This window comes from Shewanella sp. AC34-MNA-CIBAN-0136 (assembly GCF_040309945.1).
GTDB lineage: Bacteria > Pseudomonadota > Gammaproteobacteria > Enterobacterales > Shewanellaceae > Shewanella.
Genome location: NZ_JBEOPJ010000007.1, coordinates 115,344 through 173,014, shown reverse-complemented (window position 1 = coordinate 173,014; position 57,671 = coordinate 115,344). Strand labels below are relative to the sequence as shown.

General features: G+C 41.6%; 47 protein-coding genes (2 of these 47 cut by a window edge). 23 read left to right on the top strand and 24 right to left on the bottom strand.

The window, feature by feature from the left end; all coding sequences use genetic code 11:
- Positions 1 to 423, bottom strand: the 5' portion of a protein-coding gene (gene ubiG, locus AAEY94_RS09260; RefSeq protein WP_101087080.1) for a bifunctional 2-polyprenyl-6-hydroxyphenol methylase/3-demethylubiquinol 3-O-methyltransferase UbiG. The gene continues 300 nt to the left of window position 1, outside the view; only the first 423 of its 723 coding nucleotides appear in the window; the start codon lies at positions 421 to 423; its stop codon lies off the left edge, out of view.
- A 387-nt stretch (positions 424 to 810) separates the two neighbouring features.
- Between ubiG and gyrA the strand changes: the two genes are divergently transcribed.
- Positions 811 to 3,540 carry a DNA gyrase subunit A gene (gene gyrA, locus AAEY94_RS09255; RefSeq protein ID WP_101087081.1) on the top strand — a complete coding sequence of 910 codons (2,730 nt, stop codon included), beginning with the start codon at positions 811 to 813 and terminating at the stop codon, positions 3,538 to 3,540.
- 177 nt (positions 3,541 to 3,717) lie between these two features.
- Complete coding sequence (serC, locus tag AAEY94_RS09250; protein ID WP_350978536.1) at positions 3,718 to 4,809, top strand: 3-phosphoserine/phosphohydroxythreonine transaminase; 1,092 nt, start codon at positions 3,718 to 3,720, stop codon at positions 4,807 to 4,809.
- Positions 4,810 to 4,969: 160 nt separating this feature from the next.
- Here serC and AAEY94_RS09245 read toward each other — a convergent pair whose 3' ends face one another.
- The 3 genes from AAEY94_RS09245 to AAEY94_RS09235 all read right to left on the bottom strand — a co-directional run bounded on the left by AAEY94_RS09245 (position 4,970) and on the right by AAEY94_RS09235 (position 9,318).
- Positions 4,970 to 6,049: a methyltransferase gene (locus tag AAEY94_RS09245; protein ID WP_350978534.1), complete on the bottom strand. Its 1,080-nt coding sequence runs from the start codon at positions 6,047 to 6,049 to the stop codon at positions 4,970 to 4,972.
- A 213-nt stretch (positions 6,050 to 6,262) separates the two neighbouring features.
- The gene (locus AAEY94_RS09240; RefSeq protein ID WP_182743504.1) at positions 6,263 to 7,624 is read right to left on the bottom strand and encodes an SLC5/6 family protein; all 1,362 of its coding nucleotides are present in this window, start codon (positions 7,622 to 7,624) and stop codon (positions 6,263 to 6,265) included.
- 503 nt (positions 7,625 to 8,127) lie between these two features.
- Entirely contained in the window at positions 8,128 to 9,318 is a 1,191-nt protein-coding gene (locus AAEY94_RS09235) for an amino acid aminotransferase (RefSeq protein WP_101087085.1), read from the bottom strand.
- Between the two features lie 489 nt (positions 9,319 to 9,807).
- On the opposite strand from AAEY94_RS09235, the gene aroA reads away from it, so the two are divergent.
- The 9 genes from aroA (at position 9,808) to AAEY94_RS09190 (ending at position 17,984) form a co-directional block, all read left to right on the top strand.
- Positions 9,808 to 11,088, top strand: a complete 1,281-nt coding sequence (gene aroA / locus AAEY94_RS09230; protein ID WP_350978532.1) for a 3-phosphoshikimate 1-carboxyvinyltransferase — start codon at positions 9,808 to 9,810, stop codon at positions 11,086 to 11,088.
- Positions 11,089 to 11,268: 180 nt separating this feature from the next.
- Entirely contained in the window at positions 11,269 to 11,958 is a 690-nt protein-coding gene (gene cmk, locus AAEY94_RS09225) for a (d)CMP kinase (RefSeq protein WP_101087087.1), read from the top strand.
- A 114-nt stretch (positions 11,959 to 12,072) separates the two neighbouring features.
- A complete protein-coding gene (gene rpsA, locus AAEY94_RS09220; protein ID WP_059743635.1) occupies positions 12,073 to 13,740 on the top strand; it encodes a 30S ribosomal protein S1 in 1,668 nt (555 codons plus the stop codon).
- 77 nt (positions 13,741 to 13,817) lie between these two features.
- Entirely contained in the window at positions 13,818 to 14,105 is a 288-nt protein-coding gene (gene ihfB / locus AAEY94_RS09215; RefSeq protein WP_011637578.1) for an integration host factor subunit beta, read from the top strand.
- Between the two features lie 122 nt (positions 14,106 to 14,227).
- Entirely contained in the window at positions 14,228 to 14,524 is a 297-nt protein-coding gene (locus AAEY94_RS09210; RefSeq protein WP_162023219.1) for a LapA family protein, read from the top strand.
- A gap of 1 nt (position 14,525) precedes the next feature.
- Positions 14,526 to 15,686 carry a lipopolysaccharide assembly protein LapB gene (gene lapB, locus AAEY94_RS09205; RefSeq protein WP_101087089.1) on the top strand — a complete coding sequence of 387 codons (1,161 nt, stop codon included), beginning with the start codon at positions 14,526 to 14,528 and terminating at the stop codon, positions 15,684 to 15,686.
- Between the two features lie 68 nt (positions 15,687 to 15,754).
- Entirely contained in the window at positions 15,755 to 16,453 is a 699-nt protein-coding gene (gene pyrF, locus AAEY94_RS09200; RefSeq protein WP_335691994.1) for an orotidine-5'-phosphate decarboxylase, read from the top strand.
- Between the two features lie 109 nt (positions 16,454 to 16,562).
- Positions 16,563 to 17,405 carry an SDR family oxidoreductase gene (locus AAEY94_RS09195; protein WP_101087091.1) on the top strand — a complete coding sequence of 281 codons (843 nt, stop codon included), beginning with the start codon at positions 16,563 to 16,565 and terminating at the stop codon, positions 17,403 to 17,405.
- Positions 17,406 to 17,432: 27 nt separating this feature from the next.
- Positions 17,433 to 17,984, top strand: coding sequence for a DUF2058 domain-containing protein (locus AAEY94_RS09190; protein WP_350978530.1), 552 nt, complete (start codon positions 17,433 to 17,435; stop codon positions 17,982 to 17,984).
- Between the two features lie 79 nt (positions 17,985 to 18,063).
- Here the strand turns inward: AAEY94_RS09190 and AAEY94_RS09185 are convergent, their stop codons facing one another.
- Positions 18,064 to 18,999 carry a hypothetical protein gene (locus tag AAEY94_RS09185; protein ID WP_350978528.1) on the bottom strand — a complete coding sequence of 312 codons (936 nt, stop codon included), beginning with the start codon at positions 18,997 to 18,999 and terminating at the stop codon, positions 18,064 to 18,066.
- 332 nt (positions 19,000 to 19,331) lie between these two features.
- On the opposite strand from AAEY94_RS09185, the gene AAEY94_RS09180 reads away from it, so the two are divergent.
- Positions 19,332 to 21,089 (top strand): acyl-CoA dehydrogenase C-terminal domain-containing protein, encoded by a 1,758-nt coding sequence (locus tag AAEY94_RS09180; RefSeq protein WP_350978527.1) that lies wholly within the window; start codon positions 19,332 to 19,334, stop codon positions 21,087 to 21,089.
- Between the two features lie 199 nt (positions 21,090 to 21,288).
- Here the strand turns inward: AAEY94_RS09180 and AAEY94_RS09175 are convergent, their stop codons facing one another.
- The 12 genes from AAEY94_RS09175 to hyaA all read right to left on the bottom strand — a co-directional run bounded on the left by AAEY94_RS09175 (position 21,289) and on the right by hyaA (position 33,851).
- A complete protein-coding gene (locus AAEY94_RS09175) occupies positions 21,289 to 21,453 on the bottom strand; it encodes a hypothetical protein (protein ID WP_350978526.1) in 165 nt (54 codons plus the stop codon).
- Between the two features lie 79 nt (positions 21,454 to 21,532).
- Positions 21,533 to 21,877 carry a hydrogenase maturation nickel metallochaperone HypA/HybF gene (locus tag AAEY94_RS09170; protein WP_162023214.1) on the bottom strand — a complete coding sequence of 115 codons (345 nt, stop codon included), beginning with the start codon at positions 21,875 to 21,877 and terminating at the stop codon, positions 21,533 to 21,535.
- On the bottom strand, positions 21,877 to 22,884 hold the full coding sequence (gene hypE / locus AAEY94_RS09165) for a hydrogenase expression/formation protein HypE (protein ID WP_162023213.1): 1,008 nt from the start codon (positions 22,882 to 22,884) through the stop codon (positions 21,877 to 21,879). The genes AAEY94_RS09170 and hypE overlap by 1 nt, the downstream gene beginning before the upstream one ends.
- The gene (gene hypD, locus AAEY94_RS09160) at positions 22,874 to 24,001 is read right to left on the bottom strand and encodes a hydrogenase formation protein HypD (RefSeq protein ID WP_101087097.1); all 1,128 of its coding nucleotides are present in this window, start codon (positions 23,999 to 24,001) and stop codon (positions 22,874 to 22,876) included. Before hypD ends, hypE begins: the two co-directional genes overlap by 11 nt.
- Positions 23,998 to 24,240, bottom strand: coding sequence for a HypC/HybG/HupF family hydrogenase formation chaperone (locus AAEY94_RS09155; protein WP_011637566.1), 243 nt, complete (start codon positions 24,238 to 24,240; stop codon positions 23,998 to 24,000). The genes hypD and AAEY94_RS09155 overlap by 4 nt, the downstream gene beginning before the upstream one ends.
- Before the next feature lie 2 nt (positions 24,241 to 24,242).
- Positions 24,243 to 24,962, bottom strand: a complete 720-nt coding sequence (hypB, locus tag AAEY94_RS09150) for a hydrogenase nickel incorporation protein HypB (protein WP_059743617.1) — start codon at positions 24,960 to 24,962, stop codon at positions 24,243 to 24,245.
- 286 nt (positions 24,963 to 25,248) lie between these two features.
- The gene (hypF, locus tag AAEY94_RS09145) at positions 25,249 to 27,657 is read right to left on the bottom strand and encodes a carbamoyltransferase HypF (protein WP_350978522.1); all 2,409 of its coding nucleotides are present in this window, start codon (positions 27,655 to 27,657) and stop codon (positions 25,249 to 25,251) included.
- Between the two features lie 55 nt (positions 27,658 to 27,712).
- The gene (locus tag AAEY94_RS09140) at positions 27,713 to 29,752 is read right to left on the bottom strand and encodes a NiFe hydrogenase (protein ID WP_350978520.1); all 2,040 of its coding nucleotides are present in this window, start codon (positions 29,750 to 29,752) and stop codon (positions 27,713 to 27,715) included.
- Positions 29,739 to 30,293: a HyaD/HybD family hydrogenase maturation endopeptidase gene (locus tag AAEY94_RS09135; protein WP_350978518.1), complete on the bottom strand. Its 555-nt coding sequence runs from the start codon at positions 30,291 to 30,293 to the stop codon at positions 29,739 to 29,741. Before AAEY94_RS09135 ends, AAEY94_RS09140 begins: the two co-directional genes overlap by 14 nt.
- 15 nt (positions 30,294 to 30,308) lie before the next feature.
- Positions 30,309 to 30,977, bottom strand: coding sequence for a Ni/Fe-hydrogenase, b-type cytochrome subunit (cybH, locus tag AAEY94_RS09130; RefSeq protein ID WP_101087101.1), 669 nt, complete (start codon positions 30,975 to 30,977; stop codon positions 30,309 to 30,311).
- Positions 30,978 to 31,008: 31 nt separating this feature from the next.
- A complete protein-coding gene (gene hyaB / locus AAEY94_RS09125; RefSeq protein WP_182743494.1) occupies positions 31,009 to 32,712 on the bottom strand; it encodes a nickel-dependent hydrogenase large subunit in 1,704 nt (567 codons plus the stop codon).
- A gap of 2 nt (positions 32,713 to 32,714) precedes the next feature.
- On the bottom strand, positions 32,715 to 33,851 hold the full coding sequence (gene hyaA, locus AAEY94_RS09120; RefSeq protein WP_101087103.1) for a nickel-dependent hydrogenase small subunit: 1,137 nt from the start codon (positions 33,849 to 33,851) through the stop codon (positions 32,715 to 32,717).
- A gap of 611 nt (positions 33,852 to 34,462) precedes the next feature.
- Here hyaA and AAEY94_RS09115 point away from each other — a divergent pair.
- Positions 34,463 to 35,296 carry a hypothetical protein gene (locus tag AAEY94_RS09115; RefSeq protein ID WP_350978517.1) on the top strand — a complete coding sequence of 278 codons (834 nt, stop codon included), beginning with the start codon at positions 34,463 to 34,465 and terminating at the stop codon, positions 35,294 to 35,296.
- A 353-nt stretch (positions 35,297 to 35,649) separates the two neighbouring features.
- Complete coding sequence (locus tag AAEY94_RS09110) at positions 35,650 to 36,414, top strand: mechanosensitive ion channel domain-containing protein (protein WP_392341515.1); 765 nt, start codon at positions 35,650 to 35,652, stop codon at positions 36,412 to 36,414.
- A gap of 400 nt (positions 36,415 to 36,814) precedes the next feature.
- Here AAEY94_RS09110 and AAEY94_RS09105 read toward each other — a convergent pair whose 3' ends face one another.
- The 7 genes from AAEY94_RS09105 to AAEY94_RS09075 form a co-directional block, all read right to left on the bottom strand.
- A complete protein-coding gene (locus tag AAEY94_RS09105) occupies positions 36,815 to 37,675 on the bottom strand; it encodes a DMT family transporter (protein WP_350978516.1) in 861 nt (286 codons plus the stop codon).
- Positions 37,676 to 37,849: 174 nt separating this feature from the next.
- Positions 37,850 to 38,950, bottom strand: a complete 1,101-nt coding sequence (locus AAEY94_RS09100; protein ID WP_350978515.1) for an alkene reductase — start codon at positions 38,948 to 38,950, stop codon at positions 37,850 to 37,852.
- Positions 38,951 to 38,963: 13 nt separating this feature from the next.
- Positions 38,964 to 39,350: a lactoylglutathione lyase gene (gene gloA / locus AAEY94_RS09095; RefSeq protein ID WP_350978513.1), complete on the bottom strand. Its 387-nt coding sequence runs from the start codon at positions 39,348 to 39,350 to the stop codon at positions 38,964 to 38,966.
- Positions 39,351 to 40,148: 798 nt separating this feature from the next.
- Positions 40,149 to 40,979, bottom strand: coding sequence for an EAL domain-containing protein (locus AAEY94_RS09090; RefSeq protein ID WP_101087108.1), 831 nt, complete (start codon positions 40,977 to 40,979; stop codon positions 40,149 to 40,151).
- A gap of 492 nt (positions 40,980 to 41,471) precedes the next feature.
- On the bottom strand, positions 41,472 to 42,179 hold the full coding sequence (locus tag AAEY94_RS09085; protein WP_350978511.1) for an SDR family oxidoreductase: 708 nt from the start codon (positions 42,177 to 42,179) through the stop codon (positions 41,472 to 41,474).
- 375 nt (positions 42,180 to 42,554) lie between these two features.
- Positions 42,555 to 43,007, bottom strand: coding sequence for a DUF302 domain-containing protein (locus tag AAEY94_RS09080; RefSeq protein ID WP_350978509.1), 453 nt, complete (start codon positions 43,005 to 43,007; stop codon positions 42,555 to 42,557).
- 173 nt (positions 43,008 to 43,180) lie between these two features.
- A complete protein-coding gene (locus AAEY94_RS09075; RefSeq protein WP_101087111.1) occupies positions 43,181 to 43,504 on the bottom strand; it encodes a heavy metal-binding domain-containing protein in 324 nt (107 codons plus the stop codon).
- A 612-nt stretch (positions 43,505 to 44,116) separates the two neighbouring features.
- On the opposite strand from AAEY94_RS09075, the gene AAEY94_RS09070 reads away from it, so the two are divergent.
- The 9 genes from AAEY94_RS09070 to AAEY94_RS09030 all read left to right on the top strand — a co-directional run.
- Entirely contained in the window at positions 44,117 to 45,019 is a 903-nt protein-coding gene (locus AAEY94_RS09070; RefSeq protein ID WP_350978507.1) for a CLCA_X family protein, read from the top strand.
- 448 nt (positions 45,020 to 45,467) lie between these two features.
- A complete protein-coding gene (locus AAEY94_RS09065) occupies positions 45,468 to 46,463 on the top strand; it encodes a response regulator (RefSeq protein WP_350978505.1) in 996 nt (331 codons plus the stop codon).
- A gap of 305 nt (positions 46,464 to 46,768) precedes the next feature.
- Positions 46,769 to 49,216 carry a hybrid sensor histidine kinase/response regulator gene (locus AAEY94_RS09060; RefSeq protein ID WP_350978504.1) on the top strand — a complete coding sequence of 816 codons (2,448 nt, stop codon included), beginning with the start codon at positions 46,769 to 46,771 and terminating at the stop codon, positions 49,214 to 49,216.
- Between the two features lie 102 nt (positions 49,217 to 49,318).
- Positions 49,319 to 51,652 (top strand): ATP-binding protein, encoded by a 2,334-nt coding sequence (locus AAEY94_RS09055; protein WP_350978502.1) that lies wholly within the window; start codon positions 49,319 to 49,321, stop codon positions 51,650 to 51,652.
- A gap of 197 nt (positions 51,653 to 51,849) precedes the next feature.
- Complete coding sequence (locus AAEY94_RS09050) at positions 51,850 to 52,659, top strand: putative bifunctional diguanylate cyclase/phosphodiesterase (RefSeq protein ID WP_350978501.1); 810 nt, start codon at positions 51,850 to 51,852, stop codon at positions 52,657 to 52,659.
- Positions 52,660 to 52,936: 277 nt separating this feature from the next.
- The gene (locus AAEY94_RS09045; protein WP_101087115.1) at positions 52,937 to 53,305 is read left to right on the top strand and encodes an Hpt domain-containing protein; all 369 of its coding nucleotides are present in this window, start codon (positions 52,937 to 52,939) and stop codon (positions 53,303 to 53,305) included.
- 12 nt (positions 53,306 to 53,317) lie between these two features.
- Positions 53,318 to 54,769, top strand: coding sequence for a sigma-54-dependent transcriptional regulator (locus AAEY94_RS09040; RefSeq protein ID WP_101087116.1), 1,452 nt, complete (start codon positions 53,318 to 53,320; stop codon positions 54,767 to 54,769).
- A gap of 269 nt (positions 54,770 to 55,038) precedes the next feature.
- On the top strand, positions 55,039 to 56,991 hold the full coding sequence (locus AAEY94_RS09035) for a secretin GspD/PilQ domain-containing protein (protein WP_101087117.1): 1,953 nt from the start codon (positions 55,039 to 55,041) through the stop codon (positions 56,989 to 56,991).
- Positions 56,992 to 57,005: 14 nt separating this feature from the next.
- Positions 57,006 to 57,671: the 5' portion of a tetratricopeptide repeat protein gene (locus AAEY94_RS09030; RefSeq protein ID WP_350978498.1), read on the top strand. 57 nt of this gene lie beyond the right edge of the window; 666 of the gene's 723 nt are visible here — the first part of the coding sequence; the start codon lies at positions 57,006 to 57,008; its stop codon lies beyond the right edge, outside the window.

Below are 57,671 nucleotides of genomic sequence, written 5' to 3'. Positions count from 1 at the left end.
AATAACTGATTGGGGATCGGGTACATGTTCGAGCATTTCCATGCAAGTGACCACATCATAATATTCGCGGTGGTTATCGCGATGTGCTTCGGCTGTTGTTTTGAGGTAATTAACCGTAACACCAGACTCTAAAGCATGTAGTTTTGCCACTTCAAGTGGTGCGTTGCCCATATCAATACCGTCAACGTTAGCACCTAGGCGCGCCATACTTTCTGACAAAATACCGCCACCACAGCCAACATCAAGTACTTTTTTGTCAAAAATACCTTCAGCGGTTTGGTCAATGTAGTTTAAACGCAGTGGATTAAGTAAATGTAATGGCTTGAACTCGCCATTGAGATCCCACCACGTTTGCGCCATGGCTTCAAATTTTGCGATCTCGAGTGGATCAACATTGGGTGTCGATTGTTCAGCGTGTGACATAACGTAACCTAAGTGTGTAATAAAGTATGGTCGCTATTATAGCGATAACCTTTGCGAATAGTAGTCAACAATGGCTTTTGCCGTTTACGCTTGCTCATAAAATATCCATTTAAGCGAGGTAAATGGATGTTTTATGCTATCAACTGCTTAAATCATCAGCAAGTTAACGATAATTGTTGCTCAAATTTAGTCGTATATTAGCCAATGAATAAACTAAATTAGCTGAAAATATTAGCTTTTTTGTAATTTTTAAGAGTGATAGAGCATTTGGCTGGTCTTTGCTCTGGCGACATTAAATATCTGTGTTAGAATGCCAAATCACGTTTTTAAGCTAGATAATAATATGGAAGTTTTATTGTCAGCTCACTTTAGGGGAACGCGCAGTTTATGACTGATCTGGCATCATCTATTTCGCCAATTAACATCGAAGACGAACTTAAAAATTCTTACCTTGATTACGCCATGAGCGTAATTGTAGGTCGTGCATTACCTGACGTCCGTGACGGTTTAAAACCAGTTCACCGTCGAGTATTGTTCGCAATGAGCGAATTAAAAAACGATTGGAACAAACCATATAAAAAATCCGCTCGTGTCGTTGGTGACGTAATTGGTAAATATCACCCACACGGTGATACTGCTGTATACGATACAATTGTACGTATGGCGCAACCGTTCTCGCTACGCTACACATTGATTGACGGACAAGGAAACTTTGGTTCGGTCGACGGTGACTCTGCAGCGGCGATGCGTTACACCGAAATCCGCATGCAAAAGTTGGCGCATTCATTATTAGCCGACCTTGAAAAAGAAACTGTGGATTTTGTGCCTAACTACGATGGCACAGAGATGATCCCTGCGGTGTTACCAACACGCGTACCGAACTTATTAATCAATGGTTCATCAGGTATTGCGGTCGGTATGGCCACTAACATTCCACCTCACAACTTAACAGAAGTAGTGAAAGGCTGTTTGGCGTTAATCGAAGATCCAAGTTTATCGATTGAACAGTTAATGGAATACATTCCAGGTCCAGATTTTCCAACGGCAGCGTCAATAAACGGTCGCAAAGGCATTATCGATGCTTATCACACTGGCCGTGGTCGCGCGATCATGCGCTCGAAAGCGGAAATTGAAACTGAAGATAATGGTCGTGAACGTATTATTGTTCATGAAATTCCATATCAAGTTAACAAAGCCCGTTTGATTGAAAAAATTGCCGAGCTTGTTAAAGATAAAAAATTAGAAGGTATCAGTGGCCTACGCGATGAGTCTGATAAAGACGGTATGCGTATTGTTATTGAAATCAAACGTGGTGAAGTGGGTGAGGTTGTACTAAACAACTTATATTCTCAAACACAAATGCAGTGTTCTTTTGGTATCAACATGGTGGCATTGACTAACGGTCAGCCTAAATTGTTTAACCTTAAAGAAATGCTTGAGTGTTTTATTCTTCACCGTCGTGAAGTGGTCACACGCCGTACTGTATTTGAACTGCGTAAAGCCCGTGAACGTGCTCATGTTCTTGAAGCACTAGCCATTGCATTGGCTAACATCGACCCTATTATTGCGCTTATTAAAGCTTCACCTACACCTGCTGAAGCCAAAGCAAAATTGGTTGCACAAGGTTGGGAATTAGGCCATGTACAAGGCATGCTTGAAAAAGCTGGCGATGACGCTGCACGCCCTGAATGGTTAGAGCCTGAGTTCGGTATCCGTGACGGTCAGTACTATTTAACTGAGCAACAAGCCCAAGCGATTTTGGAATTACGTCTGCACCGTTTAACCGGTCTAGAACATGACAAGATTTTAGCTGAATATGAAGAGCTTTTAGTTCTTATTGCAGGTTTGTTATTCATTCTTCGTACTCCATCGCGTCTGATGGAAGTGATTAAAGAAGAACTAGAAGAAATACTTGAGCAATACGGTGACGAACGTCGCACCATTATTAACGCCAACGAAATTGATATGAGTCTTGAAGACTTAATCAATGAAGAAGATGTTGTAGTGACCTTGTCTCACTTAGGTTATGCGAAATACCAAGTGCTGTCAGATTACCAAGCGCAGCGTCGTGGTGGTAAAGGCAAAGCGGCAACTAAAGTAAAAGATGAAGACTTTGTTGAAAAGTTATTGGTGGCAAACACCCATGACACCATCTTGTGCTTCTCTGACTTTGGTAAGATGTACTGGTTAAAAGTGTATCAATTACCATTGGCAAGTCGTACTGCCCGTGGTCGTCCTATTGTTAACTTATTACCACTGTCTGACGGTGAGCACATTACTGCAATCCTACCAGTACGTGAATACGCAGATGATAAATTTATCATCATGGCTACCGCACATGGTACCGTTAAGAAAACAGCATTAACTGCATACAGTAACCCTCGTGCAAATGGCATTATTGCGGTGAACTTAAAAGACGGCGACCAATTAATTGGCGTTGATATTACTGAAGGTAGTGACGACATTATGTTGTTCTCTAATGAAGGTAAAGTGGTTCGCTTTAATGAAAAAGCGCGTGATTCTGAAACCGGTGAAGTGAAGATTGATGCTGAAACTGGCGAAGAAATTATTGCACTGCGCCCTATGGGTCGTACTGCTACCGGTGTTCGTGGTATTAAACTTGATGCTGGCCAAAAAGTGGTGTCGTTAATTGTACCTAAAGGTGACGGTGCTATTTTAACCGTAACTGAAAATGGTTACGGTAAGCGTACTGAGCTGAGTGAATATCCAGCGAAGAGCCGCGGTACTAAAGGCGTGGTATCAATTAAAGTCAGTGAACGTAATGGTGAAGTCGTCGGTGCAGTTCAAGTAGGCACATTTGACGAAATCATGTTGATCAGTAATAAAGGCACCTTAGTGCGTACTCCTGCTGAAGGCGTATCCATTATTGGTCGTAACACTCAAGGTGTGACTATCATCCGTACCGCAGAAGACGAGAAAGTCGTTGGTTTGCAGCGTATTGAAGAAATTCAAACTGAAGAGTTGTTAGACGAAGAAGGCAATGTTATTCCAGTAAGCGATGTTATCGATGCTGAAGCGACAGATGCTGAGTCAACTGACGATGTTGAAGCAACAGATGCAGACGAAGCCAAAACCGGAGATGACGAACAAGAGTAATAGATTACTTTTGTTGTAGATATCCTCGAACGGGCGCCCTTATGGCGCTCGTTTTATTTTACGGAATAAATTTCATCAAAATAGGTAAATAAAGGCCTATTCATCAACCCGTAAAATACTTACTATTACGGTTAAATTGTTATTGTCTATATTGATTATTTGTCAAAGGAGTTGTCTGTGAGCGCGATTTATAATTTCTGTGCTGGACCTGCCATGTTACCTCAAGCTGTAATGCAAAAAGCACAACAGGAATTAATTGATTGGAATGGCCTAGGCGTCTCCGTGATGGAAATCAGTCATCGCAGTAAAGAGTTTATTGCGCTGACCGATCAAGCAGAGGTGACATTACGCAAGTTGATGAACATTCCTGCAAATTACCACGTGTTATTTATGCACGGTGGTGGCCGGGCTCAATTTTCTAACGTAGTGAATAACTTTCTTGGCGATAATGGTCAGGCACTGTATTTGGTCAGTGGTCAGTGGTCATCGGCAGCGGTAACTGAAGCGAAGAAATTGGTAAGCGAGCACAATATTGACAGTATCAATATTGTTGAGCAAATCAATGGGCTTCATCAGGTTAAACTGCCGCACTTAACGGCAATCGATAAAGATTATCGTTATGTGCACTATTGCTCAAATGAAACCGTAGATGGTATCGAGATTTTTGAAGAGTTAGACAGTCCATGGCCAATTGTTGCTGATTTATCATCGACCATCATGTCGCATGAAATTGATGTCAGCAAGTACGGTCTTATTTATGCCGGCGCGCAAAAGAACATTGGTCCATCAGGCTTGTCGATTGTCATTGTGCGTGACGATATGCTTAAACTGCCAAGTCTGCCGCAATCATCAGTAATGGATTATCGCGTTGCCGTTGAGTATGGTTCTATGTTTAATACGCCGCCAACGTTTGCTTGGTATTTAGCCTCTGAAGTGTTTGCGTGGTTAGCCGCAAATGGCGGCATAAGTGCGATGGCTGAAGTGAACCAACAAAAAGCTGCGTTACTGTATGCTTGTATCGACAGCAATCCGTTTTATAAAAACGGTGTAGCACCACAAAACCGCTCACGCATGAACGTCACCTTTCAACTAGTGAATGATGCCTTAGACAGTGAGTTTTTAGCCCAAGCGGAGGAGGCTGGGTTAGTGGCGTTAAAAGGTCATCGTATTGTCGGTGGTATGCGTGCCAGTATTTATAACGCCATGCCGCTAGCGGGTGTGCAAGCCTTAGTGGACTTTATGAATAACTTCGCCGTAAAGCACAGTTAATTCGAACCGCTTATTTATTTACCGTAAGATCGGCTTAGTAAAGACAAAAAGCGAATGCCTAACAGCATTCGCTTTTTTTATGCCATCAATAAATGTGTATGTTATCGCTATATTACTGTTCTAACTTCTTGCCACTGGTCTTTCTGGCCTGTGAGTTCTGTTAATTCATCGGCTTTAATTTACAGCGCAGTAAAGTATGACCTAGGCCAATGTTGTCGATATCTTCATCAACATACAGCCCAGCCTCATTGATCATTTTAAGCATGTCTTTACTGTGATACATCCGGCTATTTCCATTGGCTATCGCGGTAAAATACAACGAGGTTGCGTTAACGCAATAGGCGCCCGCTTCGTGTGGCTGTCTGTCCCAATAGGTCTCTAAAATACACAGTTCACTGCCAGGTTTCATCGCAGCCACTGTGCGCCGAAGAATAGTGATGATTTGTTGTTTAGAAAAACAATCTAAAAATTGACTCATCCAATACAAATCACCTCCTTGGTAAAACGGTTTGTTGCTATCAAGCAAATCGGTTTCAAATGGATGAACGCGGTCGGCAACCAAACATGCTTGGGCATTTTTCATTGTCACAGCAAGTTGACCGGGTAAATCCATTATGGTGACGTTGACGTTTTTATTATAGCGGGTGCAGGCAAATGCCCATTTACCGGTATTACCGCCTACATCAATAATATGAGCTGGATCTGACTTGAAAATCAAAGGTAATAAGCTGTCAAAGGCATGATCTGAATAGTAATGATCAAATTCAAACCAGCTTTTTTTAGTTTGTTCAGGTAGCTGGCTTAACCCTGGGTAAATAGTATCCCAATCGCCAAAGTGTTTAAGTCCTATTGCTTTGCCTTGCTTAAGTGAATCATCAAGATCAAACAAGCCTTGATAGCAAACATCATGGACGAAGTTTAGGTTCTTGGCGGCCATATCATCATGGAGTAAGAAATAACCCGTTTTATCGAGTCGATAATGATCATCCTTACACCAAAAAATGCCCATGCTTAATCCCATATCGAGCAATACATGAATGGCATACTCAGACAGTTCAAAATGTTGAATCAGTTGAATTAAGCTAATACCTTCGTCTCCGGCGTCATCAACTTTTGCCAGTAAGCCAAATTGACTTAAGCAACGGGCGACTTGAAAGCTTACGGGTGCGAAGGCTATTTTTTGTGCTTCAAACTTAGCATCAAATGCAGACATTTTTTTGGGAGATTGGTAAAAAGACATTAACCGTATTAACTCAAAGGAAGGAGGTGATATGGGTTTTATAGTAGCAAGATAATGCTAGTAAGGTTTTGAGCTACTTCTAGTTTTTGTTTTTTGATAAATGTATAACAATAGAAGTTGAAGCATAACATGACATTTTGACTGAGTTTTTTATACAAAACTCTGCCTCAATCAATAATTCGAGCGGGTGTGAGCCCGCCCAAATTATCTTATTTAACTCAGCAAGCCGAATAGAATGGCAGTCATAGATAATAAACCGGTAATGACGACGAATATGTTGCTTACTCGACCGCGGTAGGCTTTCAGTGCCGGGACTTTGTATATCGCATACATTGGCATGAGATACAAAATAGCCGCAATCACCGGGCCACCAAGCGCTTCAATCATACCCAGAATACTTGGATTCATAATCGCCACGCCCCAGGTGGTGATAAACATAAACCCTAAAATAAATTTATCCACTTTTGTGCTGTTTTCTGGCTTGCTGCTATCCGGTAATTGCTTAACAATAATGCCTTTTAACCCTTCTGTGGCACCCATATAGTGACCGAAGAAAGATGAAATAATGGCGATGAAAGCAATGACAGGGGCAAAATAACTGATAAAGCCACTTTCATGCACGTTGGCAAGATAAGACAATATCGGCAAGTTATCGGCTTTAGCTTCTAATAACTGCGCCGGTGTTAACGACAGTACACAAGAGAACACAAACAACATCACAAATCCGACTAACATAATGGCTGTATTGCGGAGGATGACATCGGCTTTATGGGAGGCATTCGCGCCGTGTTCTTTTTTGAGTGAAACCGAGAATTGTGAGATAGCGGGTGAATGGTTAAAGGCAAATACCAACACTGGAATGGTTAACCAGACAGTCCCAAGAAAATTAGTTGTCGAAGGCACAACCATTAATGCATCAAACTTCCAGTCTGGTATGAGGTACAAGGACATAAAAGCAAGGATTGCGACTAACGGATAGACTAATAATCGCGTCACGGAGAGCATAAATTTTTCACCAGCAACCATCACCGACATCATGCCTAAGATGAGCATTCCCGAAAGCAGCCAACGTGGAATACCACTGACTTTATCGATTATTTGCCCGCCAGCTTCCGTCAGTGCAGGCGTACCGTCGAGTAACATTCTTGGGACGTCGGTAAACATGCCTAATTGATTAATAATGAAACTGTCGACGGTATTAGTTATCCCAACGCCATAGATTAATACAATAGGATATATGGCGAGAAAATACAGCCAAGTAATCGCTTTACCTGCTCCAGTACCAAAATGTTCTTCAACGACCTGAGTGATGTCACTGCCAGGAATCGCTGATGAACATAGGAAACGAGATAATCCACGGTGAGCGAGATAGGTCATTGGGCCTATCATGAGTGCCATTAACACTAATGGCCAAAACCCTCCCATTCCCGCATTGATCGGTAAAAATAAAATTCCGGCGCCAACCGCGGTGCCAAACAAGCTCAACATCCAAGTGGTATCCTGGCGTGACCAGCCAGTGGCTGAAACAACGGAGGATACGGGGATCTCTTGTACACTTATGGTTTCATTTTGCATGGCTGACTCGCTTTGTTGATATATTAAATTCAGCGTCAGGCTATCTCTTTTTAAGAAAAATTAAACAGTTACAGAGTCATTATGTTAATAATGTTCATGCAATGGGAGCTGTATCCCGATGAGCGTAAATTAAAAACGACAAGCAGCTTCAATTCATATACAACCATCACCTATAGATTTAACAGTGCGATTACTTAAATCGAGACCCAAGAATTAACGGTATTATGTATTAGGCATATTGACTCAATTCGATAAATTGCATTGCTGATATTTGGCATCACTTGAGCCTGCTATTTACAAGGGCAGGTAAGTTAACCTAACTCGGATTGCGGTCTTGGGGAATTATGATGGAATAACAAAATGGCTATTTTTGATAACTGATTTTTATGTCATTTTGAGGGGGTAAGCAGACAACTTTTTAGACTGAGCATAAACAAGGCCGCATTTAGCGACCTTGTTTATACAGTAATGTTACTTGCTAACCATTATCTAAATAGTATCGGTTATAGCACTGCCGCGATTGATTTCGCTAAATAATCAACATTAGTTTCACTAATACCAGCAATACTGATGCGGCTTGAGCCGACCATGTACACACTGTATTGCTGTTTAAGGGTTGCCACTTGTTCTGGCTTAACACCTAAAAATGAGAACATCCCTTTTTGGCGGGCGATAAAACTAAAGTCACGGTCAACACCATTGGCCGTTAATTGATTGACCAACATTGCCCGGTTACCGTTAATACGGTCGCGCATGACTTTTAGCTCGTCTAACCATTGTTGCTTGAGGGCTGGGGTGCCTAAAATGGTTTCAACAATCGCAGCACCATGTGCTGGCGGCATAGAATAAATACAGCGCACTACGTATAACAATACCGATTGGGCAACATCTACAGTTGCACTATCTTTCGCCACAATTGAGCAAGCGCCAATACGTTCGCGGTATAAACCGAAGTTTTTCGAGCAAGAGCTGCATAAAATCATGCTTTCAACTGCTGCAGCCATTTGACGTACGCCATAAGCATCTTCATCTACGCCGTCACCAAAACCTTGATAAGCCATATCAATTAATGGCGTAAAGCCTTGCTTAACCGTAACCTTAACCACTTCATCCCATTGCTCAGTCGTTAAATCCATGCCACTTGGATTATGGCAACAAGCATGTAAAAGCACTACGTCATCTTTACCAATGGTATTTAAGGTTGCCAGCATTTGATCAAATTTAAGGGTTTTGCTGTCGTAGTCATAATACGGATAGGTTTTCACCGTAACACCAGCTGCTTCAAATAAACCCGTGTGGTTTGCCCACGTTGGGTCGCTAACCCATAACACTGCATTAGGATTACAACGCTTAATAAAGTCAGCAGCAACGCGCAGAGCACCGGTTCCGCCAGGGGTTGACACTGTTCGCACTCGGTTAGCCAGTAATGCACTGTGGCTAGCACCAAAAGCTAATTCACCCATAAGTTGGTTAAATGACGCAGAGCCAGTCGGGCCGATGTACACTTTGGTTGTTTCGGTATCTAAACGAATTTTTTCGGCGGCTTTTACACAATCTAAAATAGGTGTATGACCAACAGGATCTTTATATACGCCCACACCTAAATCGACTTTATTTGGGTGGCTGTCTTCGCGGTATTGAGTCAATAGGCCTAAAATCGGATCGGCAGGCATCGCGGTTAATGAATTGAACATGAATTGACCTTCTTATTTAAAATTACAGGCATGAGGGCGAAATAAGCTAACAATATATGCATTATGGTCTTAAGCATAACGTGATTTACATCAATAAAGAACTGCTAAATCAGCTGTGATGGGATATTAGCAAGAGGGTTGTTACGATTTCTGGCAACTAAGCCTGACAGGTGAAATAGCCAATGTTGTGGTCCGATTTGCTAATAAAAAAAGCGATAAAGATAAAATAAATTCAACTTGAGTATAAAAGTCACCTAAAACACAAAATAACGGTTGAATCCTTGCTGACAATCAGTAACGTAGGGTTACGAAGAATTATTTAGTAAATTATTAGCAAACTGTACCGAAAAATTGCCAGTGACATGTATTTTAAGATGTGCACCGATCCGCATCACGTTAACAATGTCACACTTATTTCTCCAGCGAAGCCTTTTACTCATATCTCGGTCGATAGACGTTTAATGAGTGCAACACTAAAGAAGAGTATTAATGAAACAACTGCGTCTAGACCAAATTACTCGCATGAATGGCGAAATTAACATTCCAGGCTCTAAGAGCATTTCAAACCGTGCACTGTTACTAGCCACTTTAGCGCAGGGTAAAACCACTCTGACTAACTTGCTCGACTCTGATGACATTCGCTATATGTTGGCATCATTAAAGCAGTTAGGTGTGCATTACCAGCTGTCTGACAATAATACTGTTTGTGAATTAACCGGTTTAGGTGGAGCTGTTTCATCTGTGAACGCACAGCGTTTATTTCTTGGCAATGCAGGCACTGCAATGCGACCATTATGCGCCGCACTCACATTAGGCCATGGCGAATTTACCTTAACCGGTGAGCCTCGCATGGAGGAGCGCCCAATTGGTGATTTGGTCGATGCGCTGCGTCAATTAGGTGCCGATATCACGTATCTTAAAAATGACGGTTTTCCACCATTAACCATTAAGGCAACCGGCTTAAATGGCGGTAATGTTGACATTGCCGGTGATTTATCGAGCCAGTTTTTAACCGCATTACTCATGGTCGCGCCACTGACCAAAGACAGCGTCAACATTAATATTAAAGGCGAGCTTGTCTCTAAGCCTTATATTGATATCACCATTGCGCTAATGAAGCAGTTTGGTGTTGAAGTGATCAATCATCAATATCAACGTTTCGAAATTAAGGCCGGTCAACAATATGTCTCACCCGGTAAAGTACTGGTAGAAGGCGACGCTTCATCGGCATCTTACTTCCTCGCGGCAGGCGCTATCCAAGGCGGTGAAGTTAAAGTCACTGGTGTTGGACGCTTAAGTATTCAAGGCGATGTTAAGTTTGCCGATGCGTTAGCCCAAATGGGAGCAGATATCGAGTGGGGCGATGATTTCATTATTGCCAGAAAATCGAGCCTTCGCGCGATAGAAATGGACATGAATCATATCCCTGATGCTGCAATGACCATTGCAACAGCGGCTTTATTTGCCAAGGGCACCACAAAACTGACCAATATATATAACTGGCGTATTAAAGAAACTGATCGCTTAGCGGCCATGGCCACTGAATTACGTAAGGTTGGCGCGACAGTTGAAGAAGGCCATGACTATATTACCATTACACCACCTGCAGAATTAAATACTGCAGCAATTGATACCTATAATGATCATCGTATGGCAATGTGTTTTTCAATGATGGCTTTTGCTGATTGTGGTATCACCATTAACGATCCAGACTGCACATCTAAGACATTTCCAGATTACTTTGCTCAATTTGTACAGCTAGCAAAATAATATTACAGCGCGGAATTAAAACGGACCCTTTAGCGCATCAGGTATGTGCTAAAGGGCGATCTTGGTTTTAATAACCGAAAATTCATCAGTAATTAACATTTTTTTGTTATACAATGCGCGCGCTTATTTTGATGAACCCTTTATCTTTTCAAGGAAGATAGATTATTTTCGGAGGAAATTATGTCTGAACGATCTCCAGTGATCACAGTCGATGGCCCAAGCGGTGCAGGGAAAGGGACGATATGCCAATTGTTGGCACAACATTTAGGGTGGCATTTGTTAGACAGTGGTGCGATTTATCGTGTTTTAGCCTTAGCCGCTATTCATCATGATGTTGAGCTAGAAAACGAAGAAGCACTGACCTTATTGGCTGCACACCTTGATGTTCAATTTTTAACGGGCACCGAGGCAGATGCCATTAAAGTGATTCTCGAAGGTGAAGATGTTACCACCACCATTCGAACACAAGAATGCTCAAATGCTGCCTCAAAAGTGGCGGCATTACCACGCGTACGTGAGGCATTATTACGCCGTCAACGTGCATTTTGTGCCGCTCCAGGACTTGTTGCCGACGGACGCGACATGGGCACAGTGGTTTTTTCTAAAGCACCAGTAAAAATATTTTTAACTGCGTCTGCTGAAGAACGTGCGCAAAGACGCTATAATCAGTTGCAGGACAAGGGCTTCGATGTTAAAATCGACCGCCTTTTAGCTGAAATTATTGAACGAGACGACCGTGATATCAATCGCGCCGCTTCACCTCTAGTCCCAGCTGATGATGCACTTGTTATTGATACAAGCGGCATAGGTATTGAAGATGTATTGAAGCAAGTACTTGAATACGTTGGACAAAAAATTACTGTTGCGTAATCGAATGGTCGATTATTGTGCAGTAGGTATTCGTGTTAAGGATGACACGAATAATATTACTAGACTCCACATCTAGGATGGATGGTGGTTTATTTAATGAAAGTAACCTAAAACATGACTGAATCTTTTGCTGATCTATTTGAACAATCCCTTCAAACCCTAGAGTTCCGTCCAGGTTCTATCGTCCGTGGTACAGTTGTTGCCATCGAAAACGGTATGGTACTTGTTGACGCTGGTCTTAAGTCTGAAAGCCCAATCAATGCTGACGAATTCAAAAACGCACAAGGCGTTTTAGAAATCCAAGTAGGTGATGAAGTTGACGTAGCCCTTGACTCTGTTGAAGATGGTTTCGGTGAGACTCAATTGTCTCGCGAAAAAGCTAAGCGTCATGAAGCTTGGATCGTTCTAGAAAAAGCGTACGAAGATGCTGAAACTGTAATCGGTATCATCAATGGTAAAGTTAAAGGTGGTTTCACTGTTGAATTAAACGGTATCCGTGCCTTCTTACCAGGTTCTCTAGTTGACGTGCGCCCAGTTCGCGACACCGCTCACTTAGAGTACAAAGAATTAGAATTCAAAGTTATCAAGCTTGACCAGAAGCGCAACAACGTTGTTGTTTCTCGTCGTGCAGTTATCGAATCTGAAAGCAGTGCTGAACGTGATACTCTTCTTGAGAATCTACAAGAAGGTCAAGCTGTTAAAGGTATCGTTAAAAACCTTACTGACTACGGTGCATTCGTAGACTTAGGTGGTGTTGACGGTCTTTTACATATCACTGATATGGCTTGGAAACGTGTTAAGCACCCATCTGAAATCGTTAATGTTGGTGACGAAATCAACGTTAAAGTTCTTAAGTATGACCGTGAACGTACTCGCGTATCACTAGGTCTTAAGCAACTTGGCGAAGATCCATGGTTAGAAATCAGCAAGCGCTACCCAGAAAGCACACGTCTTACTGGTCGCGTAACTAACCTAACTGACTACGGTTGTTTCGTTGAAATCGAAGAAGGTGTTGAAGGTTTAGTACACGTTTCTGAAATGGATTGGACTAACAAGAACATTCACCCATCTAAAGTTGTTAACTTAGGTGATGAAGTTGAAGTGTTAGTACTAGACATCGATGAAGAGCGTCGTCGTATTTCTCTAGGCCTTAAACAGTGTAAAGTTAACCCATGGGATGACTTCGCAACTCGTTACAACAAAGGCGACAAAGTATCTGGTAAGATCAAGTCAATCACTGACTTCGGTATCTTTATCGGTCTTGACGGTGGAATCGATGGTCTTGTTCACTTATCTGACATTTCTTGGAACGGTACTGGCGAAGACGCAGTTTCTGAATACAAGAAAGGCGATGAGATCCATGCTGTAGTTCTTTCAGTAGACCCAGAGCGTGAGCGCATCAGCCTAGGTGTTAAGCAAACTGAAGATGATCCATTCAACGCATACTTAGCTGACAAGAAGAAAGGCACCGTAGTTCACGGTACTGTTTCTGCTGTTGACGCAAAAGGTGTTACAGTTGAATTAGCAGAAACAGTTGAAGGTTACATTCGTGTAGCTGACATCTCTGCAGACCGCATCGAAGACGCATCTACTGTATACTCAGTTGGTGATGCAATCGAAGCTAAGTTCATGGGTGTAGATCGTAAGAACCGTTCTATCAGCTTATCTATCAAAGCGAAAGATGAAGCTGAACAGAAAGAAGCGATTGCTACTTTGAACAAGCAAGACGATGTTGTAATGAGCAGCGCAATGGCTGAAGCCTTTAAAGCAGCTCGTAAGTAATCGAAAATCGTCTGTTGTATGGGGACTTTGTCCCCATTAGGCGACTGTGTTTGGCTTGATAATATGGGATAGCTAAGATGACAAAATCTGAACTTATCGAAAAACTCGCCACTAGGCAGTCGCAACTGTCGGCGAAAGAAGTGGAAAGTGCAATCAAAGAAATGTTGGAGCAAATGGCGACAACATTAGAAACCGGTGATCGTATAGAAATCCGTGGATTTGGTAGTTTTTCACTTCACTATCGTGCGCCTCGTACGGGTCGTAATCCAAAAACAGGAACCTCTGTTGACTTGGAAGGCAAGTATGTACCGCACTTTAAGCCGGGAAAAGAGCTGCGCGAACGTGTCGATGCTGTTAATCCTTGATTAACGCTTGAATAAAAAGCCTCCTATTGGAGGCTTTTTTGTATCTAATGGCAGTCAATGCTGGTCAGCCCAGTAAATTTCTTGGATAATCATTATATTGATGCACCTTCATGGAGAATAGCGTGAGATCATTTATTGTCGTTGTACTGGTTGGATTGATGTTTGTTCTAGCATTATTATTTGGCGCTAAAAATGAACAAGTCGTAACCTTAAGTTACTTTATTGCTGAAGGGCAGTATCGATTGCCTATGGTGCTTGCTGTGGTATTTTTCAGCGGGTTTATTATCAGCTGGATATTTGCAAGTTATCACATCGTAAAGTTAAAACTCGCATTGCGTAAAAGTAACAAAGCGCTTAAAAAGCTCACCGCTGCGGATGCAACCAGTGTAGTTGTAACGCCTAAGGATCAAGCCGCCTAGTATGCTAGAAATCTTGTTCTTGTTATTGCCTATCGCTGCCGGTTATGGATGGTACATGGGACGACGCAGTATTCGTCATAGCGATAGCCAGCAGACTAAAAAATTAAGCCGAGATTATTTTACTGGGCTTAACTTTTTATTGTCGAACGAGTCTGACAAAGCGGTTGATTTATTCATCAGCATGCTCGATGTTGACGATGAAACTATCGACACCCATTTATCGTTAGGTTCGTTATTTCGTAAACGTGGTGAAGTGGATCGTTCCATTCGCATCCATCAAAATTTGATTGCTAGGCCCAGCTTAACCAATGAGCAGCGTGACATTGCGATGATGGAGTTAGGTAAAGATTATATGGCTGCAGGTTTTTATGACCGTGCTGAAGAAATCTTTATTAACTTAGTCAGCCAAGATGACCACAGTGAAGAAGCTGAAACACAACTGCTGTTAATCTACCAAGTGACTAAAGAATGGCAAGACGCCATCAATATCACTAAGCGCCTACCTCGTAAACGTCAGCAAGTGCTTAAATGCACCACGGCCCATTTTTATTGTCAGCTAGCTGATGAAGCCAATAATGATGCTGATAAAATCAAAAAACTACAACAAGCCATTAAACAAGACGCCCAATGCGGCCGTGCTTGGTTAACCTTAGCTAAAATGTATCTTGATGCAGGCCAATTTGAGCTATGTAAGCAGGCGCTACAAGAGTTAAAAGTGGCCGATATTAATTTATTTGCCGATGGTGTTTCAATTGCAAAGCAAGTGTATCGAGATACCCAAGATCCAAATGGTTTTCATGAGCTGCTCGCCAAAGCGATTGCTGATGGCGCGGGAGCCAGTGTAGTAGTTGCACTCGCCGAACATAAAATTAGCCTCGGCCAGCATCAAAGTGCTGAAACCATGATGCTCGATAATTTATATCGTCATCCGACCATGAAAGGCTTTCAGCATTTAATGAAATTACACATTAAACAAGCTGAAGATGGTCAAGCCAAACAAAGTCTGTCCATGCTTGAACAACTTGTTGAACAACAAATTAAATTCCGCCCTAGTTATCGCTGTACTGCCTGTGGTTTCCCTTCTCACGGTTTGTATTGGCATTGTCCATCGTGTAAACAGTGGGGCAGTATCAAGCGAATAAAAGGCCTCGATGGCGAATAACGTCGCCATCACAAGATAGAATCCCTATAATAAATGCATTAACACAAGCTATTGCCGCTGGAGTCCTAATGACTGATAAATCCATTGTAGTCGCCCTCGACTATGACAATAAAAATGACGCATTAACCTTTATTGATAAACTTGACCCAGATATGTGTCGTTTAAAAATCGGCAAAGAGATGTTTACGTTATTCGGACCCGATCTGGTTAAAGACATCCACAGTCGTAATTTTGATTTATTTCTTGATTTAAAATTTCATGATATTCCCAATACGGTTGCAAAAGCCGTTGCCGCCGCTGCTGATTTAGGCGTGTGGATGACCAATGTGCATGCAAGTGGCGGCTTAGCCATGATGCAGGCAGCCAAAAAAGCATTGATACCATTTGGTGAAGATGCACCAATATTGATAGCCGTTACCGTATTAACATCGATGTCAGATGAAGATTTAGTATTACTTGGTATTAATGTCCCTGCATTTGAACATGTACTACGTTTAGCCAAATTGACTCATCAAGCAGAGTTAGACGGGGTTGTGTGTTCCGCTCAAGAAGCTAAATTGCTTAAATCATCATTTGGACAAGATTTTACCTTAGTCACGCCGGGGATTAGACCCGCAGGCAGTGATGCTGGTGATCAACATCGCGTCATGACACCACCCCAGGCCATTGCGGCAGGGTCAGATTATTTGGTGATTGGTCGACCTATCACTCAAGCAGCCGATCCATTAGCAGCACTTAAAGCTATTTATCAATCACTGCATGTTTGATTTGTTATCGCGCTAACGGCTAAATTGACTGAGTCATGGACTTGGTCAATCTAGTGGCAAAAGGAAGCTTATCTACATTAACCAAATCACACAGAAATAAGGGATGACTATGTTTGATGACAAAGGGTTTGATAGAACAGGGTTTGATTACACAGGCAAAAATGTTGTTGTGGTTGGCGGTACATCTGGCATTAACCTTCAAGTTGCGATTCAATTTGCTACTGCTGGCGCCAATGTTGCGGTGGCAAGTCGCAGTATTGATAAGGTTAATGCTGCGGTAGAATTACTGAGCCAAGCTAACCCGAACGCCAAACATTTAGGTGTCAGTTTCGATGTACGTGACAACGATGCATTAACGGTTGGTTTTGCAAAAATTGCTGACCTTTACGGTCATATTGATGTGTTAGTGAGTGGCGCAGCGGGTAACTTTCCGGCCAGTGCGGCAAAGCTGTCGAACAATGGCTTTAAATCGGTTATCGATATTGATTTAATTGGCAGTTTTCAAGTATTGAAACAAGCTTATCCATTGTTATCACGCCCGAATGGCAGCATTATTCAAATTTCCGCACCACAAGCGTATATCGCGATGCCTTTACAAGTGCATGTTTGCGCCGCTAAAGCCGGAGTCGATATGTTGACTCGTACATTAGCGTTAGAGTGGGGTGTTGAAGGGATACGAATTAACTCTATCGTACCTGGCCCAATAGAAGATACCGAAGGCTTTAATCGCTTAGCGCCCAGTGAGGAACTGCAACAACGAGTGGCCAATAGTGTGCCGCTAAAACGCAATGGTAAAGGTCAAGATATTGCTAATGCAGCTTTGTTCCTTGCATCTGACATGGCGTCATACATTACCGGTGTTGTTTTGCCTGTTGATGGTGGTTGGTCATTGGGTGGAGCCAGTATTGCAATGACAGAATTAGGCGACATAGCCGCCAAGCACGGTTTATAAAAATCGATAAATTTAAAGGTAAATACCATGGCAAATGCATTACAAGATCAACTGCTTAAAGCAGGTCTTGCCAGTAAACAAAAAGTACGCGATGCAAAAACACAAAAGCGTCGTGACAAAAAAGCCAAAGTTGATGACGGCAGTTCAGAGCTCAAGCAACAAATTGCTGAGCAAAAGTTGCAACAAGCGAAAAAAGATAAAGTATTGAATGAAAAGCGCTTTGCTGAAGCATCTGAAAAAGGTCAAGTACGTGGTTTAATCAGCGAGTTTTCTAAGTTTGCTATTACCGTAGCCCGTGATGCTGAGCTTAAGTTTAACTTCACCTTAGAAAACAAAATTTATTCGGTTTATATTACCGATAAAATCCAAGCTGATTTACTCAATGGCAGTTTAGGCATCGTCCGTTATGAAGATAAAACCTACATCGTGCCGCATAAGCTCGCAGAACGAGTGAAGTTACTTGTTCCACAATGGTGTGGTTACTTATGGGATAAAGCCGCTAAAGATTCTGTTGAGCAGGTGAGTGGAGCCGATGACCCATATGCAGATTATGCAATTCCAGATGATTTAATGTGGTAGTTGGTTACCATTAACCATTAATCATTAACAACAAAACGCCTCTAAATAGAGGCGTTTTTGTTTGGTGCTAACCAATACTTTACGAGTCTGCATTAGCCTGTTTTGCCGTTAACGCGATGACTTGCTGACAATAAGCAAGGTGATGGCGGATAGTATCTAAGTATTGTGATGCTTGATTATCGATAAGGTACCAATAACTGGCTGTTTGTGGATACTGATTATAAAACAAAGACTCTGCCATGATGAGATCGCTTTGGTTAGCATAGGTTAACCATTGCACGCTCGGTAAGTTACTCAAGGCGGCTAACAACGCATATTGCACATCAAGATTGTCAGGTTGTTCAGTCGTCACTTGCAAGGCTAAGCGCTGGGCTATTTTAAATTGCGGATCAGCGTTGTCTGGGGTCAATATATCATTTTGGCGTCGACGAACCGCATCGCTCAATAGAACCTCAAACGGATTAATATCAACGGGTTCAGCTTCGTGAAGCAATAGGATAGAGGCATCATCTACAAACAATTCGGGCCACTGAATATTATTACTGGTGAGTTGCAAACCTAGTGCAATACGACGCTCACCTAACCAATTATGCACCATGCAAGGCAAATGCTCTGAAGCAGGCATGTCATCGGGTCTCGCTAAAGACGGTAATAAAGACATACGTTGTACATTGACCTGTTTTGCCATCAACGACATCAATAAAATGGTCACCAATCCCGAAGATGGCCAGCAGTTAAGTTGTCCTTCGAGTTTTTCACCCACTTCGGTTAGCAATGAAACTAATTGATTGTCATCTAAACTATTACTGACAACGAAGGCCTGATGCGAACCAGCATAAGGACCATTACAAATGTTAATAACGTTATCGGCATCATGTTCAGTCCCATTGAAAATAAAAGTATGTCCAATGTCGGCTGGTTGCCAATCGCCATGTGCATTACCAATGACGGTGATCTGTTGATAGTGCTCAGATAGGGAAGATGATGGGGGGATCTCGTCAGTACGTGTATGCATAAAAGTGCTGTTCGCTATGGTTTATTACTAGAGTTTAATATTCGTGTTTAATTCTGTGGCTTAATACTTGGGTTTGGACCTATTGGGTCGTAACATAAAGTTCAAAAAGACCAAAGATCTCAATCAAATAAGCTGCTAACTCAAGGATCGTACGGCTAATTGTAACTCATTGGAACCCTATTGGGCTGAGAAACGTAAACTATCGAGATAAAGGCTCGCTCTAGCCGACATTCGTCAAATTATGGTTAGATAATTGCTAAAAAGCTTTTCTTTTTGTAGCGCTTTAGTATAAATTAAAACAACTGTTTTAATTATTTGTTTAAGAGACTCTTATGAACCCATACCAAGCCCCGTTAAAGGACATGCAATTCTTGTTGGAACAGGTATTTGATGCCCAAGCTACATGGGAACAACTTCCAGCTATGGCAGATGTTGTCGACATGGATACTGCATTAGCCATTCTAGATGAAGCGAATAAGATCAGCCGTGATCTGCTTCACCCTTTAAATCGCAGTGGTGATGAGCAAGGTGTGGTTCATAAAGGTAATGACATTATTACTCCTGATGGCTTTAAAGAAGTGTATCAGCAGTTTTCAGAAGGCGGCTGGGTAGGGCTTTGTGGTGAGTCAGATTTTGGTGGCATGGGCATGCCAAAAATGCTTGGCGTGTTAGTGGATGAAATGAATTACAGCTCGTGTAATTCGTTTACATTATATAACTCACTGACCGCTGGTGCAGCGTTATGTATTAACGCACATGCCAATGAAGAATTAAAACAAACTTATTTACCTAATCTATATTCTGGCCAATGGGCTGGTGCAATGGACATGACTGAGCCACATGCTGGTTCTGATTTAAAAGGTATTCGTACCAAAGCAGAACCGCTTGATGATGGCAGTTATTCTATTACCGGTAACAAGATTTTTATTACCGGCGGCGATCATGACTTAACTGAAAACGTCATTCATTTAGTACTCGCAAAACTTTCAGGCTCGAATGGCATATCATTGTTTGTCGTGCCTAAAATCAGCGTTAATGCCGATGGTAGCTTAGGCGAAGCCAATAGTGTTACGGTGGGTTCTATTGAACACAAAATGGGTCTTAAAGCGTCTGCTACCTGTGTGATGAACTATGATAACGCCAAAGGCTTCTTAGTTGGCGAGCCTGACCGCGGTTTAGTGTGTATGTTCACTATGATGAACTACGAGCGTTTAGCCATTGGTTTACAAGGTCTAGGTAACGCACAAGCGGCTTATCAAATGGCAACAGACTATGCTAAAGATCGCCTACAGGGTGTTGCTGCTGCAGGTTCAGCGACTGGCGCAACGTCCGATCCTATTATTGTGCATGGCGATGTACGCCGCATGTTACTCACTATCCGTGCGATGACGGAAGCGGGCCGAGCATTATCGGTTTATACCGGTAAGCAGTTGGATTTAGCAAAGTATGCCAGTGGCGATGTGCAAGCTAAAGCGGCTAGGTACGTTGGTTTGCTTACACCTGTTTCAAAAGCATTTTTAACCGACCGCGGTTTAGATGCCACGGTTATGGGTCAGCAAGTGTTTGGCGGTCATGGTTATATTCGTGAAACCGGTATCGAGCAATTTGTTCGTGATACCCGTATTGCACAAATATACGAAGGCACTAACGGTATTCAAGCTATCGACTTTTTAGGCCGTAAAATTACTTACGATAATGTCGCCACTTTGACTGAATTTGTTGCTGAAGTGAATGCAAGTATTGCGCAATTAACTCAGGCTAATACTGAGCATAAAGCGGTGGTAAGCCAAGTGTTTGCGGAGTTACTCACAACAGCTAACTACGTCAATGACAACAAGAAAACTCAACCAGCATTAGTTAACGCTTGTGCTGTCGACTTCTTAGATGCCTTTGGTTATGCCTTATACGGTTACTTCTGGCTATTGATGGCTGACAAGGCATCAAGTCATGAAGATGCTAGCTTTGCTGCCCAAAAGCAGTTTGTGGCTGACTTCTATATGGATAAGCTATTATCAAAATCTCAGTATCATTTATCACAAGTTAATCAGGGTGATAAATCGATAATGGCAATGCCTGCAGAAATGTTCTAAGTCTACATTTGCAATGCAACAAGATAATAAGCCTTCCGATGGAAGGCTTATTTGTTTGGCAGCCTTTATATCATCAAGGGTTTAAGCAGCGTTTCAAGCGTTGTGCTAACCAAGGTAAATAACCAACGTTTAATCGCGTTGATCTAGCAAACTATTTTAGCTGTAGCATCGCATAACGTGTTGACTACAGGTTGGGCAATTACTTACTGCGCTTCCAATAGATAAACGCTACAACTGCCACAAGAGCAATGGCGGGTGTTAATTGAATTAAATGGTGAAACAGTCCAACACCACCATGTCCCTCATGCGCCATAGCAATAGATGGAATAGTGGCAAGGATAAAGGCAATTGATAATTTTTTCATGGTGTTGTCCTTGTATTTGTAAGGTTACTCTGGTTATTAGGTTAGGGAATTTCAATATAACGCTTTGATAAATATTGTGTTATGTGTCCATGACAAGCTGCATTAACATCATGTCTTCACCGTCAATCACGGTGGTTTTATTTGACTGGCAAATGGGGCAAACAATGGTTCGTTCATCTACTTGCGATTGTTGTTCGCATTGATTGCACTGCAACACTAATGGTTGAACATTAATAATTAATCTTGCCTCATGACAAACACTGTCTAATTTAAACGTTTCAAAAGCTGTCGACAGTAAGGTTGGCTCAACGCCACTTAACACCCCAATTTTTAGTTCAACTTGCTCAATTCGTGTGGCTTTATGCAGCTGTGCAAGCGCTTCGCATTGTTCCATTAATGACATCACAATCGAGTATTCATGCATTAACAAATCCTTGGCAGTAATTCACCTTGTGGTAAATCTAAATAGCGACTGCTGCCCCAAGGTGTTTGTAGCACCACTTTGCCAGGATGGCGTTCAGTAACATGGCCAATAATTGCTGCGTGTTCACAATGTCCATAGCGCTGCATCACCTCAATAGCCCCTTCGGCGACATCCATTGGCAATGCCATAATAAAGGTGCCCTCATTGGCTAAATCGAAAGGTTCAAAGCCAAATAACTCACATAAGCCTTTTACTTCATCACAAATAGGAATGCAGGCTTCTTCAACATCAATGCCAACGTTCGAGGCTTTGGCCCACTCATTGAGTACCGCAGATAAACCACCGCGGGTCGCATCTCGCATGGCATGAATATCGATATTTGCCACCAGCAGTTGTTCAACAATCGGCCATAGCGTATCGCAGTCACTGCACAAATCAGATTCAAGTGTTAAGCCATCACGGGCCATTAAAATTGCCGCACCATGACAACCAATGTCACGAGAGACAATAATGGCGTCGCCCACTTGTAAATTACGCACTGAAATATTCGGATGTAAAATACGCCCTACACCCGAGGTATTAATAAATAGCCCGTCAGCACAGCCTTTAGGCACCACTTTAGTGTCGCCGCAAACTATCCGCGCGCCTGATTTGTGTAATTCAGCAGCCATGCTATTCACAATAGTGGTTAAGTCATCCAGTGGAAAACCTTCTTCAATAATAAAACTACAGCTTAAATATTCGGGTTGTGCAGCCATCATGGCTAAATCGTTTACCGTGCCGGCAATCGCGAGTTTACCGATATCGCCACCAGCAAAAAATAACGGTGAAACGGTAAAAGAGTCAGTGGTAAAAGCAATATGACCACACATATTCAGTTTGGCGGCGTCTTCTTGCGAAGTTAAAATCGGATTATCAAAGGCTTTAAAAAACAAATCGTGGATCAATTGATCCATTTCTTTACCGCCACCACCGTGGCTAAGTTGAATCGTCTTTTTAGATGGCATGATTTACTTCTCCGTAGCGGTAATAAGCATTACACGCGCCCTCTGAGCTAACCATGCAGCTGCCCAGCGGTGTTTGTGGTGAGCAGCCTCGGCCAAACACTTTGCAGTCTTTAGGGTTGGCTAAGCCTCGCAAAATATCGCCACACATACAGGCTTTATGGTCATCAATTTCGGTTGTCGGCAATACTTTTGCATAAATGCGTTCGGCATCGCGATGATGATATTCAGGACGCAGTGTCAGTGCCGAATTGGCAATAGGCCCTAATCCACGCCAGCGAAAGCTGTCGCGGACCATAAAATATTTGTCGACCAGCTGTTGAGCGGCAATGTTGCCCTCGTAACTCACTGAGCGGCTGTATTGGTTATCAAGCTCCGCTTTGCCAGCCACTTTTTGGCGCACAATACGTAAAATGGATTCCATCACATCTACCGGTTCAAACCCAGACACCACAACAGGGGTTTTGTATTGGTCGACAGTTGATTGGTAGATTTGAGCCCCACTAATCACGCTGACGTGAGCAGGACCGATAAAAGCGTTCACTTTACTGCGGCTATCAGACATCACGGCATCAATGGCGGGTGGAACCAGCACATGATTAATATGAAACAAGATATTGTCTATTTTCAGTGCTTCAGCCTGTGCCAGTAAGGCGGCAGTCATGGGCGTCGAGGTTTCAAAACCAATAGCGAAAAAAATCACGGTTTTGTCAGGATTATCTTGGGCAATTTTTAAGGTATCCAATGGATCGTATATAGGCCTAATATCGCAGCCTTTAGCGCGAAACTGCGCCAAGCTGCCCATTGAACCTGGCACTCTGATCATGTCGCCCAAGGTGACTAAAATGGTATCGGCTTGAGAGGCAAGGGTAGCGGCATGGTCAATTCGCTCTTTAGGCATAACGCACACTGGGCAACCCGGACCGTGAATAAAGTGAATATTGTCGGGTAAAAGCTGTAATAAACCGTACTTCATAATGGTATGGGTGTGGCCACCACACACTTCCATAATGTTTATTTGCTCAGTCGTTTTAGCCGCTTGTTGAGCAATCAATTGCGCTAAATGACGAATAGTCTGAGGATCTCGAAACCCTTGATAAAAGTCATTGAGGCTAATCATTGCTCAGACTCCAATTCCATCTCAGCGACAATTTGTTGATATAAATCGAGGCTTTCTTGTGCATCATTGTGGTCAATTTTATTCATCACAAAACCGATGTGAATCAATACAAAGTCGCCTAATGCCAACGGATCGCATATTAAATGACAACTCACACGACGTTTAACACCAAGCGTATCAACAGTGACTGTTGCATCATCATGAATTTCAACTACTTTTGACGGAACTGATAAGCACATAGCTAATATTCCTTATGTTCATCAAACCACGTTGCTAATACTTTCATCGAATCAGGATTTTTCACTGATACAACGAGTAATTCCACATCTGGGTTTAATTTACTTAACTGTGCTTTGGCTTCGTCAATACTAAAGTCAAAGTAAGGAAGTAGGTCAGATTTGGTGATAACCACTAAGTCAGCTCGGCGGAACATCACCGGATACTTCTCAATTTTATCGTCACCTTCAGGCACTGATAACAACACAATATTTTTATGGGTGCCAACATCATAACTGGCAGGACACACAAGATTACCGACGTTCTCAACGAAGCAAATATCAACATCATCTAAATTAATGTGATGCAGTGCACCGTGAACCATAAATGCATCGAGGTGACAGGCAGAGCCAGTTTGAATTTGATAGGCGTTGATACCCTTGGCAATTAAACGGTCGGCATCGCGTGAGGTTTCAAGGTCGCCTTCGATCACGGCATAGCGAGCATCAAGGTATTCATGTAAACATTCTAAAAGACTGGTTTTACCGCTGCCAGGACTACTCATTAGATTAAAGGCGCTGACCTGATGAGCCGCAAAATGATCACGATTATGTTGTGCTTCGACATCATTTTTATCCAATATTTTATGGATAACTGCTAAGGTCTTTTTATCGTTAAGCTGAGGATTACTATGAAGAGTATGGTCATGATCATGGGTAATTGAACAGCCGCAATCTTTACACATGTTATGTTCCTTAACCTTGTTGTTATTCTTATTAACTAGTGTCGGTTAAGTGGATTAAGGATTCTTTGATACACATCAGTTTTTGCAATAAACACTGTGAACAACAGTGTTATTGCGTTAATTATGTGACCAAAGCCACAATTATCTGAAGGTCAACATTGATGTAGCATTGCAGCGTTAGCGATACCGGCTGCTAGCCGGATTATGATAAAAATTAATCTATTCAAGTTACTTACAGTGGTTAAATTGTCATTAGTATTTGATACACCTAAGTCTAAGTCTAAGCCTACGCCATGTGATGTATGGCATACCACAATTGACCTAATGCAATACCACCGTCATTAATGGGAATATGGCCACTGGGCAAAACTTGCCGTTGGCCACGTTTACAATCATAAATGCACTGGCTTAGTAAGGTTTTGTTTTGAAATACACCACCACAAAATACCTGCGGTAACTGGGGATATTGTTGCCCAATCTTATCCAATTGCTGGCTAATCGCATTGATAAAATGCCAACATATTTGTTGGTTAATTAAAGGGTTATGTGAGCTTTCCACAGCACAGTTAACTAATTGAGTGATAAAGTCGCTACTGTGCCATTGAATCGGTTGTGAGCCAGTGTCGCTTATGGTGTTGAGTACAGGTAAAGGTTCAATATTTGACTTGCAATTATAGGCATTGGCTGCCGTTTCAATCATCATTCCCGCTTGGCCTTCGTACTGCGAGCTACCAATAAAGCCTAACGCCACCGCAAGAGCATCAAATAAACGTCCAACGGATCGACATTCAATACAATGGCTATTGTTACGCCACAGCTGATACAAATTAGTGACAGTTTTGCTGCCCAAATCGGCTATAGCGGCAATCGGGAGTAAAAGTACTTGTTCAAGTGGCATCTGTTCAAACAATAATGCCAGCAGAATTCTAACCGGGTGTTTAATGGCTTGTTCACCGCCAATGAGCTTAAAGCAACTAAAGTGGGCCACAGTGGTAAAACCGTTAACATCAGCCAGCATCACTTCGCTGCCCCATAATGCACCGTCATCACCTAAGCCTGTGCCATCAAAACTGAATCCTAATACTTGCTCAGTGCGTTGGTGCATCGCCATAACCGACAACACATGGGCGAAATGGTGTTGTATGCCAATACAATGAGATGGCAAAAGGTGATGTTCCGATTGGTAATTTTCCGCCCATTGTGTCGGCGCATATTGCGGGTGATTATCATGCACAATATGACTCGGGTTGAAGTCATACAAACGCTTAAACGTCGCTAAGCTTTGGCTAAAATATTGCTCTGCTTCAAGGCTGAATAAATCACCAATGTGCGGTGATACAATCAAATTATCGGCAAAACCAAATGCGACCGTGTTTTTTTGTTGTGCGCCAACAGCCAACACGCTGTTTTGGCTGTTTGATAGCATTGGTGTATGCAAATTAATGGTTAGCGGCGCATAACCGCGAGCCAATCGAATCACTTGCAGTTGCCCGTCAATCACTTGTACCACACTGTCATCACAAGCATTAATAATCGGCCGATTATGGTCGAGTATCCCATCAACTACATGGCTTAAATACTGTTCAATGTCAGCCTGATTACCAATAATGGGTTCACCGCTGCGATTGGCGCTAGTCGCTACAATGGGTTTCTGTAATCGCTGCATCAATAAATGATGTAATGGTGTGTAGGGTAAAAATACTCCAAGGCGATCAATACCCGGCGCTAGCAATGGACTCAGTATGATCGGCCCATTATTTGATCCATCATCTTTACCATTACCACTGTTATCATTACTAACAACACGTTTGGTCATCAAAGTAATCGGCTTCTCAGGGCTGGTTAACACTTGCCATTCCGTTTCAGTACCGCTGACACATAATTTTGCTTGGGCTAAGTTGGTCACCATTATCGCTAATGGCTTAGCGAGGCGTTGTTTACGTTCGCGCAGGGCTGCAACCGCATCGTTATTGGTGGCATCACACACCAAATGAAACCCGCCTAAACCTTTAATGGCGATGATGCCACCACGGTTTATCATTTCAACGGCTTGCTCTAATGCTATTAACATCGATGAATCATAAAGACATTCAGCATGAGCATTGATGACGCTAAAGGTTAACTGTGGGCCACAATGTGGGCAACTGACAGGTTGGGCATGGTAGCGTCGATTCATTGGGTTGGTATAAGCGGCGTGGCAATCTTCGCACATCTCAAAATCAGCCATGGCGGTGTTGCATCGGTCATAAGGCAGGGCGTTAATAATGGTATAGCGCGGACCGCAATTGGTGCAATTAGTAAACGGATATTGATAGTGGCGGTTTTGAGGGTCATTAATGTCGTTAAGACAATCTCGGCAAATACTCATGTCGGCCGAAATAGCCACATTTGCATGCTCGTCAGATGAGGCATGGCTTTCAATAATACTAAATTTGTCAAACAAACTTAATTGAGTTTGATGAGTAACCTCAATGGCATCAATTCGCGCTAATGGCGGAGGAGATTTAGCTAATGTATCGATAAACTGTTCAATCTGTTCGCTATTACCCTGTAAAACAATCGTCACCCCAAGGTGATTATTCAGCACACTACCGAGTAAAGTTAACTGATGTGCCAAACGAAACACAAAGGGGCGAAAACCAACCCCTTGTACAATACCTTTAACAATAATGGTAACTTGCTGTAATGGTTTCATAAGGACTCAATCTCATACAAGGATAAGCAATAACTGATATACCTTAAGATACCTTTTATCCACGTCTTTGTTTGAGATATAGCCCACCAATTGCGATATTAACGCCATCTAAATCCAGTAATGGATTAACCAGCAGCGGAAAGTTTTTACCAATGCGTAATTGCACCCGATCAGTTAACACCGGATTAGCAAATTCGCTTCCTGCAATCACTAATTGTTTTACGCCAATATTTTGATCTAAATGTTCAACCCAATGGCTTAAGTAGTCGGCAAACGAGTCATGAAATGCAAACGCAAGTTTTGCTAAGTTAGTCTCGCCTGCCAACTTGAAACTCATTAACGAGCCCAATGTTTTACACCAATTAAGGCTACGATGTGCGGCACCTTTGGTGAGTGGAAAGTCAATGCGTGGTGCATTGTTGCCATGATGCGCCATCGCTAAAGCAATAAATTTATCGGCAAGTTCGGTTACCGTCACACGTTGAGCGGTTTCTACTGGATAGGCACCAATAATCAGGGTAGCAACAGCCATTAGCTGAGACAATGCACCATCGTTGGCTTGAATGTGCAGGTCCAATAATTGATTATATTCGGCGGGAAATAATTGTTTAAACTTATCTAACAGGCTTTTTTGAGGAGACTCAGACAAACTATGACAAATCTCATAACCTGTTGTCGGCAACGTCGGTAATTGGAAAAATAACTCAGGCTTACTTTGGCTGTCGAGGGTGACAATTTGGCAAGTATTTTGTTGGCTGAAATACAATACCGCAGCATGCTTAACAAATTGTGCTTTATGATGATTTTTATTGGGGTCACAGCGCAGTACCGCGGCATTTAACGCACATAAGCTGGTAGTAATATCGTTAGTGATCGTGCTCGAATCATCTGCTAAAGAGCTTGCTAAAACAGCTGGTACAGCTAACGGTGAAGCTGACTGTGAATTAGAAGATTTAGCACCGTTGTCACTCACTCGCCAATTAATGTCAGTTGTAGAACTTTGAACCGTAAACGTATGCAGATCATCTTGGTAATGATGCTCATCATGCAAACAGGTTACGTTAGTGGGTAACGGTATGGTGTCATTACCTAGGGTGGTAATGGGTAACCATTGTTGATTAACACTGGCCAAACGCAGCGGCTTATTGAGCAAGGCTTCTTGGCTAGTATGCTGGTCAATATCATGAGTGACATGCAACCAATTAATGCCTTTTTGGCGTAACACTTCCGTGAGTATCACTAACAAACGATTTTCAGCAAATTGAATTTCATACAGTGGCGCTAATAAACTGGGGTGATCACTACTTGGTCGTACTCTTAGTAACGGTTTTTCGATGCTAGATAATGCCAACACTTGGCTGTCATTAACAATAAAATGGCTATTTAAAGAATTGGGATTACAGACTAATATTCGCGGCCGTTGATATTTTATTGTTGTGGTTATTGCGGTTATAGGCGCATTGGTCTGTGATGAGTTTATGCGTTGATCATCTGCATTTTGCGATATTGTTGAGGGGAGTATGGTTGAGGATTGTATGGTTGAGGAGAATATGGCCGCGGGTGGGGTTAACCACAACGTGATCCCAAGAATAGGTAAGGGTAGAGACTTATGGCTTAGTAGGCGGTTTGCCATCGCTGTGATGTCGGCCTGAGTTAACGATTTTTCATCGCGACTGAGTTTTTCATGTCCCATACAATGATGACATTGCAGATTAATATCACCAAAAGAGGAATGTTGATTATCGCCAAATTGTGGTTGGCAATGCTGACAAAAATACAGCGGTAAACCAGAATAAAGCGGTTTAATCTTAAATGGTTTTCGCTGTCCGCTGTGTTGCTCAATCCGCTGAATGTGAGTGTCAAGTAACCAAACGGATAACAAAAAATCACTGGCAATCTCATCGGCTAACGCTTCAAGTTGCGCTTGGGTAGCAAAGGCCTCAATAAAGTAACGTATTTTACTGGTTTGAGGCTCGGATTCAGCACCAATACTGATATTAAATTCGTTGCGCTCCAGGTATTGATTACACAAGTGCTCATATAAGGGCACATGGCGTTGGCATACAAAATCAAATCGAATGTTATGCATCGACATAGCAACCTCGCTTATAGGCGTCAGGAATCACCTCATCAATAGTAATATCAGCCACAATCTGCTGGCTAAACCCTAAGTCGGTCAAATGGGTTAACAGAGCATGTTCCATTAGCGGAATGGCGGCATGTAAATGTGGTGTAAGCCCCAAAGTCATTGGCTCAATCACGGTCGGGGTAACGCCTAATACAAACGTGTGAGGTCTATCACCCACAATGTCCATCATGTTGAGTGTTTGCAGCATTTCCACTTCATGAGCACTGCCTTGCCAATCAATTTCAGCAGGGGCGTGAGCAAAATCAAAAAAGTACACTTCACCGGGCTCCACACCAACACTATTAACCGTATCGACCACAATCAAATGGTCGTACTGGCTTATCATCGGAATAAGGCCTTGAGCTAGGGTGCCACCGTCGACAATATCTATGCTGTCAGTTTGGTGGCTGAATTGGTATTTGTCTTTGATATAATTGACAAAATGTACGCCGACTCCTTCATCGGCGTACAATACATTGCCTATACCTAACAGCAATATTTTTTTCACAATTATTCATTCATCCTATTTATGTACTTTGTGATAGTCATAACCAGACACAATAGAATCGACTGAATTATGTTTAAAGCGAATACCAGACCACACCGCCATATACATATGGATCACCACAAAGATGATGAAGGCCCATGTTAAGTAATGATGATAAATCCGCAGTGGCGCTAAACCACCACAGAGGCCGGTTATCCATGCCGATACATCACCGAGCATTCCGCCAATACCTAAATGATACACATTGGCGTACAGCACTAAACCGGTGATACACATAATCAAGGCGACAAACGAAATGGCCACATAGGTCATAAACTGTAATGGTCCGTAAACGCCGGCTTTGTCTAAACTGCCCATCCAAAAATAGGATTTTATTTGCGATATCCAGCTTCGAGGCGATAGCACATCTTTAAATGATCGTCTTTCATTGTTAATCCGACTAAAGAAAAACAAGTAAAAACGCACTAAGGTAATACTGGTTAACAAAAATCCAAAAATGATGTGGGCAAAGCGGATCCAACCTTGTACCAATACATCAGTGCTGGCAGGTGCCACTAAAAATGGCCACGAGATATAAAATCCGGTGATCACTAATACCAAAATGGCCAGAGCGCGTAACCAGTGAAATATTCGAATCGCTGGAGTAAATATCAGCTGCCGATTATGGGTTGCAATATGTTCCATACTTTTATCCCTCCTACTCCATTACCTCTGATTAAAACCCATTTGGATCAATTTTAAATTGACCTAGGGTGTGTTTCTTGTAATCCATCACGTGAACGGAACACGCCATACAAGGATCAAAGGAATGAATAATGCGAATGACTTCTAACGGCTTAGTTGGGTCTTCAAGTTTCAAACCAATCAACGAAGCTTCGTATGGGCCCATTTTACCGTTAGCATCCACAGGGCCTGCGTTCCAGGTAGTAGGAACCACAGCTTGGTAGTTTTCGACTTTGGCATCTTTAATGCGGATCCAATGACTTAACATGCCGCGAGGGGCTTCAATCATCGAATAACCTTCGTAAACACGGTCTGGGTCTATTTCAGGTTTAACGTAAGTAGACTGATCCGACTGTATATTCACCAGTAAAGCATCAAAGGTTTGCAAACTGGCCTGGCCAACCAACACCGTTTGCAACATACGTGCAGCAGTACGGCCTAAAGTGGTAAACAATGCTTCAAGAGGCAAACCAGTGCGAGCTAACAAACCATCAACCGCATTGACCACAACTTGATTGCCACGGGCATAGTTAACCAACAAACACGCTAGTGGGCCTACTTCAATCGCTTCATCTTGGTAACGCGGAGACTTAACCCACGAGTATTTACCATCGCCATTAATGGTGGGTAATTTGCCATACACAGTGTCGCGCTCAATAAACCCGGTGTAATCAGGAATGGTGGTTCCTTGATATGGATGTTGCGGACCATCAGCTTTATACCAGGCGTGAGTCACATCTTCTTTAATCAAGCTCGGGTCGATATCCAATACATTGGCTAAATCACCGTTTAAAATGACCCCTTGGTTAAATAAGTACTCGCCATCGGTTGTAATAAAATCTTCACCGCACAAGAAACTGTTAACATTTACGCCGCCAAGTACACTGGCTTCTGTACCAAATGCTTCTGCTGCCATCACAATATCGGCTTGGTAAGCTCGCTCAATAAAGTCTTGCACGATAGCGTGCTTTTGTTTCCATTCTTGTAAACGGGCAGGGCTTAACATGTCTCGTACTGAGGTTATGCCGCCCACAACAATAGACTGTGGATGTGGCGATTTGCCGCCAAAAATAGCTAACATTTCAGCTGCCACACGTTGTACTTCAAGTGCTTTTAAATAATGCGATAACGCAATGAGGTTTTGCTCAGGGGTAAAACGATAAGTACCATTACCCCAATAGGCATTGGCAAATGGACCCAGTTTTCCGGTTTCGACCAAGCCTTTTACGCGTGCCTGTACCGCTTTTAATTCACCTTCACCGGCAGCAATCGGTGCATCAGAGTAATTCATTGCCACTTTAGCCGCTAAGGCTGGGTCGGCACTTAATGCTGATACCACATCCACCCAATCCAAACCATGTAGATGATAAAAATGCACAATATGATCATGCATGTAGAGTGATGACTGCATTATGCTGCGCAGGTATTTAGCATTAAGTGGGATCTTAACCCCAAGGGCATTTTCAACGGCCTCAGTGCCGCAACGATAATGCGAATAGGTACATACGCCACAAATACGCTGCACAATTAAGCCCACATCCATTGGAGTCCGGCCTTTTAAAATAACCTCAATACCTCGCCATAAGGTCGACGAAGACCAAGCCTTGGTAATGACATTATTGTCATCCACTTCAACTTCGACACGTAAATGGCCTTCGATACGGGTGATAGGGTCGATAACGACACGTTTACTCATGATTATTCCTCCAAAGGCTTAGCAAATACGCTAGCAACTGCATGGGCGCCAATACCAACAACGGTAGCGCCTAAAATGACCGCACCAATGGTGTCTGCGGTGGCATCTATTCCATGTAAAAGTTGGCGTCCTAGCGGTTTTTCAAAGTCCGCCATGTCATCCCAAAAATTCGGCTCAGAGCAACCCATACAGCCATGACCCGCTAACACCGGCCAGCTGGTGTGATGGTTAAAACGCTCAGTAGGGCAGTTGTTGTAGGTATATGGGCCTTTACAGCCGACTTTATAAAGGCAGTAACCTTCTTTAGCACCTTCATCACCAAATTCTTCAACAAACTCACCAGCATCAAAGCGCCCACGACGTTCACAGTTATCATGTACCCGTGCGCCGTAAGCCCATTTAGGACGATTAAACATATCCAGTGCAGGTAACTTACCGAACATAATGAAATACATTAGCGTGCCAACAATGTTCTTTTCGCTCGGAGGGCAACCGCCTAAGTTAATCACAGGTTTATCGACCACTTCGTAAACACCTTTTGCCCCAGTCGGGTTAGGTGCAGCTGCTTGTACACCACCAAAAGCAGCGCAAGTACCAACGGAGATAATCGCGGCAGCATTTTCCGCTGCTTCCTTAACAATGTGTAAACCCGTATGACCTTTACAACCCACGGTTAAAAAGGTGCCGTTATTGGCGGTAGGGACCGCACCTTCAACGGCCAGCAAATACCGACCTTTGTAGGTTTCAAGAGCGTTTTCTAGGTTCTCTTCTGCTTGCCAGCCAGAGGCTGCCATTAAGGTTTCGTGATATTCAAGCGAGATATGATCGAAAATCAATGTGTCGAGGTTGGGCGTGTCGGTACGAATTAATGACTCAGAACAGCCAGTACATTCGGCTAAATGTAACCAAATTAGCGGTACTCGGTCGGCTAATTCAGCCGCTTCGGCAACCAGATTACTAAAGGGTAGGGGCAAGGCAAACATTGCAGTGACCGACGCGGTCCACTTAATGAAGTCTCGACGAGATATCCCAATGTTGGCCATTTTTTGTTGTAGTGACACGGGCTGACGTTGGGCAAATTGGCGTAAATAATCAAGGCGGTCTTGACCCTGTTTATAAAGGGCTGCATGTGTGTCCATGTTGATACCTTCTGCTTAAGTTAGCTCAGTGGCTAATAATTAGTTGCAATCCATCGGTATCAATATTAAAACTCAGCCAAAAATGGTCTTTGATGTAAATCAACTTGTAAGATATTTCCTTAGCATATGTAGGGCTATATCGTCGAATACATGATGTTGATCAAGTTAACAAAAATGAAATCGGACAAATTGTCGCAGATCACCATTTTATTGACGTTATTATTTATAGACTTGCTGATGTTGGCGAGTTAAATCTTGTTCAATCTAGTTGTGTGCGGAGCGAATGCTCGTTGGATACTTATCACTAGCCATCTCCGCCACAGGATAACGTCACGGTTAAACGGCTAATAACTGGTTCTGCTTATTATGAGTGAACTTGTCATCCGTTTGCCGAATACAGAGCAGGTATCATTGATTAAAGAATGCTAATAATGACAACGTACAGCGAAGTAAGCTGGACAAAAAATGCTAATTTATCCATAAGATAAGCTCACAATTTGATTAGACACGGCTTTAACTTTGCGTGTTTTTATAACATTATGACAACAACGATGTGTTTTACTTAAACATCAATGACGTTAACAATGACATTAAAAGGATGTTACTCACCCATGAGAGCCACTTATCTATTTTTGTTATGTCCATTGCTCGTGCCGACAGTTGCCAGCGCAAACAACTTGCCTAACTTCCTCACCGCAGACTCCGATAAAGAGTACCGTGCAACAATTAATCATTTACGGGGTTTATTACCCAAAAATGGCATTGCAGAAATATTGCCTGGGTTAGCCTCACCGTATGGGGTGCTTGATGTGCATCCAACAAAATTTACCTCTGCAGAGGATAAAAATGATTTTGCTAACTTCAATTTAGGTGTAATGAGTCACGCGATATTTAAAGCCGATCCCCAATTTGTCACCAGTTTGCCCAATAGAGTGCTGTGCAATGAAAAATCATGTCGAGACCAAAGGGTTAAGGCCATCAACATATTGCTGATAGAGCAAGACGTAATCAGTCGTTTTTTTAAGGACAACGTCGATATCACTATTGTTCAGCGCTCAGATGATAATGTATTTAGAGTCAATAACGCATTTTTCACCCCCGCAGGTATTATTCAATATCAACCGTCAGCGGTAGCTGGGTTTGTACCTTCAGCCGATGCCACATATTTTAAAAATGTCACCAATATAGAAGCGTGTGATTTGTGCTCATCACGCTCAGCTAAGGTAAGAGACATTATGGCCAAGCACCACATTGCCGCGATGGTTAAAGAAAGTGACGGCGTAATAAATATTATTTTCGATGGTATCAGTAATAATCATTGGGGAGTTAAGCTAAGCGACAACTCAGATGTTAAGCCGGTAAAAGGGCAGCCAAATGCTTTGGGGTATCGATATGATGATGTTATAGCGATAACACCAACCGTTATTTACTACCAAACTAACTAAAATGATCACCAGCTAAAATATTCACTTCAATATTCACTTCAATATTGCGAATCTCGATACGAAAAAACCATTAATGTCAGTTACATTAATGGTTTTTTCGTGTTTATGAAGAGGAAAATTTACCGAAGTTGACTAAGTGTTTACTGCTGCACCAGGTTAGACCTCATACTGTTATGGCCTAATTACCTTGTCTTCTGCTGCTATTGCCAATAGAGTGACGGCCGGAATGTCCGTAATTCAGCACCATGAGTGTGGGAACAAAAACAACGTAGGTAACAAGTTTGATAGATAATATAGCTTTGATCGTCGATTTTTTTCTCGAACACAAATTATTATTAACGGTGTTAATAATAATGCTTATCTCAGTGATAAAACGTTTTATCATTTCAAGTATTCGTGGCGACGTCGCTTTTCTTTCTGATGTGCAACGCAAATGGATGTCACGCACTAAAAATGGCACCTTCATTTTAATACTGGTTATTTTGTTCATGCTTTGGCAATCCGAAGTTAGCAAGTTTGCACTGTCTGTTACCGCCATTGCCATTGCCATAGTGATAGCATCAAAAGAAATCATTCTTTGCTTTACCGGCTCAATACAACGCGCGAGTTCACGTTCATTTGTGATTGGTGATTGGATTGAAGTAGGGAAAATATATGGCGAAGTGATTGAACATAACTTAATGGCCACCGTTATCCAAGAGATCGACCTTGATCAAGGTCAATATCATTACACCGGTAAAACTGCGACATTGCCTAACAGTATGTTTTTTACCTATGCGGTGAAAAACCTCAACTTTATGAAACGTTATGTTTACCACAACATAACCATTACCGTGGTCCAGTTTGTTAATCTCTATACACTGTTTCCGGCGTTAACCCGCCAAATAGAACAGCACTGTGAAGACTTTATCGAAGTGGCTAAGCGTTACAACGGTGTGATAGAAAAACATGCTGGTGTCGATTTACCTGGCAGCGAACCGCATATTCATATCACCAGCGGCATCAACGGCGAGCAAAATGTGCATATCATGATTTTTTGCCCCACCGAACGCGCCATACATTTAGAGCAGTTAATAAGAGAAGACTTTATGATTGCTTACCACGAAAACTTTAGCTAATTCATCTGAAATCGCTCTCTATCGCTCCACATGTTTAGTCCGCACGGCATGATTAATCTCAGTTCAACACTGGGATTAATCATTAACTTCACTGTGTTTTTGCATCAATTACATCAATACAAAGTCTTTGCATGTGTCGATTACTCGTCATCATGACCTTTCAGTAGCGTTTATAGACTCATCTCAGCTTAGTCTCAGCAATTGAGTTACACCTCAGTGTATAAGGCGTTGTGTCCCTCCCACCCTATGCATTTGCGTAGCGAATACAACGCCGTGGTTAACAAACCGAAAAATAGGTTATTACTACATCGATATACTCAGCGTTGTAGATGTTGCAGATGTTGCAGATGTTGCAGATGTTGTAGATGTTATAGATATTGTAAATAAAGCTTTTTACGCACTATTTTTTAGAATATTTGATGTAAATAAACAGTGACAATAAAATAACCCCGCCACCAATAAGCTTTTGCATTTCAACTACCTCATCAAGAAAGCTGATAGACAATATTAATGTCCAAATGGGTTCTAAAATCATGATCAGCGAAGCGGTTTCAATTTTAACGCTAAATTGACCGACAGTTTGAAGTAAATAACGCACACTGGTTGCGATAACCGTTGATACCGCAAACCAAAATAGCACATGACCATTTATCTCAAAATGTTCAGGTGAAACCGCAGCCATAACCACGCAACCCACAATGCCCACCATGAATAATTGTACACAGATGGATGTTAACGGTTTTATATTGGTCAAGACCCGCTTATTCAATACGAAATGCAATGACAGCAGTGCCGATGATAATAAGAAAAACCACTGGCTGTTATCAACTTCCCAGCCAGTTGTGATGGTCAATAACATAATGCCTATACAAGTAATAGGCAGTGATATCCAAAACATGCGGTTGGGTTTAACTTTGAATAATAGCCAAGAAATAAACGGGGCTATAATCATCGCCAGGCTCATGATAAAAGCACCTTCAGACAAAGTACTAGAGATGGTAATCGCGTGAACCCATACTTCAATCGAAGCGGCTAATACCATGCCAACGCCACCAAGCGCGGCAATTTGTTTCAGGCGTAGAACAAAAATCTGCTGATAACAAAATGGCAATAAAATCAGACTCGCGATTAAGAAGCGAGCAGCAATAAACACCTCTCCAGGCATCTCTAAAATAACAAGTTTGGAGGATATCCATCCCACAGCCGCAAGCATTGTGGCCAGTAATAAGGATATTTTGCCGCGCAACTCATCGGTTTTCATTAAACGTTTTTCCAGCTGAGGGATGGGAAAAGGGGCAAGGCTCTTGGCAAGTCGCAATGATACGAGAAAACCAAAAGATATGTCGTGATAAATAGATGATGTATACGTATAAAGCGATCCTACCTTACGTCAGAATCGCTCACATATTAACTCAACTCGACAGTGTGATTACTATTAGCTTGGGCTGTATTCGGGGTAATCAGTATATCCGCGTTCACCACCACCAAATAATGTCTCTGGGTTGTGAGAGGCTAATGGATAGTTATGCTTAATACGGTTTACCAGATCTGGATTGGAGACAAATGGTCGGCCAAAACCAATCATATCCGCTACACCAGCATCAATGGCCTGAGATCCATTTTCGCCGTTGTAACGTCCCGCATAAATAAGCACACCTTTATAAACGTCGCGAACCGTATCTTTAAATACTGTTGGTGTCTCTGGGGCATCATCCCAATCAACTTCAGCCACATGGATATAGACCACATTGAGGCTATTAAGTAATGCTGCCGCGGCAATGTAGGTGTCTATCGGCGTTGCATCAACAGTACCATTTAGCGATGTGAATGGCGCAAGACGAACACCAACACGATCAGCGCCAATGGCTTGCGTCATTGCACCAACCACTTCACCCAGGAAGCGCAGGCGGTTTTCGATACTACCACCATATTCGTCGATACGATTATTCGCTTCAGAATCGATAAACTGGTTAATTAAATAACCGTTAGCAGCATGCAGTTCTATGCCATCAAAACCGGCTTCTATCGCATTTAACGCTGCTTGACGATATTCGCCAATCACATGTTCAATGTCAGCTTTAGACATTTCACGAGCCACTACCACGTCAACAAAACCGGGTTCGTCGGTACCATTATCCACAAACACTTTTACATTTTGGGCTTTTAGTGCAGAAGACGAAATAGGCTGTTGACCACCGATATTATCAGGGTGAGACACTCGACCAACGTGCCAAAGCTGAGCGAAGATAGTGCCATTTTGTGCATGAACCGCTTTGGTGACCTTCTGCCATCCGGCAATTTGTTCTGCAGAATAAATACCTGGCGTCCATGCGTAGCCTTGGCCCATGACCGATATTTGGGTGCCTTCTGTAATAATAAGACCCGCGGATGCTCGCTGAGCATAATATTCAGCCATCATCTCATTAGCCACATTACCCGGTTGGGTTGAGCGCGAGCGCGTCATTGGTGGCATCACAATACGATTGTTTAAAGAGAGTTTACCGAGCTGTATTGGTTGAAATAGTGCATTGTTCATTCTGTATTCCTCTTTACTTGCTAATTTGGATGAGCTCAATTTGGTATCCATCAGGATCGACGATAAAGGCGATGTGGGTTGAGCCACCTTTTACCGGTCCTGGTTCACGGGTGACGTTGCCACCGCGTGCTTTAATGTCATTACAGGCACTATAAATATCCTCTACACCCAGCGCAATATGACCAAAAGCATTACCATGGTCATACTCATTGGTGTCCCAGTTATAGGTTAATTCAATCGTGGTGCTGTCTGCTTGAGTGCCATAACCCACAAAAACTAAGCTGTAGCGATAGTCTTTGTTTTCGGTTCTTTCTAGCACTTTCATGCCTAGCACATGGGTATAAAACTCAATTGATTTTTCTAGGTCAATGACTCTCAACATAGTGTGTAAAAATTTCATAACTCTCTCTTTAGGCGACATATTTTAAACGCATAAGTGAACGTGCCCATTCCCGAATAAACAAACGAATAAACAAACGAATAAACAACCGAATAAACAACCGAATAAACAATCGGATAAATTACACTATAAGGCGTGCGTATGAATGATGTTCGATAGACGTAATATACAGTGAACAAGGCTAAACAATAAATTATTAAAATTTATCATTTTGATAATAAAACGTTATCAATAGAGGGTTTAACAATTAATTTCCAAAATTTTTTCAACATAATTAACAAATTATTTGCTGGTTATCATGGTGACAATAAACATTATCATGCAAAGCAAACTGAAAGTTGACAATGTGCCCCTCAAATACAAATGAAAACGGTCTGTGATCTCTCTGATTTTTGCAAAAAAGAGGCACGCTTTATCGTCTAAATTTTAGCTTAGGCACAGATGTACGAACTGCTTTTTAACCATTAAACCATGGTGATAGTGCGTTTTTGTTGTTGCAAAGAGTATTACGCCTATAGCATAGGCGCATTAATGACGCAGTGTAGAAATATTTAGGCTCAATAAATATTGGGCAGCAGCATGAAAATAAGATTAACCATAGTTGCGATAATCTTTACCGCTATTTCGATGCCGGTCATGTCACAGACTGTTAACTAAGAAATACCACAAGCCATTCAACCTATGCACGAAACATCTAACCCTATTGCCTTTGAACACTTGCGCCATACTCGTGTGGAATACACTCAATGGCATAAATAATAATGTGCATTGAGGTAATGATGAGTCTCGACCTTAAGCTTATATACCCGCACCGTCATTTAAGCTCAGAGTAGGTTGAGTCTTAATCTGACTTTCGCTGCGGTATATCTCGTCAAAATCAACTAGCGGTAGGGATTCAAAACCAGGTTTAGCAAATAAATAACCCTGCATCAGCTCAATGCCACAATCGCGTAACCATTGCATTTCTTCTATTGTCTCTACGCCTTCAGCCAAAGAGGTAATGTTAAGTTCAGCAAACAAGTTTAAGCAGTTTTTTATAATAGCTTGTCGGGTTTTATCTTGGTCGATATTACGAACAAGCTTCATATCAAATTTGATAATGTTGGTTTGAAAATCAGCCAACAGTCCCAAACCGGCATAGCCAGAACCAAAATCGTCTAGTGCGGTGATAAATCCTGATTGCTTATAATACTCAACGATACTCTTAACAAATGCAGTATCACTAATGTTCTCATTTTCTGTAAATTCAAACATGATTCTGTTGGTTGGGAAGTTATACTCTTTAGCGGCTTCTAAGGTTGTGCGAATACAGCGCTCAGGTTTATAAATGGCATTTGGGAGAAAGTTAATGCTAAGCATTGAATCTAGCTTTAGTTTCGCCGCCAGTGCGATGGCTTTAACGCGGCAAAGTTGATCAAAGAGGTAACGATTATCATCATTAACTTGAGAAATGATCGAAAAGGCCGATTCATTCTGTAAACCACGTACCAATGCTTCATAGCCAAATATGCTATTGGTCTTACAGTTAATAATTGGCTGAAAAGCCATGGTGAAATCAAAATCAAGGCTGCTTTTATCAAAACATTTATTACAAGTAAATCTGTCATAAATTATTGGCTTTGTTTCCATTGTAGCAACCTCAATTAATATAACGCTCGCTTAAGCTATGCCGTAACGAACTTAGGATTCTACCTTGCATGGTAATGACTAAAAACATTACCAATGCAGCGCGTTGCAAATCAACATTAAGTGTTTGTTGAGCTTAGCCGCTATGCGGCAGGAAAAGATAAAACTCATCTTAATTGTATCAATTTTAATTTGATTAACTGTCGACTTAATCGATGTTGCCACACTGTGTGGGTTAACACTCAGACATCATAATAATATCAACGATAAAGACATTAAAACAACATCTTACCTATTTCAATCTTTAAGGCAAGCCACGCACAAACATCATTCCACATTATCTAGTATTTAATAGTATATCGGTCAATTTGTTGGCTAATTGCTTAATAAAAAAACATCATATTCACCATCTTCACGCACTAACAGTAGCCCAAATCTGACCAATGAATTACCAATAAAGCGGTCGGTAGTTTGTTGTACGGATTGATACGCTGATTAGAACGGCAGTTGCTCACCGTTAACATCATAAAACTGACCGGTATTGTGAATCGATAAATTGTTGATCACTTTTATAATCCCAAGGGCGGAATCATTAACCTTTACCTTTGCAGAGCTGCCGCCCATATCCGTTTGCACCCAACCAGGATGAACCGATACCACCGCGACGTTATCATTAACCAGTTCAGTCGATAAATTCACAGTTAACATATTGGCTGCGGCTTTAGACATTCGGTAACCATACCAGTCGACACCTTGTACTTGTGATAGTGATCCCTTAGAAGAAGAGATAATCGCTATTTTGCATAAACGATTTTTATTCAATAGTTCTAATAAGCAGTGTGTTAAAAATAATGGCCCGAGCGCGTTCACTTTAAAACACATTTCAGCGTCAGCATAATCAATAGCATGAATACTGTGATTATCTCCATCTAAAAAGCCCGCATTATTAACGATTAAATCGAGACTAATATTTTGCTGACTGAGATTATTCGCTAAGCGCTGGATTGATTCAGAGCTCGTGATATCCAGTGACTCAATCAATAATTTGTCAGCAAACTTAGCCTTCAACAACAAAAGCTCAGTCGCTGTTGCGCCATCTCTACAGCTTGCTATGACGCTGCAACCGTTGACAAGATATTGCTCTGTTAACGCTAAACCAATACCTCTATTCGCACCGGTGATTAATACCACTTCACTATTCATTAAAAACCTCTAAATCGATTGTTTTATATAACTTTTCTGGTAAGTTTTATTGAAAAATTCTTGTGTAAATTCTTGTGAAAAAGATAGATATAAAATATTGATAAATATCATCTTGTAGTTGTGCCACTGCTGATGTGATTCGATTTGTTTACTCTGTGTTGCGATAAGAATCGTCATTCGATAACACACAATGGCTGAGTGATCATCGTCATGCTTTGCTTATTCCTCGTATACTCGCTCCGAATTAATAAGCTGGTGGCTATAAATGATCACTCAATTTACTCGTTCAATTTACTCGTTCAAAATGTTCGCGCCAATAGCCTTGCTCAAACGACTAGGCCAAACGACTATCTCAAACGACTAGCTGCGAAATAACTACTTAGACGTTGCAGCAAGGCTTAATGTATTGAGGACACCAGAGATTTTATTAATAACCTTATCGCAGCCTGCAATACTATGACGCTGTTTAATGTACTGCGGATTGTTATACGACAGCCAAACCTTGTTATCAGCATCCTCGCTAATCAATACCTTTTGTGGCAAGTCAATCGCGACAAGTTGGTTACACTGCATTAATTGAGTACCGATGTTAGGGTTACCGAAAATAATCACTTCAGTTGGTCTCAGAGTTAAGTTCACACCGGCGGCATTTTTTTGATGATCAATCCTGGAAAAAACCGTAAAACCTTTGTCTTTTATGATCGACTCAAACCTATCTGCCGTTTCTTTGGCCGAGTAATGGCTTTCAACAGTGATAAGGCTTTCTACCGCATAAGCATGAGTAGAAGCCAACAAGACGGCAACGGCTAAAGAAATATTTTTAATCATAAAATCACCTATTCGTTATGTTTGGTCATACTAGTTGTGTTTGGTCATACTAGTTATGTTTGATCAATAGAAGAATTTCGGCGATAAACTCGCCTAACATCAAGGATATAAAAATCGACTTAAGCATTTGTTGTACGCAAATACTATTAATACCCGTTTAGTTTCAGGCGTATTTATCTGCTTGGCCCTAATTTAACCGCAGTACCAAAAGCCATAATTTCAGACGAGCCATCCATAATGGCACTTGTCGTAAAGCGGATCCCCACAATCGCATCAGCCCCTTTTTGTGCCGCACTGGCAACTAAACGCTCAACTGCGACATCTCTGGCATCAGATAACATTTCGGTGTAACCGCGGATTTCGCCACCCACAATGCTTTTTAAGCCGGCCATAATGTCTCGACCAATATGTTTAGATTGAACCACATTACCGGTTACAACACCGACAATCTCGATAATGTCCCGACCAGGAATGGTTTCAGTCGTGGTATAAATCATAAATCCTCCATGAAAAATCAATCGTAAACCATCGTACTGCTAACAAGCTTAAATAGGAATTCAATTAGTGATACTTAACTGACCCCCAATACTGTTGTTTACGCTTTAGGCGCATCCTGTAATAAAGGGAAGTAATGATGAGTCGTATTGAAGAGAAGCAATAAAGGGTCGTGATGAAGAGCCGTAATCAATAGCCGTAATGTAGATTCATAATACAGAATCGTAATCTAGACGATCCATAAAATGCTGGTGGACGTAATAGGTCACTTAGTGAGTATTGTAATAGACAACTTAATGGCAGAGTAAAATACGCTCGGTGTTTTATAGGTCGCTTTTATGTAACCTGCGCAGACTTATTTTGAGTAAATATGCATTAAAGTGAGTGAAGGTTAAAAATTTACCGAGGGTAATACTTTTATTTTTGCATAATCACGAATAGTTATTCTAGTGGTGTGCTGGTGGCATTAGCCTACGTTAGCGGTGTTTTTTACTATCACTTTATTTTTATAGGACAGTGTATGGCGTTAAACATGGCATAATTAACCACTAGGTTCAGCATTGGTTTTTGTGTAAACATTTTTGGCAATCGCTTTAGTGACAATAGAGGTATGTTTGGCTTCACATCATTCATTATTAAATCATCAACGTCATTTTGAACGTATCGGGCCCGACTATCGAAATGGCGATTCGGTCAGTTTTCTCGACATTAAACACACTTTTGGTTTGCAGCATATCCGTGTTGGAAAATGGGTTAACCGTGAGGAGTCGGCACTTGCGGCTAATTTGATATTTGACTCACTAGCCGACTTAGCCAACATATTAGCGGTACCGCCAGAGTTGATTGGTTTACGCGGTAGCTTACGCTTTGCCTTTGGCCATGGCGGCCAAAAAGGTGTGCAAGCTCATTATGCGCCAGCATACCGGGAACTGGCACTAGCCAAAAATGCCGGAGCAGGGTCGTTAGCTCATGAATTTTGGCATGCATTCGATCACTATATCGCCGATAAAATGTTTATCGACGACAGTATATTAGACCCGTATTTGTCGTCGCTTGTAATATCAGAGCAAACTACCACTACAACTCGGGCTAACTTAAGTCGCGCCAATTTATTTGCTTGTGCCAGCGACAATTGGCTGGCCGATAAATCCATAATCGCTCATCCGTTGAATAAGAAACTCTCTAGCTTATTTAAAGTGACCTTGCTGAGCGCCAACGGTCAAGAGCCACACGACTATGTGCGTCGCTCCATCGCACTCGATAAACAGCAACGCTGCCATTACTTTGCTAAACCGACCGAAATGATGGCGCGCGCCTTTGAATCTTGCATTGAAATGTATTCACAGGATTATGCCAATATATCCAATCCGTACCTAGTTAACAGTACTATCGACTCGCCACTTGCTAAACATGGCGCTTATCCCGATGCACAACACTGCCGTGAAATATATCAAGCCATGATGGAATATTTTGAACCTTTAGGGCTAGCGTTTGATAAGCAACAAGGTGAACAGTAGGCACCTATCTCTATGGGGTAACGATGTAAGTTAGTAGCTTGTATGAGTTAGTTTGAGAATGGTGTCATTTCCAATGTTACAAACAAAGGGCGATTAATGTGGCCTTTGCTTTAATGTTTATCTATAGAAAATCAGTCTCGGCCAAGACTTGTTTTCACCTAGCTAACGTCATTTGCTAGCATTGTTGAGTATTCTGGGACAGATATTGCCATTTGTGTCCCTTATTTTATCTCTTTTGCTTTGGTGGATAATGCCCGCTTTGCAATTTGATTTGCATAATGCAATTCAAATTGCGTCTCAACATGCAAACTAAATACCCATAGACTCTCCAATGTTGGTTGATGTTGGAAATTATTGCCTAATAACAATGTGTTAGATTGTCTCTGTATGAGTGGCGTACAAATTGCTGCTTCTTCGTTGTCGGTAGAGAGCAAAGAGGCAGTTCGTTATGAGTATTAAAATTGAATTACTTGAATTCATTCAATGTGTGCTCGCTAAAGAATTAGCCGAGCATGGGAAAACTATTCAACCTTGTTTAATCAATAAAACAGGCTATTACAGTGCGGTATATCAGTCCGATCCGACGTTAATGCATCAGCAATTGAGTGAACTGATAAAACAAGTGCTACAAGTCGCGGATGAAAAAATTGTGCTGATCGTTGCAGCTAAAAGTAAGCATTTAGAGCTTGCCATTTATGCTGATACAAACACCGACATTGCCGCTATCTGCACCACACCAGAGAAAGCCTTTTTTTCTCAGCCAGTGTCGATTCCTCATCAATTCATCGAATTACGGAGTGGATCGAACAAGATTAATGCTGTCTTAGCGCCGTATATTAAATTTTCGTTGGTTAATTTTACTCATTTGAAAATGAAGTCTGCGTTGAGTGTAGATTTAATTGACGAGGAGTCTAAAACCACCAATGATATTGATAATAACAATGACGTTATCAAGCTGACATTATGTAACATTGTCAATGCTCCAGATACCGATGTTAGCCCAACCTCAACTTTGTTTTGGCCATTTTATGATACGGATATTATTAACATGATTAACAAGCAAGCTTCACCAGAACCATTATCTATACTCGTTGCCGACGACAGTATTCCTAGTCAAGTTGCTACCCAAGCCATGCTTGAAAAGCTCGGCTGTAAAGTGGTGTCGGCTAATGACGGCAATTCAGCCCTAGCACTAGCACAACAACAACCTTTTGATTTAATTCTGCTCGATGAGCGTATGCCAGGGTTGTACGGCAGTGATGTAGCTCAAAGACTGGTTAGCGATGACGCCATTAATCGATTAACCCCTAAAGTGGCGTTAACCGGACTCACAGAACCCGATGAAATCCAGCATCTGTTTAGCAAAGGCATTACCCACTATTTAGAGAAACCAGTCACTAAGTTGGCATTAGAGAAATTTTTAGTTCAATGGCAGCCACAATAAAAGCTTTGTTCTACTTTATATACAATTGAGGGGATGACGGCATTTTAAAATATAGTGTTGGTATTGATTGGAACCTATATGACGACTTTTTATGGACGGCATTTTACATAGCGTTATTGAACAATTGTCACCGATTACCAACCTACTAAAAAATACTTTAACGCTAATACGACACCGTAGGAATTGATTATCCAATGTCGTTAATAAGCCGTCTGTTTCGTCAGTTTATAGCGAAGATGTGTTGCCACAATATACCCAATAGTGTCATTCGAACGACTTAAGCTAACCAATAAAGGCGGCTAAAAATGGCTGATGAATGTCAAGATGAGCTACAGGTTCAAATTCAACATGCACTTGTTGAAAAACTCTCTCATGCACAAAAACGTCAAACTAAATTACTCGAACTCTTAGATGAATGCATTTTTGAATGTAATGACAAACTTGAGTTAACGTATACCAATCCCGCTTGGAAAAAGCGATTAGGTTATGAGCGTGAGTCGTTAGAGAAAATGAATTTGTGTACGTTAATCAGTTCGTCAACGCAACTGGCATTACTTGAAGTGTGTCTGCATAAATTAGCCGATATCCGTAACACTGCCCCAACCATTATTGAAGTTCAGCTTAAGTTAATCAACGGTCAGCATCACTGGTTTGAATTAAAGTTAGTGCAAGATGGTAGCGGTGGTTACATCGGTTCGCTGTTTGAAATTCAGCAGCATAAAGACATACAAGCACAACTACTTCATCAACAAAATTATGTTAAGCGTTTATCGTTAGTGGCCAGCCATACCAAAAATTTAGTGGTGATAACCAATCGCGAGGGATGTATTGAGTGGGTGAATAAAAGTTTCGAAGAAAGAACCGGTTATATCTTAAAAAATATTCTGGGTAAAAAACCGGGTTATCTATTGCAAGGTAAAGACAGCGATCCTCAAACTATCACCTTAATGTCAGAGGCATTGCGTCATGGTAGAAGCTTTCAAACCGACATTATTAATTATAATTGTCATGGAGAATCTTATTGGGTCAACATTAATACCAGTCCGGTTATTGATAGCACTGGCAACATTAGTCACTTTATTGCGGTACAAACCGACATTAGCGAAAACCGAGCAGCTTTAAAGGTTTTACAAGAAGCTAAATATCAAGCAGAGCAATTATCCGAAGCTAAAAGTCGTTTTATGGCCAATATAAGCCATGAAATTCGTACACCACTGAATGCGGTGATTGGTTCTGCTGATATCCTGCTCGAAAGCGGCTTAACCCGCGAGCAAACACGCTTTACGGACATGATCAGAACCAGTAGTGATGCATTGTTGAGTATCTTAGATGATGTCCTGACCTATTCTCGTTTTGAAGCCGGTAAAATAAATATTGTTAATGAACCTTTTAAACTTGATCGTTGCCTTGAAGAAGCGATTGATATCGTATCTGGCCCAGCTTTAGAAAAAGGCTTATCAGTTATCTTAAATATTATGCCAACCGTGCCGCTAGCTATCATTGGTGATAAGGCACGTATCAGGCAGATATTAATTAATTTATTGGCCAATGCCATTAAATTTACCCTCCAAGGGGAGGTCGTGGTATCGGTTAATTACATGAATAATGATGACCAACTCACCTTGCAAATAATTGTTCAAGATACGGGGATCGGTATTGAAGCAGATAAAATTGAACAAATGTTTGAAGCGTTTATGCAATCAGACACTTCATCAACTCGTGTTTATGGTGGTAGTGGCTTAGGGCTAGCCATTTGTCGACAAATTTGTGAAGCGATGAGCGGCGATATACGTGTTGAGTCTAGCATTGATGTCGGCAGTCGTTTTATTGTTGAAATACCGCTAATTGTTGAGCCTAAAATTTGTGATTCAACCGCCAAGATTATTAATAATAATAAATATTCCCATTGTTGGGTTGTCGGTCAAAATAACAGCTTAAATCCAGCCGTTTACAATATGTTGCAGCATTACAGTCTCACTTATAGTGCGTTTAATAACCCGACTGATTTACCACAACAGCTGGCAGATAATGTCGATATTATTGTGTTAACAGACCCAAATCAATTGCAGTCTTGTCGTGATTATTTGCAAGCCATCAATAACATTAAATCAACCAAAGTGTGTTTTCTTTCTATAGACTTACTCGGCCAAGAGAGTAGTTTTGTGTATAACAATCAAAACGAAATTCAGCTTAATGGTCCATTTAAATTATCACATTTGAGTTGGGCATTAGAGTTATTAGACGATCCTTTAGTTAATCTAGAATTAACTCATTCATGTGAGAGTGGATTTCCACCATCGCTGGCACTGCAATTTACTGATAAGCATGTATTAATCGTTGAAGATAACATCAACAATCAGGCAGTGTTAAGTCAATTACTGGTTCAAGTGGGTTGTGAGGTTCATTGTGCTGAAAATGGACAAGCAGCATTGAACTACTTAGCTGAACACAAAACCGACTTAATCCTTATGGATATTCAAATGCCTGTTATGGATGGCATTACCGCGACAGAAAAAATTCGTTCTGGTCGAGAGATATTCAGTCAAACACCGATTATAGCCGTGACGGCTAATGCTATTCATGGTGATAAAAAGCGTTTTATTCAAGCAGGAATGAATGATTATCTAGCAAAACCCATCAATCGAGACAGCTTGTATGAGTTACTCCAACGCTATTTGAATTCAACCAATAGTGTTAAGCGGAGTAAGTTAGATAAACTCCAATATACCTTAGATCAATTAAATGGCTTATAACGGTTGCCTCAATGATTTGTGCATACAAATCAACTCTATATAGCGATAGCACTGATAGTAATATAGAGTGTTATTGATGTTTGATAATTCTAGGGACCTAATATGGATCAACCACAGCCGACAATTGATGAAGCAAACAGACTTAAGGCATTACTTGAGTTGAATTTGCTGGATACGTTTCCAGAAGAGCAATTTGATCACATGACTCGTTTTGTCCAAGCCTACTTCAATGTATCAATTTGTTTGGTCAGTTTGGTTGATAAAAATAGACAATGGTTCAAATCCAAACAAGGCTTAGAAGCTTGCGAAACAGGTAGAGCAGAGTCCTTTTGTGGCCATGCTATTCATTCCAGTGATGTATTTGTTGTAGAAGATACCTTAGAAGACCAACGCTTTGCTGATAACCCCTTAGTTTTAGATGGCCCTAAAATTCGTTTTTATGCAGGATTTCCTTTGCAAACTGCTGGTGGTCATCGTATTGGCACCTTGTGCATTATCGACACTAAACCAAGACAATTTAGTTATAGCGACAAACAGCATCTGCAAGATTTTGGTAAAGTAATTGAAAGCCTGATCCGTCAACGCAGTGCCGAAATAGCAACCGACAAGCAAAGCTCATTTACTCAAAGGTTAATCAGCTTACTCACGAAACCATCGCCACTATGGACCCGCAGAGCCGTGGCTTTTTCAATCAGTTTGATTGTACTGGCATCGAGCCTATTCCTTGCCGTACAAACAGACAATCAACATGTAATTTTTCAAGCTGATATTATTGAACATTTAACTCCGGATGAGTCAACTAACGACTCTTGGTGGCATTATACGCTATACATTTTTGCTGGTGGCTGCCTGGCCATGCTGATGTATTTCTTGCTTCGATTACCGGCTAACTTACGTAAAATGTTACATCTTTTATCAGTTAATCAAGTTAGGAATGAAAGACGTTTTCGTGATGCGATTGAAGCATTAGCTGATGGATTTATCATTTTTGATAATCAGCAAAAAGTGGCGGTGTATAATCAAAATTTTATTTCGCTTTATCCTGAACTGGCTGATATTGTTCACGAAGGCATTAGTTATCAAGAATTACGAAAAAACTCCACAGTACGCAGTTTAGTTAAACAACCTGATTTTCTAGATGTAGATGACCTACGTAAGCAGCAACCTGAGCGGATTATTGAGTTCAATGACGGCCGTTGGATTAAAATGGTTGAACGACCAATGCGAGATGGCGGTATTGTTGGGTTCCATACCGATATAACTGAGTTGAAACGCAAAGAACTGCAACTCATCGAAGCGCGCCAAAAAGCAGAAACGGCTAACGTAGTTAAATCAAAATTTTTAGCCAATGTCAGTCACGAAGTCAGAACCCCATTAAATGGTATTATTGGCCTTTTGGATGTGTTGGTTGACGATGAAGAGCTTAATTCGCAGCAACAATTTTATTTAACCACAATGCAAGATTCATCTAATAGCCTACTGCAAATATTGAACGACATTTTAGATGTCAGCAAAATGGAAGCAGGTAAGTTAACCTTAGTCTCTGAACCCTTTAATTTAACGACGACACTGCAATCTGCCTGCAGCTTAATGAATACCAATGCTGAGGCGAGTGGTTTATCGCTTAGTTTATCATTACCTGAACAAGAGTTAAGTTTGCTCGGTGATCCAGGCCGCATACGCCAACTCGTGCTGAATTTATTATCAAATGCGATCAAATTCACCAAAGTGGGAAGTATAAACTTAACCGCGACATACGATGTGGTCTCAGATACTCAAGTGAACGTGACGATTACCATTACCGACACAGGGATTGGTATTCCTGAAACAATGTTGAATCACATCTTAGAACCCTTTACTCAAGTCGATAATAGTGCAATAAAACACAGCTCAGGTACTGGGCTTGGCTTAGCAATCAGTAATAATTTAGTTAAGTTAGTGCAAGGGACATTAACCATAAACAGCCAAGAACAAAGCGGTACCGAAATCATTATTGGTATACCGTTTACCCTAGCTAAACCGGTTGAATATAACTCAGCAACATTAATTAGTAATCTCAATCTTCGCGATAGAAATGTCAAAATATTGCTCGCCGATGATGACAAGACTAATCAACTAGTGATGCAAGCGATGTGCGACAAACTGCAATGTAATATTGATATTGTTAATGATGGAATAGAGGCCGTTGAAGCGGCCAAAAAACTAAAGTACGACGTTATTTTAATGGATATATATATGCCAAGAATGGATGGCATTACCGCGTCTACACTCATTCGTGCAGACTCTTTATGCAAAAAAACGCCCATCATTGCTTTTACCGCCAATGCTATGGAAGGGGATAAAAAACGCTTTATGGATGCCGGTATGGACGATTATGTTTCAAAACCGATTAACAAAGTTCACTTCTTACAAACCCTGTCTAAATTCCTACAGTAGTCATCTGTTTGCTTTGTAATTTGAATTGCATTTTGCAAACAGAATGGCAAGTTACTACCTAAAAAAACTTAATTAATTTTATTGTGATTATTGCATTATTTATCAGTGACTTACCGGATGGTTATTAATTATTTTATTGGCTCGACTCTTGCTGTCTATTAATTACCACATAGGAATTAATCGTTTTGGAGTCAGATATGTATCCCCAAAAACAAACCGTGATAAATGAAGATGCAAGTAACTCAAATTGGAATGACCTTACCGACGTTATCGATGAGGCATTAAAGCAACATTGTTTCAGCATGGTGTATCAACCGCTTATTTCAGTGCAAACAGGTAGAATCGTCGGCTTTGAATCCTTGGTTCGATGTGACTCGCCAACATTTGGGGTTATTTCACCATGTGACTTTATTCCATGTGCTGAGCAAAGTGGACAAATCTTAGAGTTAGGAAGTTGGATATTTCAACAAGCATTGCTGGATTTAAAGCGCATGCGTAACCAGGGCATGCAAAACATTTGTTTATCATTGAATGTATCCCCAGTTCAGTTACTGCATACTAATGTTTATGAACAGCTCATGTCTCTTATTGTTGAACTCCAAATCCCACCATCTGCAATTAAATTAGAATTAACCGAAACCGCGCTAATTCACGACCCGCAAACCATTTGTAAAGTGTTTAATGCCTTTAAACAAGAAGATGTACAAGTGTGGCTAGACGATTTTGGTACTGGGTTCGCCTCATTGAGCTTATTGCGCAAATTCAATATTGATGGATTAAAAATAGACCGAAGTTTTGTCAGTGGCATTGCAGACAATAATGAAGATTTTACTTTATGCAGCGCCGTTATCGCCATGGCGCAACGACTTGGATTACATATTGTCGCTGAAGGAGTCGAGACAGAAAGCCAGCTGCAAATTTTAAGTCAGCTTGGGTGCGATGTCGTCCAAGGCTACTTATTGGGTAAACCACAAACATTAGAAAAAACCCTCAGCCTATGGAGTTAACATATTTTGTTTATCGTTTATGACCAAACTATTTTTGTAGATACTGAAGCTGCATATTGATTTGCAAAATGCGAATCAATATGCGACTGTAAATTAAGTAACCTTTGTTTATAATATGAGGTTAATTAATTCACTGAATAATAACGGTAAAATTGTTTCCTTTATCTTGGCGTAACTCTTGCGTTTACCCTATAAGACAAGCCAAAACGCGACTTTAATGCTTTTTGCTCATTATGCTTATAACGCAGTGGTTATATAAACCACCATGAGGTGAACAATGTTAGAACTCACAGCAATAACAGCATGCCCAATCATGCAGCGAAGTACCTTAGACAATTTATTGTCCGATTTAGGTTTTGAAACTTATCAACATTTGCTTAATTTATTTGAACAAGAATTAATTCAATTGCATTTAAATCTGCAAACGGCAGTAGAGCAACAACAATACCAAGAGATTAATAACGTGACGCACATCCTGAAGAACACTGCTGCATTATATGGAGCAGAACGTTTATCGAAAAGTGCCTGTCTGGTATATCAAATAGAAATTGGCCAAGCGTTTATCCCACAAACTCAGCAGTTAATAGCTATTTTAGTTGAAACACTCAATGTATTTAACGTGCATATTCACTCGTTAGTCGAGTAGGGAAGGTCGGTAATGAATGAACACAATAAACCGCTCGTATACGTAGTTGAAGACAGCCTCTCTAGTGGAGCGTTATATTGCAGCCAATTGAAAAAGGCCGGTTTTGATACGCAACATTTTGTCGATGGTTATTCTGCACTCGTGGCGATTAAAGAAAAAATGCCTGCTGTATTAGTGCAAGATGTTTGTTTACCCGACATTAGTGGTTTAGAAGTATTGAAATACGTCAATAATCAAGACACCTCAGCCAAAGTGATTATCATCACTTCAAACAGTTCTATCGATGTTGCCGTTGATGCAATGCGCTTAGGTGGCTATGACTTTATTGAAAAACCGTTTACTTCAGAACGCCTAACCACATCAGTAGGTAATGCTGTTAAGCAACAAAATCAAGACATAAAAACCATTACTGTAGAGCCAGAAGCAACCTCGCTCGAGCGAATGAACTTTATTGGTGAATCGTTATCAATGCATACCGTATTTCGCTTATTAGAAAGTGCTGCACGCAGTAAAGCCAGTGTGTTTGTAACCGGTGAAAGCGGTACAGGTAAAGAAGTGTGTGCTCTTGGTTTGCATCAGGCCAGTGCTCGCGAGCAAGGTCCATTTATTGCCATTAACTGTGCGGCTATTCCTGCAGAGCTATTTGAGTCAGAGTTTTTTGGTCATGTTAAAGGTGCATTCAGTGGCGCATTAACGGATCGTAAAGGTGCTGTCGAAGTCGCCAATGGTGGTACGCTATTTTTAGATGAAATTTGTGAAATGCAATTAAATTTGCAAGCAAAATTATTGCGTTTTTTACAAACGGGTACATTTTGTAAAGTGGGCAGTAACGATCTGCAACAAAGTGATGTCCGCATCGTTTGTGCAACGAACCGTAATCCGGCAGAAGAAGTCGGTGAAGGGCGTTTTCGGGAAGACTTGTACTATCGACTCAATGTTATCCCGGTTATGTTGCCGCCATTACGTGAGCGTGGCGATGATATTTTATTGCTAGCAAATCATATTTTGCAGTCTAAAACGGCTGAGAATAACAAACAGTTTACCGACTTTAGTGCTGACGTTAAGCATACCTTTATGCAATACGATTGGCCTGGTAATATTCGTGAATTGCAAAATGTGATCGAAAATATAGTGGTGATCTATGATGGTCAGACTGTACAGCAGGGCATGTTACCAGGTAATTTTGGTCATTCAATCGTCAGCCATACCAACAGCCACCCTACAAATAACCATGGTATTCAGCCGAGTCAAACAACCACTAATATCACGGCCAGAACCTCAACCAATAGCGTTAATACCCAACAACCTTCACCACATAATATTGTTCAGCTTTGGATAGTAGAGAAAAATACCATTGAAGCAGCCATTGACCAATGTGACGGTAATATTCCACTAGCAGCTGCTTATTTAGGCATTAGCGCATCAACTATTTATCGAAAAATGAAAAGCTGGGCTGAGAGTTAATAGTCTTTTCTAAACCGTTAAAAGTTACCTTAATCGGTAACTTTTTTTTGCCATTTGAAAAGCCATTCAAATTGCTAGGCTCATCCCCCTAAGTGCGTCGCAAAATGCGAATCGATTTGAGAGTAATGTAAGTCAGAACATTTAATAACGACAAATAACTGCCTAACCTACTGTTTTAAAATAACTAATATTTTTTAATTTTGTGGCCAGCTTCCTGCATTAATCATTGTACTGTCTTAAATGACGCGTTAAATGTTAAGGGGTGAACCATGAAACAATCTCTCTGTGTAACGTCAATCTGTTTGTTGCTAGTGAGCATGTCAGTATTTGCTGGCACTAAAGGGCTAGATTTTATTGAAACAGCAGATGGCCGCCAGTCCAGTATGATCCGAGAAATGGTCCAGTGGACTCATTCACGTTTGGTGTTTAAAAAAAGCATTTCACGCGTAGCCATTGGCCAAGATGCCATTATGCAAGTTGAAGTACTCGATAAAAATGAAGTATTAGCACTGGCAAAAAAAGTGGGCCGTACCAGCCTTATTGTTTGGTATACCGACGACACCTCTGAAACGTTTCTATTCAGTGTCACAGAAGACTTGAGTGTGTTAAGGCAAGCGCTCAGTGATATTCACCCTAAAATTCGCCTAACATTAGCACCTGATCGCGCAGCTCTGGTACTTAGGGGCCGAGTGCCAACGGTAAAATATAAATTAGCCGCTGAAACTGCCGCTCGTCATTACTTAGATGCAGGTAAAAACCGTATCAACGATAACAATAGTTTAGTCATGAAATCACCTACCGATTTTTTGGCCGACTTAAGCCCTAATATTCGTCTACCGTCGCAGCAACTGCGTAAGTCTAATCGGGGGAGTGTAGGCCACGCCGCTATTATCAACTTAATTCAAGTTGATGTATTACCAATGAGCATGATTGAAAAAGTCAAAAAGGCCATTATTCAATTAGGTGGTGAATCAGTCACGGTAAGTCGTATTCAAAAAGGCGACATGCCTGATGATCAAGCCGACACCTTGTTACTAGGCGGTCAGGTTGAAACCCAAGTTGACCTCGTTAGAGTATTAAATTTAGCATCGCGCCTTTTCACTGGAGATCGTATTAATTCAATCACTGGAAAAATAGAAGCAGGCAGTAATGACATTACCGTTATCGCCAATGAGTCGGGTGGGTTAATCAGCTCAAGCCAACAGGTAAGCAGTAATTCGTCATCAAATAGAGGCGGTAATGCAAAATCTAGCAGTAACAATGTGAAGTCAAATATTGCCAGAGCCAAGTTGTTGTCTATGGCGAATGGTAGATTATTGTCGACCATCGAAGTCCGCGATTTACCCCAGGTTCGTGTAGCGATTCAAATGTACGAAGTGAATCGTCGCAGTTTAACCCAATGGCGTCCTGACTTTTCATTGATCACTCAAGGCTACAACAAAACAGACGGTAATTTCGGTTTAGATGGGGCAACTAATCAAGCACTGGGTTCAGGCCAAGTCGAAAATGCATTGCAGGTATTAGGTGGCGCACTGGTGAACAACTTCCAAGTGGGCGGCAGTGAGATTGCATTTGATTTACTGTTTTCATTGTTAGAAAAAGACGGTATCTCACGCACATTATCTCGTCCGACGTTAACCGTCTTAGCAGGAGAAAAAGCCGTATTCCGAGCCGGTGGTGAAGTGCCAGTGCCAACGTCATTTTCACCCAATGGAATTAGTAGTGCCAATGGGGGTAATAGCCAAGGGGTATTTAGTGGCACCGAGTTTAAATCGTTTGGTATCCAGCTTGAAGTACGAGCAATGGTGGACGAAAACGACTTAATCACTTTAGATTTAAGTCCTAGTATTTCAACACCAGACACTTTGTTAACCCAACAAATATCGTCGAGCACAGGGTCATCATTAACCACTAGTGCATTCAATGTCAGAAACCTGACCACCAGTACGCGCTTACGTGATGGACAGCCATTAATCATCGGTGGGTTAGTCAGCCGTGACATAAGCGATTCACGTGACTTTGTACCGGGTATTAACGATGTTCCGTTGCTGGGTAAGTTAACCGAGTCATCGTCTGACGCCGATACCGCCCGCGAGTTAATTATTATTGTGACGCCAACACTGGTAAGAGAGCCACGTCATGATGTTGCCTTATGGCAATTCCAAACATCAGCTGAAATGCTACAAAGCATGCAATTTCCATTAGCTGACTCGTCACTATAAAGAGGACATTAATTATGAAGACCTTAACTCATTTCCGCCTCAGTACCGTGATTGTGGTTGCCTTAGTCAGCAGTGCGTGTAGTACCAGCCAAACTAAGCGTGAATATCAGCCAGATGATCAGTTAACGGCGATGTTAAAACAATACAATGTAAATCAAACCGATGGTGTTAATTGCCAAGGTTATCAGTCTGCTATTAGTGACTGTGAACGCTTGTCGAACGACCTAGGTGCATTATCAATGACCTATCCACAACACCAACAAATTGGTTTTACAGCCGCGATTGTTTACCATCAAATCGGTCGTGATGTTGATAGCCAAATGGTGCTAGATAGGTTGTTATCGCAACAACAACCAGTATCCGAAGTAGCCATTTTGCGCAGTAAACTGGCCATGCAAGAGGGTAATATCAACCTGGCAAGAACCGTATTACAACGACAAGTGCAGTTACAACCGGATCACCCAGAACTGCATGCAACATTAGCAGCAAGTTATTATTTAGAAGGTCGTTACGAAAAAGCCGAAGCCGTGATTGCTACCGCCGACCGATTAGGCGCTCCAGAATGGCGAACCAGTTACCACTTAGGACTAATTCACGAAGCACAATCAAATTGGTCGCAAGCATGCCATTTTTACGCCGACACCCTGAGTTACCAGCCGGCACACCGACAAAGTTTGTCG

Excerpts from the sequence above, each read along its gene's own strand:
- rpsA (WP_059743635.1), top strand. The coding sequence starts at position 12,073 with ATGACTGAATCTTTTGCTGATCTATTTGAACAATCCCTTCAAACCCTA.
- AAEY94_RS09060 (WP_350978504.1), top strand. The coding sequence starts at position 46,769 with ATGGCTGATGAATGTCAAGATGAGCTACAGGTTCAAATTCAACATGCA.
- pyrF (WP_335691994.1), top strand. The coding sequence starts at position 15,755 with ATGACTGATAAATCCATTGTAGTCGCCCTCGACTATGACAATAAAAAT.
- hyaB (WP_182743494.1), bottom strand. The coding sequence starts at position 32,712 with ATGAGTAAACGTGTCGTTATCGACCCTATCACCCGTATCGAAGGCCAT.
- hypB (WP_059743617.1), bottom strand. The coding sequence starts at position 24,962 with ATGTGTAAAGATTGCGGCTGTTCAATTACCCATGATCATGACCATACT.
- aroA (WP_350978532.1), top strand. The coding sequence starts at position 9,808 with ATGAAACAACTGCGTCTAGACCAAATTACTCGCATGAATGGCGAAATT.
- AAEY94_RS09155 (WP_011637566.1), bottom strand. The coding sequence starts at position 24,240 with ATGTGCTTATCAGTTCCGTCAAAAGTAGTTGAAATTCATGATGATGCA.
- AAEY94_RS09140 (WP_350978520.1), bottom strand. The coding sequence starts at position 29,752 with ATGTCGATGCATAACATTCGATTTGATTTTGTATGCCAACGCCATGTG.
- hypE (WP_162023213.1), bottom strand. The coding sequence starts at position 22,884 with ATGCCATCTAAAAAGACGATTCAACTTAGCCACGGTGGTGGCGGTAAA.
- lapB (WP_101087089.1), top strand. The coding sequence starts at position 14,526 with ATGCTAGAAATCTTGTTCTTGTTATTGCCTATCGCTGCCGGTTATGGA.
- gloA (WP_350978513.1), bottom strand. The coding sequence starts at position 39,350 with ATGAAATTTTTACACACTATGTTGAGAGTCATTGACCTAGAAAAATCA.
- AAEY94_RS09085 (WP_350978511.1), bottom strand. The coding sequence starts at position 42,179 with ATGAATAGTGAAGTGGTATTAATCACCGGTGCGAATAGAGGTATTGGT.
- AAEY94_RS09185 (WP_350978528.1), bottom strand. The coding sequence starts at position 18,999 with ATGCATACACGTACTGACGAGATCCCCCCATCATCTTCCCTATCTGAG.
- AAEY94_RS09055 (WP_350978502.1), top strand. The coding sequence starts at position 49,319 with ATGGATCAACCACAGCCGACAATTGATGAAGCAAACAGACTTAAGGCA.
- AAEY94_RS09170 (WP_162023214.1), bottom strand. The coding sequence starts at position 21,877 with ATGCATGAATACTCGATTGTGATGTCATTAATGGAACAATGCGAAGCG.
- AAEY94_RS09090 (WP_101087108.1), bottom strand. The coding sequence starts at position 40,979 with ATGGAAACAAAGCCAATAATTTATGACAGATTTACTTGTAATAAATGT.
- gyrA (WP_101087081.1), top strand. The coding sequence starts at position 811 with ATGACTGATCTGGCATCATCTATTTCGCCAATTAACATCGAAGACGAA.
- cmk (WP_101087087.1), top strand. The coding sequence starts at position 11,269 with ATGTCTGAACGATCTCCAGTGATCACAGTCGATGGCCCAAGCGGTGCA.
- AAEY94_RS09040 (WP_101087116.1), top strand. The coding sequence starts at position 53,318 with ATGAATGAACACAATAAACCGCTCGTATACGTAGTTGAAGACAGCCTC.
- AAEY94_RS09175 (WP_350978526.1), bottom strand. The coding sequence starts at position 21,453 with ATGAAAAAATTATCAATTGCCTTTATCCTTGCCACTATTCCATCTATT.
- AAEY94_RS09245 (WP_350978534.1), bottom strand. The coding sequence starts at position 6,049 with ATGTCTTTTTACCAATCTCCCAAAAAAATGTCTGCATTTGATGCTAAG.
- AAEY94_RS09195 (WP_101087091.1), top strand. The coding sequence starts at position 16,563 with ATGTTTGATGACAAAGGGTTTGATAGAACAGGGTTTGATTACACAGGC.
- AAEY94_RS09180 (WP_350978527.1), top strand. The coding sequence starts at position 19,332 with ATGAACCCATACCAAGCCCCGTTAAAGGACATGCAATTCTTGTTGGAA.
- AAEY94_RS09190 (WP_350978530.1), top strand. The coding sequence starts at position 17,433 with ATGGCAAATGCATTACAAGATCAACTGCTTAAAGCAGGTCTTGCCAGT.
- AAEY94_RS09050 (WP_350978501.1), top strand. The coding sequence starts at position 51,850 with ATGTATCCCCAAAAACAAACCGTGATAAATGAAGATGCAAGTAACTCA.
- cybH (WP_101087101.1), bottom strand. The coding sequence starts at position 30,977 with ATGGAACATATTGCAACCCATAATCGGCAGCTGATATTTACTCCAGCG.
- ihfB (WP_011637578.1), top strand. The coding sequence starts at position 13,818 with ATGACAAAATCTGAACTTATCGAAAAACTCGCCACTAGGCAGTCGCAA.
- AAEY94_RS09035 (WP_101087117.1), top strand. The coding sequence starts at position 55,039 with ATGAAACAATCTCTCTGTGTAACGTCAATCTGTTTGTTGCTAGTGAGC.
- AAEY94_RS09045 (WP_101087115.1), top strand. The coding sequence starts at position 52,937 with ATGTTAGAACTCACAGCAATAACAGCATGCCCAATCATGCAGCGAAGT.
- AAEY94_RS09100 (WP_350978515.1), bottom strand. The coding sequence starts at position 38,950 with ATGAACAATGCACTATTTCAACCAATACAGCTCGGTAAACTCTCTTTA.
- AAEY94_RS09105 (WP_350978516.1), bottom strand. The coding sequence starts at position 37,675 with ATGAAAACCGATGAGTTGCGCGGCAAAATATCCTTATTACTGGCCACA.
- AAEY94_RS09075 (WP_101087111.1), bottom strand. The coding sequence starts at position 43,504 with ATGATTTATACCACGACTGAAACCATTCCTGGTCGGGACATTATCGAG.
- AAEY94_RS09110 (WP_392341515.1), top strand. The coding sequence starts at position 35,650 with ATGCTTATCTCAGTGATAAAACGTTTTATCATTTCAAGTATTCGTGGC.
- AAEY94_RS09080 (WP_350978509.1), bottom strand. The coding sequence starts at position 43,007 with ATGATTAAAAATATTTCTTTAGCCGTTGCCGTCTTGTTGGCTTCTACT.
- hyaA (WP_101087103.1), bottom strand. The coding sequence starts at position 33,851 with ATGGACACACATGCAGCCCTTTATAAACAGGGTCAAGACCGCCTTGAT.
- AAEY94_RS09065 (WP_350978505.1), top strand. The coding sequence starts at position 45,468 with ATGAGTATTAAAATTGAATTACTTGAATTCATTCAATGTGTGCTCGCT.
- hypD (WP_101087097.1), bottom strand. The coding sequence starts at position 24,001 with ATGATTAGCCTCAATGACTTTTATCAAGGGTTTCGAGATCCTCAGACT.
- AAEY94_RS09240 (WP_182743504.1), bottom strand. The coding sequence starts at position 7,624 with ATGCAAAATGAAACCATAAGTGTACAAGAGATCCCCGTATCCTCCGTT.
- hypF (WP_350978522.1), bottom strand. The coding sequence starts at position 27,657 with ATGAAACCATTACAGCAAGTTACCATTATTGTTAAAGGTATTGTACAA.
- AAEY94_RS09115 (WP_350978517.1), top strand. The coding sequence starts at position 34,463 with ATGAGAGCCACTTATCTATTTTTGTTATGTCCATTGCTCGTGCCGACA.
- AAEY94_RS09235 (WP_101087085.1), bottom strand. The coding sequence starts at position 9,318 with ATGTTCAATTCATTAACCGCGATGCCTGCCGATCCGATTTTAGGCCTA.